Source organism: Butyrivibrio sp. AE3009, assembly GCF_000420845.1.
In the GTDB taxonomy this organism is placed as follows: Bacteria; Bacillota; Clostridia; order Lachnospirales; family Lachnospiraceae; genus Butyrivibrio.
Map to the genome: position 1 here is coordinate 115,343 of NZ_ATVS01000004.1, position 57,671 is coordinate 173,013.

The following is a 57,671-nucleotide window of genomic DNA, read 5'->3' on the forward strand; positions in this document are numbered from 1 at the left end:
AAAGCTTGCTGCCAGTATCTGGGGAATGATCATAGTTGTGATGGAATCATAGCGAATAATATTGAGTCCCGCAACAATCATAATTCCTGTATTTATAATCAAAAACCATTTAATAAGATCATGAATAAAATCTTTCATAGTCTGAATCGTCCTTTCGTATTACTTTCCAATACCAAGTTTTTTCTTAAGTTCAGGAACATAGCCCCTGGAAATAATGATGTCTTCACCGTTTTTGAGGCTGGCTATAAATCTGCCGTTAAACTCGGGACTTAAGTGATCGATGGACTTAATGTTTACGATGGCATTTTTGGATATCCGAAGAAATGATGAATTGGCAAGGCGCTCCTCAATCTCAAAGAGCTTTTTCCTGGTATCAAAGCAGTCATTTCTGGTATAAGCAAAAACGTGATTGTCCGTTGCATCGAAGTACAGGATCTCCTTGGTGGGCACCATGCGGATACTCTCATCTGCGTAGAGAGCCATGGTATCAGTGCCTGCGCCGTCCTTAAGACGACGAATGGTCCTAAGGACCTCGTCGTCCAGCTCTGCCATCTTTATTATGATTTCATCTTCTTCACCGGGTAACGGTGTCTCAATAGTTATCTTCATTATCTGTCTTTCTTTTTGCTGATTGATAAATACATGGTTGAAAGGGCGATAAATGTAAGCCCCACAAGAACTAGTATACCTACTTTTCCATACTGGGACAATTGGCTGTTTCCAAGAAAAAGATCCATTCCCATGGCCTTGTCAACTTCCTGCCTGATGATCTTAGGAGTTCCGGAAAACAGGGTGTTCTCAAGGGGTGCAAGCATTATTTTTCTAAAAAGAGAAGTGCCGTAAATAAAAGGAAAGCACTTAACTACAAACTGCATGGTGGAACTCATGGAGCCCATGGGGAAATAGATTCCGCCAAAGAATCCGGCCAGTGTACCGAGGATAATGCCGATGCCGCTCCAGGCGCTCTGGCTCTTGATGATGGTAGCAAGAAGGAACATGATGGCGGAATAAACGAAGTTGTTCAGCATGATAAGAAGCATGAGCTTAACATGGACATCAAAAGGAAGTACCGCCATACCCTTGCAAACACCGATAACTTCTGTAACTGCGAAGGTTATGATGCTCATAAGAACGCCTGCAAGCCATGCGCCCGATACATAACCAAGGACGAAAATAGGTTTTTTAACAGGCATTGTGAGCAGAGAATTCAGGCGGTTGCCGGTTCTGTCTTTTATCATGTTGGAGTAAAAAGCATGAGTTACAGTGGATGCATTTATAGTAAGGATTCCGGCGCAGACCCAGAGAAAGCTCATTTGCTCAATTATTACAGCGTCACTGTCACCGCCTCTTCCTGGAACCATCTTAATGGCATCAAGAATGCTACTGTTGTTCATATCACCCAGGAAAAACACCATCAGCATTATTATGATGAGCATTGATAAGAGTGAAAAAAACACTGCTGAATAATCTCTGAAATACAAACCTAAATTTCTTTTATTGATTGCAAGAAAACTTCTCATTACACTGCCCTCCCAAGACCATTTGTCACATTCAAAAATACGTCATCCATTTTGCCCTGAATAATCTCAAAGCCTTCCACGATTCCCCTAAGCGCCCTTGCGGTTTCAGCTGCTGCAAAGGGATTGTCTGATTCAACGCAGCCGCCGTAGGATGTGGCGATCAGGTTGTCTTTTCCAACTACTTCAAGAACCCTGTTCCTTGAGCTTTCGTCAAAGTAGAGCTTGAGACTGTCTTTTGCAAAACGCTCTTTTAATTCAAAGGGGGTTCCCTCAGCCAGCTTTTTGCCCTGGTTGATAATGATTATCTTGTCAGCGGACTGGGCTTCCTCCATGTAGTGGGTGGTGAGGAACACGGTCATATCTGTGTTGGACCTTAGCTGTTCAACAGCCTCCCACACATCAACTCTTGTTGCAGGATCAAGGCCTGTGGTGGGCTCGTCCAGGAATAGGATCTTTGGTGAATGCATCAGCGCAAAGGCTATCTCGCAGCGTCTTTTCTGGCCTCCCGACAATACTCTGTAGCGCTTGTTCATTATGTCCTGGAGCTTCAGGATGTCGGATAGATCGGAGAGTCTTGCTTTTATGGTTCTGTCGTCAAGCCCCAGCATCCTGGACCTTGTGACGATGTTCTCTTTTACTGTAAAAAGATCGTCCAGCACATTTGACTGGTATACAACGCCGATGCTTTTCCTTATCTCCATGTCCTCTTTGCCAAGTCTGTAGCCGCAAAGATAAGCTTCGCCTTCATCCGGAGTAAGGATAGTGGACATCATGTTCACCGTGGTGGACTTGCCGGCGCCGTTGACTCCGAGGAATCCAACGAAATCGCCCTGCTTTATCTCAAAACTGAGGTTGTCTACTGCACGGAATGAACCGTATCTTTTGGCTATGTTTTTAAGTTCAATGGAATTCATAATCTTTTTCGCCTCCCGTATTTGTCTCTCGGTTTCTTTATAATCGGATAATAAGGCAAGGCGGCAAAAGGCGAAACAGATTATGAAATAAGTTGTAATTTTGGAGGGGTAAGTTGCATTTTGATGTGTTTTACATCTCTTCGGGGCATTCCATTCCAAGGAGTGCGGTGGCATCTTTGATGATTTGCTGAGCAACATTCACCAGTTGAAGGCGAGCTATTTTGATGCTTTCATTTTCCTCCTTTAAGATCGGGCACTCCTGGTAGAACTTGTTAAAATCAGTGCACAGGCTTATCAGGTAACGAGCAACAACGGAGGGCTCGTAGCTTTCTGCTGCGGTGGTCACAGCTTTTTCGGATTTTTCTAAATTCATCCTTAGCTGTATCGATTTCTGAGGAATATCGGAATGCATTTAGAGATCAAACAGGCTCATCTGTGTATACTTATCCGGAAGATCACTCATATATCGGAAACATTCGTCAGGGGTTGAGAGGATTCCATTTTTCTTACAGATATCCTGAAAGAGTGCCCTAAGTTCCCTGGAATTAGGGCTTGGAAGCTCATATGCATTTCCGTATTGTCTGATGTATCTTTCTTTCATACCGGGAAAATGCTTATCAAGTGCATCGTAGTAGTATTCGCGATCGCCTTCACGAAGGGTAAGCCCCATACCGAAATCTATGATGCCCTTGACGCCTGTTCTGATACATTCATTCAGGATGGCGGAGATATTGTCTGTAGTGTCATTGATGAAGGGCAGGATAGGAGTCAGCCAGACCACTGTTGGAATGCCTCTTTCCTGCATTATCTCAAGGACTTCAATTCTACGTTTTGTATTACAAACATTAGGTTCAAGAATGCTGCAGAGTTCATCATCGTAGGTAGTAAGGGTAATCTGAACTACGCATTTAGCACTTTTGTTTATTTCTGAGAGAAGATCGATATCTCGAAGGATAAGATCTGACTTGGTCTGAATCGCTGCACCAAAGCCGTACTGTAAGATAATCTCCAGGCATTTTCTGGTCAGCAGCAGATCCTTTTCGCAGTGCATGTAAGGGTCTGACATAGCTCCGGTTCCGATCATGCACTTTTTCCTCTTGGACTTCAGGGCCTTTTCCAGAAGCTCCGGTGCGTTCTGTTTTACCTCAATGTCTTCAAAGGGATGAGTGAACTGATAGCACTTGCTTCTGCTGTCACAATATATGCAGCCGTGGGTGCAGCCACGGTATATGTTCATTCCCTGTAAGCCGTTTTTTCCTGTAAGAATTCCCTTTGCGTCAACAAAATGCATGTTTTCACCTTCCCATCTTGATAAATCAATTTTACCATACTATGTATAAATCCAATGGTCTGTTATAATTACGGGGAAAATAACGGAAAATTAGCATAGGTATTGGAACGAAGAGCATGAATTATTTATATTGTCCCGCAGGGAACTATGAGGATTTCGCCAGTGGAAGAGTGATACATGGCGCCAAAGGAATCCCGAATTTCCCTGTCAGATTAATTGCAGAAATATTTGGTCGGGCGATGGCAGCTTCACCTAAGAAAGACCATCTGGTGGTTTATGATCCCTGCTGCGGAGGCGCATATTCCCTGGCAATCATTGGCTTTTTTTACGGAAGCAGTATTGAAAAAATCTATGGAAGTGATATTTCCGAAGATATGATCGAATGCGCCCGGAAGAACCTTGAACTTCTTACTTATGAAGGGCTGGACAGAAGGCACAGCGAGCTTCAAAAGCTATATGAGGAATTCGGAAAAGACTCGCACCGTGATGCAATAGGGAGCGTAGAGACATTAAGGCAAAGGCTGGGCGGAGAGATCGCGTCAGAGGCTTTTGTCGCTGATTGTACCAAGGCGCTTCCTGACATAAAGCCGGATATAATCATAACGGATATTCCCTATGGGAACCTCGTGGACTGGGGCGGCGAAGGCGAGATAAGAGCCATGATGGAAAGCCTGTACAATATAGCAGGCGATGGTACCATTCTGGCTGTATGTATGGATAAGAGCCAGAAGATCACCAGCGATAAGTGGCAGCGCACTGCCAAACAGAATATTGGAAAAAGGCGATTTGAGATTTTGTGCAAAAAACAGCTATAACCGATTGCGATATATAATTCAGCGGGAGGCGACGGTATGATATCTCTTGTCGGGAGGTTGGAGTAATGAAATACAAAAATGCAAAAGATATCTTTCCGGAGAAACTCCTTAAGCAGATTCAGAAATATGTATCAGGAGAAACCATATACATTCCGGCCGGAACAGAGAAAAAGGATTGGGGAGAGACTTCGGGGTATCAGCAGTTTATCCGTGAAAGGAATGCTGCGATCAGGGAAGCTTTTCAAAACGGAAAAACTATTGAAGCATTGATGAATGATTACTCTCTTTCTTACGACTCTATCAAGAAAATTGTTTACAGTAAGAAGGAGGTTACTATGCTTAAATACAGTGCAACAGTTGAGTCAGCAATTGACTATGGCAAACAGGACAAAATGGATGCCTGGGTGCATCTTTACCTTAATTCGGAGGGAAAGAACATCCCTTTTTCAGATGGACTTAAGCTTTGCGACAGATATTTTTTCAGCCCTGCAAAGTTCCCAATAAGCTTCTTTGAGAGATGCTCGGGGCCTGAAGAGGACATGAAATACCGCGTAGATAAAGGCTGGTGGGAATACAAACTGTCCGAGTTAAAAAAGGCAATTCAGGCGGGAGCTAATATGCCCCCCATCATTGTTAATTACGTAGACGGTAAATTTGAATTAAATGATGGAAACCACAGATTGCAGGCGTATCGCGATCTTGGAACCAAGGAAGCCTGGGCTATTGTCTGGATCACTGAAGAACAGGAATTAAAAGATTTTACCTGCAAATACGGAGAGTATGTAAAAGATTGCACGGTTATCAGAAGATAAGTTGGAGGGAACTTAAATGAAACTATATATTATCACCGGATGCTGCGGCTCCGGAAAATCCACTATGAAGGATGCTTTGGCAACACTTCTTGATAAGGATAAGTACAGCTGTATAGACAGCGATGAAGTTGGCCTTAACTGGTGGGACTATAAGGGAACTGAGCGGGAGTCCAAATATAAGGATGATACTATGGCCAAGGCAGTAGAAATGGCAGGTGGTAAAGACCTTGTTTTTGTTTCCTGCATCAATCCTCAGGACTACATCGCAAGCCAGGAAATCCCTGAGTGTGTCGAGTCAACAGATTTTATTGTTCTTTGCCCTGCTGATGAGGAGATTGTTAAAAGGCTTAAGGCAAGACCTGAGGAGAGAGGTTTTACTTCCGACGAAGTGATCGAGCCTCATGTTGGTTTTAACAGGTGGTTCAGGAAGAACAGAGGAAAGTTTTCGATGTTCATCGACAACACGGATAAGAGTGTCGATGAGACAGCGAAGATGATAGAGGGATTTATTGTCAGGGGATGAATATGATTTGAAGTTATTCGCACAAACCCTTATTACTGCTCGGAAGCAGTTATCATCTGTTCAATCAATACTGCGAACTGTTTCAGCCACGGAAAAACAATCTCAGTGTTTACTTTATACGGTAGTTTCGATAAAACGCTTTCACTTTGAGCTTCCTTTGTCACGCGGATGAGAAAGGAAGCATCATCAATAAGAGTCTCATCACACCATGGCATTTCATCCAATTTGAAACCTGCTGTCCCGGGAGCGATATCATTGATGTCTTTTTGATCCTTCAGAAAAGATATCAAATCCTCCTGATGGTCAGTTTTTTCAAGATCGTTTGCCGCCATTATCAGAAGTTCCAGAAAACAGTCCGTTCCCTGATTGGACATGTCAATCCATTCACTCGTTGGTGATGATTTGCTTAGCTGTATTATGTTGCCCATGGTACCTCCATAAACTCTAATTTATTCTTAGTCTTTTTATTTCAAATATGGCCACATTCTGCAAATATTCGGAAACCGCTAATTTACTGCGTAAATTGCTAATTCCTCATATTTGTTCGGGTCATAAAGTCAAAATGCTTAACATGCAAGCATGTACGCATTTTTGACTTTTGACACCTATATCATTATATACAACTATTAGATGTTGAGAATCATCTTTCTCGCAGATTGCTATGTATTACAGGGGTTTTCTCTGCTACACTTACAGTACAGCTGAATACAAGCACTATTGCAATAGTGGAAAGAGAACAAAATGAATAATCTGGGATCAAAAATAAAAGAACTTCGAATTGCAGAAAATCTCACGCAGGAGAGACTTGCGGAGGAACTGAATGTCTCATTTCAGAGTATCAGCAGATGGGAAAACGGAATATCAACACCGGATATCAGCTTAATACCTGTGATTGCGCGTTATTTCAATGTTTCAACGGATTACCTGTTTGGCCTTCAGGATGAGGAAGCTGAAATCACAAAGTCAGAGTTTGAGCAGAAATACCTGAGCTTTAGAAAAGACGGAGATTTGGATAGAGCCTATGAAGTAATGCTGGAAGCCAGAAAAATGTTTCCAAGGGACCTGCACTTTTGTACTAATCTGGCGGAGATCATGGATCTTTTTGAAGGCGGCAACAGCGCTCAGGTAGCGGTTTATACGCAGCAGCGCTTTTCTGAGCAGATTTTTTCCCTGTGCCGGAGAGTTGTGGAAGAGAGTAAAGATGAAACTGACAGGTCCAAGGCACTATCCATGCTATGTAGCTATTACATGAAGGCCGGGAATGCTTCTGCAGCTATGAAAATTGCGGACAGCATGACAGATATCATGCACTCAAAGGAAGTACTGCTTGGGGAGGTACTTTCCGGAGAGGATAAAAAGAAGCAGTTGCAGGAGAATATATTAACCATGGCGGACTATATTTCCGATACTCTGGTGAAAATCGCATTTCAAAAAGAATATGGGTTTACAACTTCACTAACGCCGGAGCAAAAGCTGGAATATGTATTTGCCGCAAACACTATCCTGACGACTGTTATTTCTGATGGGAATTATCTGGAATACTCAAGGAAGCTTGGCTGGAATTACAGGAGAATCGCTGAATTATATGCGATGATGAACCGGAAAGAGAATGCAATCGAGTATCTCCTGAAAGCAGAAGAGATGGCAGGAGTGTATGACTCCATGGATAAGACAGCGCAGCACAAGTTTACAGCAGCATTCTGTGATCTGGTGGAAAGTGATATGACGAATAACGGAAAGAATTTCGCTGGCACAGAAACCGAAATGTTATCCTATCGTCTTGATGAATTATCCGGTTATTTCGGGGATGATGAGCAGTTCAAAGCTCTGAAGAAGCGCATAGGTGGGAATAAGATAGATATATGAAAAATGCCATCGGATCCGTAGAAATATTGTTTGGTGATAAGACAAGATTATTGTCTATACAGTTGAAGAATAAAAGAATGGCAACTGTTCGGAAACTCCGAATAGTTGCCAAAAAATTCAGGTATTATTTTCTTCTTGTTTTTTCAGTGCAAGATATTTCTCTTTAATCTCTTCAGGTACATCAAGGTCAAGATCAATAAAGTTCTCCATTATATAATCTTCAAGTTTCTGTAATTCTGTAATAGACTCTCTATCTGCACCAAGGACATACAGAGCTATTCCAAGTTCTTTTGCGCGTTTTTCTCTGCGCTCAGTGAATTGTTTGATATCATCAGAAATATTAAGCGGAGATACATAAGGCTTTTTAGGAGTTGGTTTATCCATTGTTGTTTCTATCATCGCAAACACCTCCTTCAAATAACACTATAGACAATTTCTTGCATCATACCCCTTTCACTCAAGTATATCATAAACAGAGTCATTTTTTATATTCATGAAGCATTAAGCTATAGTGTATAAAAATAACAGTAAGTGGATAAATAAACGATTTGTTCAAGAAAACATTAGAATTGTTTAGAACCACGTGGCTGTATTATAGAAAACTGAATCAGAAATGTCAACATGAAAAAAAGAGCCTGGGATGAGGCTTCCTTCGTCGCGGGCTGTCGCCCTATAAAAAAGGATACATAAAAGCTCTTACGTGAGTAAACTCCCGACGAGCTTTTATGTATCCTTTTTTGCATGGCTTGTAGCCTTCGCGAATGTTCCCGATGCGATTCGAACGCACGACCTTTCGCTTAGGAGGCGAACGCTCTATCCTGCTGAGCTACGGAAACATGAACTAACTTAAGTATATTAGCACACTAAGAGCGCGGAATCAAGAATGTTTGAACAACAGATTATCGGTATAGTAAAATAGAGTATATCTAAGATACATTGAGGGAGAAGCGTTCTATGGGGAAAAAAGCAGGAAGGCTGTTAAAAATATTGCTGATTGCAGCTGCCGGAGCGGCAATACTGTTGTTGTCTTCATGCGAAAATGTGCAGAGAGCGAAGACCGTTAAATATATCTCGGAAAAATATACCGTGCCCGATGAGAAACAGCTCATCGTCTACACTTCACATAAGGAAGAGGTCTATCTTCCGATCATTCGCGAATTTGAAAACAGAACAGGAATCTGGGTTGAGGTTCACGCCGGAGGAACCGGGCAGATGCTGGAGCAGGCAAGGCAGGCTTCGGAGAATGGACAGTGCGACATCATGTTTGGGGGCGGCATTGAGAGTTATGAGGCGTCCAAGGATCTTTTTTTACCCTACAGAGCGCAGGACAGGGAGAAGCTTGATCCAAACTATGCTTCTGTGGGCAATTACTATACACCTTTTACGGAGCTGCCTATCGTATTTATCTATAATTCCAAGCTGGTGGCCCAAAAGGACGCACCAAAGAGCTGGAAAGACCTTATGAGCTCAAGGTGGAAGGGCAAGATTGCCTTTGCGGATATGCTTAACTCAGGCACCAGCTATACGATAGTGTCTACTATGGAGCAGCTCTTTGAGGAGCCGGTGGATACTCTTTTGCCAAGGTTCTATGAGCAGCTGGATGGGAAGGTACTTAGCTCCTCGGGACAGATTATTCCCAAGGTGTCAGACGGTAGCTTCCTTGTTGGGATAACATTGGAGGAGACTGCCCGCAAATATATGAAGGCCGGCTACGACATCAGCATGGTCTATCCGTCGGATGGAACCAGCGCTGTTCCTGATGGCTGCGCCATGGTAAAAAATGCGCCTCACTCCTACAATGCGGGGCAGTTCATTGACTTCGTGGTGAGCCTTGATACCCAGAACTACGCTATGGATGAGTTCTTCAGAAGGCCCATTAGGCAGGATATTAGTCTGTCTGCAGGATATGGCAGGATAAAGCAGATTGATTTTGACATTGAGAGATCGGCCCTGGAAGAGCCTGAGATACTGAAGCTCTGGAGCGAGCTGACCGGCAAGGAAGGGGGCTGAGTATGGGAATTATCAGACAGTCCTTTAAACGACAGATCTTTGTGGTCCTTCTTGCGGTGACGCTGGTGCTGGTCAGTTTCGGAGGGATTCTGACGCTGCAGGGATTCCAGGCCAGGGTTAAGCAGGACTATGAAAAACGGGATAAGGAGCAGGAGCACATAATCGCTGAGAAGATTCTTACTATGATCGATCAGTCGGAGAAGGCACTGGTAAGTCTTGAGAGCGATGAAATCATCAAGGAAGCGCTGACTCCGGGAAGGAAGAATTCCCTGGAGATATATTCTTCCTTGTATGAGAAGACCAAGGATATCAGGAGCTTTTCCACAATTGATCTGTATATGGGCGAACTCTGCAAGTACAGCACAAGAAGCGGATATAAGTCAGATTCGTTGCCCCTTGATTATTCGGTGCTCAAGGAGTCTGCTTCAAGACCGGGAGTGACGGCTTACGGCCTTGACCCGGGGCATGCGTCGGAGAGCGGAGCGGCGCTACTTATCGCAAGGCAGATTGCGGAGGGGGAAACACCGGGCTTTGCCGTTATCAGGATTGAGCAGGAGGAGATAAAGAATCAGCTGGGAAGCGAGATCAATTCCAAGGACGGCTTCATGCTGACCAATAAGTACTTCAGGCCCTATTGTCTTATAGGTGCGGCGGAGAACGGTAAGACGCTGGGAATCATAAGAAATAACCTGCTGAAAGGACTTCTTTTTGACACGGGAATAACAGGAAATGTCTATATAAATGAGCTTGGGGATTATGATCTTTTGACCATTTATACTACACCGCCGGCGCTGGAGGAGAGCGCTATCAAGGCAGGATACCAGATCATTCTGATGCAGGTTCTTATCAGTATTCTGGTGTGTCTTATTGTGGCATCAAGGCTCAGCAACTATCTGTCCAAGCCCATCAAGACGCTGGCTCTTGCTATGAAGAGATTCAGAAAAGGAGATTTTGACACCAAGATAGAGCTTGCCAGGGAGGATGAGTTCGAGCAGCTGGCGACGGGCTTTAATAAGATGACAACCCAGCTGAAGGATACCATGGAGGAGCGGGTGGCTGCGGAGAGACAGGTCAACGAGACCAGGATTCAGATGATGCAGGCGCAGCTCAATCCACACTTTTTGTATAATACCCTGGATACCATCAAGTGGGTGGCCAAGGCCAATCAGGTGCCTGAGGTGGCCACAATGTCAGCGTCGCTGGCGGGAATTCTCAGGACGAGTATATCAGAGAGCCAGTTCTGTCCTTTGTCAAAGGAGCTGGAGCTGGTGCAGAACTACTGTGATATTCAGAAGATAAGGTTTGATGATAAGTTCCAGATTACCATCGATGTGCCGCTGGAGCTGCAGGGGGCCATTATCCCGAAGCTGATACTGCAGCCGATTGTTGAGAATGCCATTATTCACGGAATGGACGAATCAATCAACGGACATATCTATGTGGCAGCTATCAGAGACAGGAGAGATGGGAAGGACCTGTTGAAGATATCTGTTCAGGATGACGGAAAGGGCATCAGCGATGAGATGATGCAGGCACTTAATAACGATGATGTGGAGACGCTTAAGGGGCATCTGGGACTTAACAATGTCAATACAATCATCAGGCTGTACTATGGAAAAGAGTATGGGGTTATGGCGTTTAGGCCGACGCAGGGCGGAACGGTAATGATAGTGACGCTGCCGTATATGGAGAAGGAGCCGGAAGGATAATGATTAAGGTACTAATAGTAGACGATGAAAAGTATGTCCGCATGGGCATCAAGGGCGACACGGACTGGTCGCTGATCGGGTGCGAGGTTGTGGGAGAAGCCGCCAACGGGGAAGAAGCGCTGGAGGTGGCGGAGAAAGTACGCCCTGACCTTGTGATCTCCGATATCAGAATGCCCAAAATGGATGGAATAAAACTGGCGGAAAAGCTACTGGATAAATACCCGGAGACGAAGATTATTTTCCTTACTGCCTACAGCGAATTCGAGTATGCTAGGCAGGCGGTGAGGCTGGGGGTGTCAGATTATCTTTTGAAGCCCTTCCAGGATGGTGAGCTGGAGGGAGCGATACAGAGGCTCCTTCATCTTCATCCCAATACCAATGCGCAGACTAAGGAGCTGGAGAATGAGCTGATTGCGATCAAGCCAAAGGAAGCAGTGGAGAACAGATACGTCCAGACAGCAATCGAATATATTGAAAAGCATTATCCTGAGACGGATTTCAGCATTGGAAAGTTGGCGGAATCCATGAGTGTCTCTGAGGGACATATCAGCAGGTTGTTTAAGGCTGAGACAGATACAAGTATTGGCAACTACTTGACGAAATACAGAATTCGAAAAGCTATGGATTATTTAAAAGACATCAATATGAAAGTATACGAAGTTGCTGATAAGGTGGGATACCAGGATATTGCGTATTTCTCCAATACTTTTAAGAAGCTTGTTGGGAAGACACCCTCTGACTATCAGACTAAAGGCCTGGGATAAAAAATTGGGGTCAGACCCCAATCACAGAATTTTCACAATTTGTCAGAAATCTACAAATAATATCAGTTTTGTCTTCTGCAAATATGAACAAATTGTAACTAGAATGTAACCATAGGGTAAAGAACTGCCCGGTGGTTACATTTTTTTATTCCGGGTCAATGTAAAAGGAGGAAACAATAGTGAGAAAGAAAGTTTTAGCAACAATTCTGACACTTACAATGGTAGTTTCATCACTTGTAGGCTGCGGAGAAGCAGGAAACGGTGGTGGAGCAGAGACAGCACCAACAACTGACACCCAGGTTACAGCAGATACACAGACAGCTGACACTACAGTAGCAGAGACACCTGCAGCTGAGCCGGCAGCAGAACTTACAGGAATCGATGCCATCATCGCAGAGGCAGAGGGAATGACAATGGAAGAGCTGGCCAACAAGGCCATCGAGGAGTCCAACGGCAAGACCTTCTACGGCGTAGGTAATTCCAGCCGTGGTAAGTCCGCACTTCCTCTGTTTATCGAGTATCTGCAGACCATCGATCCTAATTACAGCATGGAGTTCGAGTGGCAGCAGCCCAAGAACAACAAGATCTTTGAGCAGCTCACATCTGACTCCCTTAAGAGTGAAGGCACTTTTGCCATGACTCTTATCCAGGACGGTAACCAGATTCAGTCCAAGATGGTTGATACAGACATCTTAAAGACCTTCATCCCTAAGGAATGGGCAGATGCCAACGGTACTACAGCCGATGCATACACAGGCTTCCTTCCCCTTCAGACACTTAATAAGGTCTTCATGTACAACAACACAGGTTCAGCAACCTATAACAACTGCTGGGATTTCGTTTACGAAGGCAATCACCCTCTTTTCATGGGCGTTGACTCTGAGATCGTAGGAAAGAACTTCCTGATGATGCTCACAGAAGACAAGTACGCTACATGGTTAAAAGAAGCTTATGATGCCCTCGACGATACCAAGAAAGCATATTTCGAGCCCGTGGTTCAGGAAATGCAGACAGATGCAAACGACCTTGGCCTTGGCGCAAACGGCGCATATGCCCTTGCATGGATCAAGCTCTGGGTTAACAACTACAACGAGCAGACCGATGACGGACCTATCTGTAACACACTTGTAGATGCTTCCGCTACAGATCAGGCAGGACTTCTTGTTTATTCCAAGCTTCGCAGCGTTGAGGAGTCAGCTTCTGTATCAGTTAACAACATCAACGTAGCAGCTTATCAGGATGGCTACACAGGAATCGGCGGCTATGGCTATTGCCACTACCTCTTCCTTACCAAGAACAGTCCTCTTCCTTGGACAGCATGCGCATTCATCGCTTATATGACCTGCACAGAAAAAGGCTTTGAAGCATGGGGCAAGGACATGGGCGGCTATTCAGCTAACCCTAACGTAGCAGCTGAGATCGAAGCAACCTTCCAGCATTCACAGGGCGGCGGAGACGAGTTCCCTGCAAAGAACGACCGTGGCTATGACTGGTGGACAACAGATGGCGAGCTTGTTCTTGAAGATCCCGTATACTGCTCAGAAGTATCCTTCACAGTAGGCAGCTGGATCGACGTGCTCGATCACTACACACCCGGCGAGTAATGTAAGTATCATCAAAAATGAGGACTCCTTGTAGTTTTAAGGAGTCCTCTAAGTAAGTAAAGAATCACCATTCCAATGTGGTGGTATATAAAGACAGGTGAGATTCATGGCACAAAGATGGAGACAGGCTTGTACATAAGGAGCGATTTTTGTGCTATGGAGCTGAGACCAATGTATCTTGAGTGCCATTGCACGAAGAGATACATGCTCTGGGCTTAGCGGAGTGTTCAGCGCAATGAGGGACGTTGTACAAACTGTCGACAGCTTTGTGCCATGAATCTCACCGTCCTGATTTCAACATCACATTTTCACAAGTAAAGGGGATAAAATGGAGGCAATCGCAAAAAAAGACAAGAGTGCGATTTTTAAGAATAAGGTTAAGACTTGGTTTTCCCAACCGCAAAATATAATACTCCTGCTTTTTGGGATTGTTCTTACCTTCAGTACCGTCGCACCAATAATAGCAATCGTAAAAGATACCTTTGCAATCCATCCGGGAACCATCGATCAGCATCTGACCAAGAGAACCACCGGATACACAATCGTCAACTACACAGATCTTTTTACCAGTAAGCTGGCAAGGACCAATCTATGGAACCCGCTGCTTAACACGGTAATTCTTTCAGTACTTACCTGCTGCATATCGATCCTCTTCGGCGGACTCTTCGCCTTCCTGGTAACAAGAACAGATATGAAGTTCAAGAAGTACTTAAGCTCGATCTTTATTTTCCCATACATCATGCCCCAGTGGACACTGGCCGTTGTATGGCAGCACATGTTCTATTCAAACAAGGTAACGGGAACCTCCGACGGTCTTCTGGCCGCCATCTTCCATGTTTACTTCCCTCACTGGTGGTGTCAGGGCGTATTCCCAAGTGCCATGGTTCTGGGCCTTCATTATGCGCCTTTTGCCTACATCCTCATCGGTGGCATCTTCAAAAATATGGACGCCAACCTGGAGGAAGCAGCCACAATCCTTGATACACCCAAGTGGAAGATCATGTTCAAGGTAACCCTTCCTATGATCAAACCCGCCATCCTATCCACCATACTTCTGGTGTTCGGAAGCGCCATGGGAAGCTACCCGGTTCCGCATTACCTGAACCTTACCACACTTTCCACCAAGTACATTTCAATGAACAGTAAGTACACCGGTGAAGCAAGTATCCTTGCCATCATCATGATGATCTTCGGCGTTCTTATCCTTGGAATGAATCAGCTCAGCCTTAGGAGCCGCAAGAACTACACCACTGTTACGGGTAAATCGGGTCAGCTCACCAAGCTCACCATCGGCAAAGCCGGCAAATACATCGTGGGAATCATCTTTATCATCATCACCTTCTTCACAAGTATTTGGCCCATCGTGCTGTTCGCCCTGGAGACCTTCCTTCCCAACCCCGGTGACTACAGCTTCCTGTACTCGGGAAATCTGGCGCACCTCACAACCAAGTGGTGGGTAACAAACGAGAATATCACAGAAAACGGCATGTACGGTCAGCCCGGTATCCTGTACAACAAGACCATCTGGCACGCCTTCTTCGGAACCCTGTTTCTGGCAGTTGTGTGCGCTCTGATCGCAGGAACCATCGGAACTCTGATTGGCTACGCCGTTGCAAAAAAGAGAAGGAACAAGTGGGCAAACTATGTGAACAACGTAGCCTTCCTGCCTTACCTTATGCCTTCCATCGCTGTTGGAGCCGCATTCTTCATCCTGTTCTCCAACGAGCACATTAATCTGTTTAACACATATACACTTCTGATCATTGCAGGTGTAGTAAAATACATACCTTTCGCTTCCAGAAGTTCACTTAACTCCATGCTTCAGATATCGGGAGAACTGGAGGAAGCAGCAATAATCATGAATACATCGTGGATAAAGAGAATGACAAGGATCATCATTCCTATTCAGAAGTCATCCATCATAAGCGGGTACCTACTTCCGTTCATGACCTGCCTTCGTGAATTGTCCCTGTTCCTGCTTCTGTGCACCCAGGGCTTTATCCTGTCAACAACACTTGACTACTTTGATGAAATGGGACTGTACGCCTTCTCAAGTGCCATCAACCTCATCCTCATCATAACAATTCTTGTATTTAACACACTGGTAAACAAGCTGACTGGCGCAAGCCTTGACAGTGGCATAGGAGGAAAATGATCATGCCGGAAATTAAATTGGAAAATATCACAAAGCGTTGGGGAAAATTTTTTGGCGTTGATAATGTAAGCCTCGATATTCCCGATAATTCTTTTATCACACTGCTTGGCCCGTCAGGCTGTGGAAAGACCACAATCCTTCGAATGATCGCAGGTCTTGAGACTCCCACAGAAGGCCGCATCACCATTGGCGACAAAGTTGTGTTTGACTCAAACGCAGGAATCAACGTTCCCGCCAACAAGCGCAGAGTCGGCTTCCTGTTTCAGAACTACGCACTTTGGCCCAACATGACAGTATATGAGAACATCTCTTTTGGCCTTAAGAACATCCACGAGGAAATGCCGATCCTGGACGTTCCCGCCAAGAGAGCAGGGGATATGATAAGAGCCCTTGCAAACGGTCATAAGGTAAAAGAGGTAATAGAAGAATGCAGAGACAAGAACGGCAAGCTCGATGAGAACAAGGCTTACGTGAAGCTCATTGATAACTACAGCCTTTCAATCTATACGGCAAAAGAGCTCTTTGCCCTTGGAATCCATACTGCATCAGACCCTCAGGCAGCAGCCAAGACCGCTCTTTCAGAGTATGAGAAAAAACTTTCAGACATCAAGGCCGGCTATGCAAAAGACGGAAAAGACCTGAATGACAAGTACGAAGTGACCAAGAACGGAATCCCGATTCTTGAAAACAGAAAGCTTACAAAAGAAGAGATCGATTCAAGGGTAAGGTCCTGCTCCCGCATCGTCAAGATCGGAATGTTCATGGACAGATACCCCGCAGAGCTCTCAGGCGGACAGCAGCAGAGAGTTGCGATCGCAAGGACACTGGCCCCCGAGCCGCAGGTTCTTTTCATGGACGAGCCTCTTTCCAACCTTGACGCCAAGCTTCGTCTTGAGATGAGATATGAGCTCCAGAGACTCCATGTGGAGACCGGTTCCACCTTCGTATATGTTACACATGATCAGATGGAAGCCATGACCCTTGCTACCAAGATCTGCCTCGTAAGTAACGGTGTGCTGCAGCAGTATGCACCTCCCCTTACGGTTTATAATCGTCCGTCGAACCTCTTTGTTGCAGACTTTGTTGGCAATCCTTCCATGAACTTCGTGGATGCCAAGGGAATGCAGGAGCCGGACGGCAGCCTTAGCCTTAAGATCCTAGGTGATATCAAGGTTAAGTTTAATCCTGAGTATGCACTTGATATGAATGCCTGGAGACATGTAAGAGATCAGAACATTGCGGACAAGGCCGCTGCGGAAAAAGAGCGACTTTCCAAGAAGGGAGCCGTTGAAAAGAGCAACAAGGATGAGGTATTTAAATACCATGTTCAGAAGGTTGAGGAGCAGGATGACAGTATCACAGATGAGCCCGTTATAACAGACGAGGACTTCGTGATCGGTATCCGCCCCGAGGCCATCGACCTTGATGAGAACGGCAAGATAGACGCTACCATATACGGTGCAATGCCCACAGGTATGGAATCTACTTTGAAACTCAGAGTTGGGGAATTTCTATTGACCGGAGTAATCTTCGGCAATGCCCTGTACCAGATCGGACAGGAAGAAAAAATAAATATCGGAGGAAAAGATATACTTCTTTTCGACAGACGTTCGGGCAGACTTATCTGCGCAGGAAGTCTGACACTGTAATGTATCAGGAGCCGCTCCTTTGTTGGGAACGGCTCCTTTTTTGTTAACTATCTTTCTTCTTATGTTCTGCCTTCATTTCATACATTCGTCTGTCAGCTATCTCTATCATTGAGGAGAGATATCCGCTTTCTGAGAAACAGGAATGTCCTATGGAGGCCTTTATCGAGATGTTGATTCCGTCTATATTTCTGGGAGTCTGAACGGCCTTTACGAGCTTTTTTTCCAGAATATCTATGTCATCCAGGTCCTTGTACTGGTGAAGGATAACGAATTCATCGCCGCCGTAGCGGAACAGAACGGAGTTGTCGGAGGCCGCCATGGTAAGACCTTTGCTGACGGAGTGAAGGATGAGGTTCCCATATTCGTGGCCATAGTTGTCGTTGATGGCTTTGAAGTTGTCGAAATCCAGCATGTAGAGAACAAAATCTGTTCCGTCTTTGTCGTACTGGGTCTTGTACTTCGAGGCAATCTCCATGTAGGCTCTGCGGTTCAAGAGGCCTGTGAGTTCGTCGGTTTGGCAAAGGGTGGATAATCTGTCGCGCTCAGCCAGCTGATCTGTCACGTCCTCAAAATACCCGATAAGTCCTACGATTTCGCCGTTATAGATAAGAGGGTGCTTGGTTGCCAGGAGCTGACGGACCTTACCTTGTACGATGCACTGACCCGGAACCTTGGAGGAAACCTCGTTCTGATTGATAACACGTAGCTCCGCAGCCCGGTAGGGCTCAGGGTCAATGTGCCAGCCCATGTCTTCATCTGTTTTGCCTATCAGTTCATCAACGGATTCGATGCCGTAGTAATCAAGAAAAGTCTTGTTGGCACCAAGAAAACGCCTCTCCTTATCCTTCCAGAAGATACCGGCGGGGCTTAGATCCAGCAGATTTTCAAATACAGCCGAAAGTGGAATGTTGTCCATATAACTTCCTTTTCATATGACATAAAATGAATTATTTATTCCCTAATGGGTCAATCTATATTATATCAAACAGCACATAATCATGTATAACAAATATATTAAATTTCGATAATATTTATCATGACGCTATGGTGATAATAACTAATAGAAATGCATTTTTTTGGATAAAATACTTATGTCTAAGTTGGGTTTTGCTATGGTAAAATGTAGGGACGTAGGAGAGGCAAATACAAGCATATTTATTCATGTTCGGAGGGCAAGCAATGGACAAATCTTTTCCTGAAATCAAAACATTCTTTGGCTTTGGATGTATGAGACTTCCCATGAATGGTTCGGAGGTAGATATCGAGCAGTTCAAGGAGATGACGGATTACTTTTTGGAGAATGGCTTTAATTATTTTGATACAGCACACGGTTATATTGACGGCAAGTCTGAGAAGGCAATTAAGGTTGCGCTGACAGACAGATATCCAAGAGATAAATATCTTTTGACAGACAAGCTTACTGAGCCTTATTTCAAGACAGAGGCTGACATCAGACCTTTTTTCCAGAGTCAGCTTGATGCCTGTGGCGTTGAGTACTTTGACTTCTATCTGATGCATGCGCAGAATGCGGGTAACTTCCAGCATTTCAAGAAGTGCAGGGCCTATGAGACAGCCTTTGAGCTTAAGAAAGAGGGCAAGATAAAGCACGTGGGACTGTCCTTCCATGACAGGGCAGAGGTTCTGGATGAGATCCTTACAACCTATCCGGAAGTTGATATCGTTCAGATCCAGTTCAACTATCTGGACTACGATGATCCTTCTGTACAGAGCCGCAAGGTCTATGATGTGTGTCGCAAGCACAACAAGCCCATCATCGTAATGGAGCCTGTTAAGGGCGGAACACTGGTCAAGCTCCCTGAGGCTGCCCAGAAGGTTTTTGATGATCTTGACGCGGGACTTTCCAATGCCAGCTACGCAATCCGCTTCGCTGCGCACCAGGAGGGCATCCGCATAGTTCTGTCCGGTATGAGCGATATGGCTCAGATGAAGGACAACGTTTCCTATATGAAGGATTTCCAGCCTCTTTCCGAGGAGGAGCTGGGCGCCATCGCCAAGGTTACCGCTATCTACAAGGGCCTTGATATGATTCCTTGTACAGCGTGCCATTACTGCGTTGAGGAGAATCATTGTCCGATGGAGATCAAGATCCCGGAGCTGTTCGCATGTATGAATACCAAGAAGATATTCAACGATTGGAATCAGAACATGTACTACGGACTGGTTACCAAGGACAGCGGCAAGGCCAGCGCCTGCATCGAGTGCGGCGGCTGCGAAGCTGTATGTCCTCAGCACCTGGAAATCAGGGCACTTCTTAAGGATGTGGCTGCAGAGTTCGAGAAATAATCTAATACTGACAAGAATGTGAGAAATGAGTCTTCGGAAGGAGGCTCATTTTTTTATGATTTTCGGAGGAGTTTGCAATCTGTCGAGGGTGGGTTATAGTGTATATAACAATGAGTTTTTTTACGAGGTAAGTATTTATGAAAAGACAGACTAAGAGAATAGTGGCCCTTGTGCTGTGCGGACTGATGGTTGCCGGAACGGTGGCGAGCTGCAGCGCATCGGGAATTGAAGGCGGTGTTGATAGCGGGAAGAGCGCAGTGGAAACAGATGGCTCGGGAGATAGTGCTGATGCGGTTGGTGCGGCGGAGGCCGAGAATGGAGAAGAACAGACTTCGGGAGATACGACGGAAGATACTGCAGATCAGGAAAGGATTGATGCTATGGAAATTGCAAGGACGATCAAACTTGATACAAGTAAGATTTCCACCTTTAACGATACCAATGGAGATGGCTACGGAGAGTTCCAGGGATTCGGTACGTCTCTGTGCTGGTGGGCCAACAGATGCGGTTACAGCGATGTGCTGACACAGGCTTCCGCAGAGGCCTTTTACAATCCGGAGACAGGGCTTGGTATGACCATCGGACGCTACAATGTGGGCGGCGGCGACAATGTGACCCAAGAGGATGTTACAGCTGCCATGAAGGAGGAGAATCCTTTTTTGCACAAAGAGCATATAAGGCGCTCTGATTCTGTGGTTCCGGGCTATTGCACAGATGTTACGAAGATTGATCTGAACAAGAATTCCAAGGATTACTATACAGAGAATTTCGCAAGGGCAGATTTTGACTGCGGTTTTGCCTGGAATTATGATTGGGATGCGGATAAGAACCAGATGAACGTACTGATTGCTGCGGCCAAGGCAGCAGGGGATGAGTTTATCGGAGAGGCTTTTTCCAACTCACCGCCGTATTTCATGACAGTTTCGGGATGTACTTCCGGCGGGGAGGATCCTTCGGTGGATAACCTGAGGGAGGACTCCTATACCGCTTTTGCCTGCTATATGGCTGATGTTATTGAGCATTGGGCAAGTGAGGGCGTGATGAAGTTTCAGAGCGTGGATCCTATGAACGAGCCTGCAACCAGCTATTGGAAGATGTGGAGTGACAAGCAGGAGGGATGCCATTTTTCCCAGGGCGAGTCCCAGTCAAGGATACTGGTTGAGCTTAATAAGGAGCTGAAGAACAAGGGTATCGATATTATTATCTGCGCCTCAGACGAGACCAGTATTGAGGCTGCGATAATGTCCTACAAGAACCTGACTAACGAGGCAAAAGAGGTGGTGACAAGAATTGACACCCACAGCTATCAGGGAACTCAGCGCGACATGCTTAAGAATGTTGCTGAGGAAGGTGGCGTTAACCTGTGGATGAGCGAGGTGGACGGAACCTATTCCATCGGCAAAAAAGAGACCGGAATGAGCGCAGCCCTTGGATTTGCGGACGCTATCAGACAGGATCTTAACGGAATGCTGCCCAGCGCCTGGATCATGTGGGATGCGGTGGATCTTCATGTGGACACAAATAACAAATTTGATACCTGTACGAGAGCTGAGGCGGACAAGATCATTGAGGAGGGAACTCCTTTCTGGGGAATCGCCATTGCTGATCATGATGCGCAGGAGCTCCTTCTTAGCAAGAAATACTATGCCTACGGACAGTTTTCAAGATATATCAGACCCGGTTACACACTGGTGGGATCTTCGGACTTTACTGTGGCAGCAGTTAACAAGGCTGACAACAGTGCAGTTATTGTTGCGATTAATACGAACTCCGACGACCTTAAGTGGGAATTTGATCTTTCTAAATTTGATGTGGGCTGCGGCTCAATCACAGCGATCCGCACCAGCAAGGACGAGAACTGGGCGGATGTTTCAGACAGCATTGGAACTGAGATCACCGGTAACACGTTTACCGCTCTGGTAAAGGGTAGTTCAATAACAACATTTATAGTGCGTTAAGTTTGTAAAAATCGGACGAGTTGCATGGGGTTTGCGTATTGATAAAAACTCAAGTTATAATTACCATTGAAAATTAAGTAGACGCGAATCCAAAGGGGAGTAGCAAAGAGCATGGCAACACTTAAGGAAATTGCGCAGGAGTGCGGTTTTTCAATTGCAACGGTGTCCAGGGTTCTCAACGAGGACGACACGTTGTCTGTTCCTGAGGCCACAAGGGAGCTGATAATTGAAACCGCGGGCAAGCTGAATTATAAGACAAGATCTGAGAGAAAACGTGTGGAGGAAGCCAGGAAAAAAGGCCTTCACAAGCTGTCCCGTGTAGGAATTGTCGAGATGCTCAGCGTTGGCGAGCAGATTGAAGATGCCTACTATATGTATCTTAAGAATAACGTGGAAAAGGCCTGTATGGAGGAAGAGATAGAGGCGGTTCCCATGCATTTTGACTCCGGGACCGGAGAGTACAAGAATATGGGGAAGCCTGTGGACGGTATTATTGCCATAGGGCAGTTTTCCGACGAGCGTATAAGTGCCATGAGGAAAAAGACGGAGCGGATCGTGTTTATGGATTCATCCCCGGATGAGCAGCGCTACTGCTCGGTTAAGACTAACTATGAGACCGGAGTGCGTCAGGGTGTGGATTATCTGGTTCGTCAGGGCCATAGAAATATTGCTTTTGTGGGACCCGTGAATTCCAAGGACTCCAGGGCAGTTATAGCTCCTGAGGAGAGGAGACGACTCTTTGGCGTACTGACAAGTCAGTACGGAGATATAGTTAAGCCCGAGACCATAGAAGTAACAGGAACCGCCCGCGATGCCACAGAGAAGATCCTTGCTTTTATCACAGGTGACAACAATTTGAGAAAAGAAGAGGATAAGGTTACCGCTCTTTTTACCTACAACGAGGCTACGGCCCTTGGTGCAATCAAGGCTGTTCAGAATGCAGGACTTATGGTACCTGAGGACATCAGCGTCCTTGGCTACAACGACACAGTCCTTGCCTCCTACATGCAGCCTCCCATCACCGGAATCCACATTTACATGGATGAGATGGCAAGGGCAGCAGTGGAGGCCCTGGGTAAACTCATCGGCGGATATGTAAATATTCCCTTTACAACACTCATCCCCACAACCCTCATGGAACGTGGCAGTGTGAAAAAAAGGAGTAAAAATGAAAATTGAAAATTTGAAGAAGAGGATCGCAATGTCGCTATTTGGAGTTATCACCTGCGCTATTAGCGTTGGAATATTCAAGATAGCGGCGCTGGGAGTGGATCCGTTCCAGTCGTTTATGGCGGGACTGGATGCGCTGGTTCCGATCAGGTTCGGAACGCTGTATATGATCACAAATGCGGTGATGCTGTTGTTTGCGCTGGTTTTTGACAGGCATTATATCGGAATCGCGACGTTCATCAATCTGTTTCTGCTAGGCTATATCACGCAGTTTACCTATGAATTTCTGCAGACGGTGATTGTGGAGCCGTCAATGATAGTGAGAGTTATATGTCTGGTTGTTGGAGTCGTGATTTTGTGTTTCGGCTCTGCATTTTATATGACAGCCGATCTTGGAGTATCAACCTATGATGCAATCGCTCTTATCATCGTAAACACCTGGAAAAAAGGCAAGTTCCAGTATGTCAGGATCATCACGGATCTGTGCTGCATAGCTCTGGGCATTGCATTATTCCTCCTGTCAGGCGGAGCAGTCCTTCAGATACCGACAATCGTAGGCGTCGGAACAGTCATCACCGCCTTCTTTATGGGGCCGCTGATCGAAGTATTCAACGTACATATCACAAGACCAATTCTGGCAAAAAAATAACTTGGGGCCATAAACCCCAAGTTTTTTTATGCAGATATTCATTTGCTTATTACTCTAAAAGTGACGGTCCTGGTTCCGGTGTAGTTTCCTTTACCGGTGATTATGGCCTTAATCGTTGTCCCTGCGGGGATGATGTCAAGAGGGCTGACCTCGCTTCCCGCGGAAACACTAACGTCTTCAAGGCCCTTGGATTTCTTTTTAGGATTCTTATAGCGATGTACAGTGGTTTTACCTGCATAAACATATGTGATCTTTTTAATGTAATCTGTTCCGGCGGTAAGCTTTTTCCTGTTTTTATCATATACTGCGATCCTGGGAGCAGTAAGTCCTGGTGTGGTCTTGGCATAAACATAGTTTGCAGAAGCTTCCAGGGAGCTTATGTCTGAAAGGACAACCTTGAAGTCCTGTGTCAAAGAGCCTTTAAAATCACCTTTGAACTTAATGGTAACAGTGGCGTTACCGGGTTTTTTATTCTTTTTATAGGAAAGCGTGTAGTCAGTTCCCTGTGTAAGTCCAATGGTTTCACCCCAGCTTGTCCAATGAGTAATAACGACATATGGCTTTGCACCGCCCTTTGTATAGGGGACATCTCCGATCGCATCGACCTTGATCCGTTTGCCGCCATCCGCATTAATATCAAAGGGCAGGATCTTAAAATGCTTTTTGATAGTGCCGCGATAGTTTCCTATACCGGTGATGACTATAGTAGCGGTTCCTGCTTTGTAATTATTCAGGTAAGACACTCTATAATCTTTGTCTTTTTCCAGTTTTCCGGCAGCATTTTTGGCGGTAAAATCAGCTTTGGAAGCGTAAATGATCATGTTATCCTGAGTAGCGGCAGTAAAGACTTCATATGTCTTTTTGCTCTCAAAACCTGTAATATAGCACTTCTTAATGGATTTTGTGCCTGTCTTCACCCACTTGGCGTAAAGCGTCACATTTTCATATATTCTTTTGCCAAAATCATATCTGGTCTTAAAACCGGAATCTTTGTACCACCCATCAAACAGGTAACCACTGCTTGATATGGAGGGCTCTTTTACATAGCTTCCGAAGGACACTGTCTGATCCTTCAGAGTCTTGTCACAGCCTGTTACGAACTTAACTGTGAAAATATCAGGATCACCCTCAGGGATGAATCTGGAAGTATAACCGGGGGTCAGGCTATCAATACTTTCATACCAGGTGCGATTATTCACAGGGAAATAAAGGTTTGCGTTTTTAAAGGCCAGTCTACCTATGCCCTTTAAACAATCTGATGAAAAGTGAATATCAACATTCTCGTGACCATATAAACAGCTTTCCAAGGGATAGAAGTCGGGAAGGCCTTTGCCCACATTGATGCGCTTTCTTACTTTTGGAAGGCCATAATCGTTGAGATCGGTAAGGGAGTCCGGGATGTCCAGGGTATCAACGGTTATACCAAAAAATGCGTCTTCCTCAATCTTTTTGACACCGGTTCCAAGGTTAACTTTAGTCAGGTTATCGCAGGATTCAAAGGCATAACTCCTGATTGCCCTTACGTTTTTACCTAATGTTACCGACTTTACGCAGGAATTACTAAAGGCTCTGAGTTCAATAGTCTCAGCGTTTAGTTCAAGGTGCTCAAGGTCCGGGGATTCTGTGCCAAAAAAACTATAGGTTCCGATACTTTTGGTATTCCTGATAGCAGCTGCAAGTTCGGGTGCCTCCGTTGCCGATAAACAATAGAAGGCATAAGAGCCAATTTTTTCAAAAGATGTATTTGGGGCAACGCAGAAAGAATCAAGGCTGTCGGCGTTGAAAAAAGTATAGTCGCCTATTGTCTTAACCGAAGACGGAATATATATTTTTTTTACAGCGGCCGTACGGATGAAGGCAAAATTACCAAGATACGTGATTCCGTTGCCAATCTCAATTTCTTTGACCTTTTTATAATCTTCATGTTCGATCCAGGGTGCAGCGTTTGAAAGGGCGTAATCGTACATGGGGCCTGTGCCGGAGATCACCAGCTTTTTCTTGCCCTCATAGGTTTCACTGTCCCTGATCTCCCAGGTGATGCCGGCTCCGCATTTGTTATCTTTTTTTCTGTTAAGGGGATAAAAAGTTATTTGTCCATTAATAAGCGGGAAACCGAGGTATGTGTATATGAATTGTCTGGCATACTCATCTGTCCAGCCTGATCCGGTGTGATAAACAAAGGTATGTACACGAACAAATCTGTGAGAATCATCTTTGTCCGTAATCTTCGGCGCATTCCCAAGGAAGGTGAGCTTTCCTATGTTGCTGTTGTAAAAAGCCAGCACGTTAAATAATTCCAGGGAAGCGGGGAAAGTGATGCTGTCTGTGCCATTCCATATATATGCAAAAGAATATGCACCGATAGATTTAACGGATTTACCAATTGTAATATCAGTAAATCCGGCGTGCTTGTAAAAGGCATAGTCGCCGATGCTTGTGATCTTATCGCCGATCACAAGCTTAATGCAGGTGCCCTTGCAGCAAGGTGCCCAGGGAGCAGGTGACTCCTCGGTGTAATTGTCCATATCGCCGGAGCCTGCTATTGTAAGAGTGTAATTTGCGTATGACCAGGTGGCATTTGCTCCACACTTGCCGCTGGTGGCAGGCGCGACGTACTCAGTGAGCTCTGCGGATTCCTGAGCCTCATCCGGATAGGCGCCGCCGTCCTCTGCTATAGTGATCTCTTCAGAATCAGGATCAGCTTCAGAAACTGCTTCCGGAGCATCCTCTTCATCCAAAATATGGATATCTTCACCGGTGGCATCCTCGCCGACAATAATTGATCCTTCTTCAGTTATCGTGGAATCTTCATCTGAAATGTCCGACAGAATTACTTCATCTGACTCTGCTGCGCTTACATCGGACAGTGTGAACGCATGGTTAAACAATATGACTGCGGACAGAATGAGCGCAGTTCTTCTGATTTTATCTCGCATTTTTTAATACTCCCAACATAACTTTTTTGAAAATGTACGATAATTACAGTACCACAAGGTGCCTGTCACTTCAACACACTAAGGTGCCTGTCACTATGTCGGACTAAAGTGCCTGGCACTTTAGTCCGACATAGTGACAGGCACCTTAGTGTGTTGAAGTGACAGGCACTTTGGGAGAGTAAAGTGTTTGTGGAAAAGTACGAAAAGGATTGAGGTAAAGCAAATATAATAGTGCAATATTTTCGTAGTAAAATTTTAGTAAAATTGTCATATGGTATTATCCTACAATTAATCCTACAATTCTAAGTGAATGGTATGGCGATAATGTATAATTATCGCTATTTCGGTCTAAGGGAGTAACAGCGGGCAGCAGATGGTGTCCGCAGGGTATGAGAGAGAATTGAAAGGGGTATTAGAATGCACAGGAACTTCAGGAGGATACTATCGACAGTTCTTGGTGTGACGACAGCGTTTTCGACTATCGTTTCATCAGGCAGTGCTTTTGCAGTAGAGGCTCAGGCAGCAGAGACTGTGAAAGTGGATAAGACGGTGAAACTCACACCGGCCAATGCGTCAGTATTTAACGACACTGACGGCGACGGCTTCGGCGAGTTTCAGGGCTTCGGAACCAGCCTTTGCTGGTGGGCAAACAGAGTAGGTTACAATGACAGCCTTACTCAGCAGGCAGCAGAAGCTTTTTATAATAAGGAGACCGGACTTGGCATGACCATCGGCCGCTACAATGTGGGCGGCGGTGACAATGTAGGACAGGCTCCGGAAGTTACAGTCAATGACAAGGCTGTTTTCTACGATACCTCATATGAGGGCCTTACCTATGAAGGCTCCAACATGAGCGTTGGTAAGAACACAGGCCTTTCCAAGGTTTCATTTACCAGATCCGATGCGGACTTCGGCTTTACCGCAGGTAAGACTGTAGGCGAGTTCAATGCCATCGGATGGATCAATGCACTTGACGCAGATCCCGGCTCAGGCGGCAATCTTCACTATGTGATAGATGAAGCTGAAGCAGGAACCTACACCGTCAAGATGCTCTTCACACTGTCAGGAACCAATTCCCGCGGTGTCAGCATGAAAGTCACACAGGAGAATTCAGCAACCTACGATCACGCTCAGGACAAAAACGGAGCTGAGCAGGAGCTGATAGTAGAATCTGCAGACCTGGACCAGACTTCTGCAGAAGATGCAAAAGCAACAGAAGAAGGTAAAACAACAGAAGAAGCAGCATCTGAAGTAACCATCACAGAAAATGATGAAGCAGCTCTGACAGAAGACGACGCAGCTCAGCCCGCTGACGAAGATGCAGTCGTAGAACTTGAGGAAGTAACAGAGGATCCGATAATCGCTGCAAGTTCCCCCGAACCCAAGATCTACACCGCATCCTCAGATGTCGTTAACGCAGGCCTCATCGCCTCCGGCAATAACAACATGCTCTTCGTCGTAACCTTTGAAAATGTTGAGCTTGCAGCCGGCAAAAACAAGATCGACATCGGCGGCGCAGCCGGAGACTGGTGCCTTGATTACATCAAAATGGCAGTTATTAAGTCCGGCGAAGAAGGCGTTTTTCCCGAGGGCAGTGATTTCCTTCACGGCGAGCACATCACAAGATCTGACTCCGTTGTGCCCGGCTATGCCACAGACGTAACGAAAATCGACCTTGATAAGCATGATGCGGACTATTACACAGCTAATTTCGCAAGAGCTGATTTTGACTGCGGCTACGCCTGGAACTACAACTGGGACGCAGACAAGAATCAGATGAACGTTCTCATAGCAGCAGCCAAGGCAGCAGGGGATGAGTTCATAGGTGAAGCCTTCTCCAATTCACCTCCGTATTTCATGACAGTCAGCGGCTGCTCATCAGGTAATGCCAATGCAAACGAGGACAACCTTCGCGCAGACTCCGTTAACGCTTTTGCCTGCTACATGGCAGACGTTATCGAGCACTGGGCACAGGAAGGCGTTATTAACTTCCAGAGCACCACACCTATGAACGAGCCCTATACCAATTATTGGGGAGCCTACAGCAACAAGCAGGAGGGCTGCCATTTCGATATCGGCGAGTCCCAGTCCAGAATCCTTATAGCCCTCAATAACGAGCTCAGGAAAAAAGGCATCGACATCATAATCTCAGCATCAGACGAGACCAGCATCGACACAGCAATCACCTCCTTCAAAGCCCTCTCAGATGAAGCCAAGGCAGTTGTAGGCAGGATCGATGCGCACACCTATTCAGGCTCCAACAGAGCAGGCCTTAAGGCCCTCTCCGAGGAAGCCGGCAAGAACCTCTGGATGAGCGAAGTAGACGGAACCTTCGAAGCCGGCACGAATGCAGGCGCCATGAAGGCGGGTCTTGGTTTTGCCCAGAGAATCATCACCGACGTAAACGGCATGGAGCCCAGCGCCTGGATCATGTGGGATGCAGTAGACATCCACATCGATGACAACAATAAGTGGGATACAGCCAAGAGGTCAGACATCGAAAAGATGCTTGCAAACGGCGACGGCTTCTGGGGCATCGCCATTGCAGACCACAACACGGACGAACTTCTTGTTGGCAAAAAATATTACGCCTTCGGACAGTTCTCCAGATACATCAGACCCGGCTACGCCATCATCGGCTCTTCCGATCAGACAGTAGCCGCTTTTGACCCCAAAGAGGGTAAAGTAGTTATAGTAGCAGTCAACACCGCAGGCGAGGACAAGACCTGGAAGTTCAACCTTCAGGACTTCTCAGCTATCGGAAGCAAAGTAACAGCCATCAGAACCAGCGGATCCCTTGAAGGCGGCGAGGACTGGGCAGACGTAACAGCCATCGACAACATCGTCACAGACACCGCAGCCAAGACCGTTACCGCAACAATGAAGGCCAACTCCATCACAACCTACATCATCGAGGATGTGGTTTACGATTCCAGTGCCGAGACAGTGGTTTCGGCTTCTCAGAACACTATTTATGCGGCAAAGGGCACTACTCCCGTGCTTCCGCAGACAATCAGCGTAGAGACCAGCAAGAACAACACCATCGATGCCAAGGTTACCTGGCAGACCGAAGGCCTTGATCTTACTACAGCAAAAGAAGTAACCGGAACCCTCGACGGCTACGGCTACGAAGTTACCTGCGCCATCGAGTTCGTTGAACCCAATATGGCATGGTACATCGATTGTAATGACAACGAAGTAGGCCACACATCTTATCCTAAGATGGACTCCTATGCAGATCTTTACAACGAAGTTCCCGATCAGAAGTACGACGGAACCTGGGGCCGTCTTGAGGACTACGGCGCATATAACAACTCCGATGATGATCCCTGGGCTTACGGCTGGTATGCATATTCCAACCAGAGCATCGATTACAAGCTGCCTCTGGAAGCCGGCGACTACACCCTGACCTTTGGCTTCAAGGAGTGGTGGAACCAGTCAAGACCTATGGCAATCTACGCAGTTACAGATGAAGGGGAGACCCTCATTGGCAAGACCAACGCCAAGAACGGCAAGAACAACTGGAACACACCCGTATACAGCTTCAGCCTTGAAAATGCAGCTGATGTAACCTTCTCAGTAAGAAAAGACGGAGGTCCCGACCCTGTTCTTTCATTCATAAGAGTTCAGAAGAAGCTTAACCTTGATCTGCTCAAGGCAGCACTTGTAAAAGCACAAAGCATCGACACAACAGGCTACGCACAGACCAAGAAGGACAGACTTCACAGCCTCCTTGAGAAGGCGCAGAGTGTAATGCTCCATGCAAGAACAACTCAGAGCGATGTAGATGAGATGGTAACCGAGCTCTCAGAGTTCGTGGATGCCGATGGCAATCTTTTTACAGAAAAAGAGATCGCGGCTAACGACTATCTCCTGTACCTGGTAGACTGCGGAAGCTCCGATCCCACAACTGTTCCCGATGACTACAAGCTGGGACTCTACCAGTCAGTTACAGAGCAGGAACTGTCCGTAGATGGCGGCACAGGCCTTAAGTGGGGCTATGATGCAAACAGCGACTACGGTGTAAGAGTAGCGGGCGGCTCAGCTAACGGCACTCTTACCGGCAATTACATCTACATGTCAGACCAGGGCTGGACCTACAAGAAGGGCGTCAGCGGACTCTATTACAGCTTCGAGCTTCCTGACAGAGCAAGCAACGAATACCTGGTAACCATCGGAGTCAAGAGCCCTTGGAGCGCAAGAGATATCAGCTACAGCCTTGAGGGATCAGAAGTTGAGTCAGGCCTTAACCTCGGACAGAGCACCCTCATAGAGAGAACCTATAACGTAGAAGTAACAGACGGCGAGCTTAATCTGTACGCATATGCAACCAACAGAACAAGCTCCTATGTTGACCCGCTTCTTAGCTACATTATTGTAAAAGCGGTTCCCGAGTACACCACAGATATCCTTGCCAAGGCCCTTGAGGAATACGCGGAGAAGATGGAAGGTAAGACCTACTCAGAAAAGACCCTTGCAGCCTACAACGAAGCAGCAACCGCAGCGCAGGAGCTCATAGACAATGCATCAACAGATTCAGCAGCGATCAAAGAGGCATATAACAATTTGAAGGCAGCATTCGAGGCTCTTGCAGAGATCATCACCTACACCTCAATTACAGGCGTGGAGGGCGCTCCTATCTATGACAACAACGGAGTGCAGGTTCAGGCCCACGGCGGTCAGATACAGCAGTTCACAATAGACGGAGTAACCAAGTACTACTGGTACGGCGAGGATAAGACCTATGATTATCAGCCTGTTGTAGGTGTTCACCTCTACACCTCCACAGACCTCTACAACTGGACAGACGAAGGAGTTCCTTTCAGAGCAATACCTATTGCTGATGAGGACTATGGTAAGTTCAAGGAGGAAGGCTACAAGGCAGACCTGTCCGTTTTTGACACCGACGAGTATTTCAGCACGCTCTATGCAGACTACAAGGGACAGGCAGCAGACGATGCCCGGTACGACAACAAGCTTGAGGAGATCTACTGGAATATCGCAGCAGACAGAACCGTTATGGAGAGGCCTAAGGTCCTCTATAACGACAAGACCGGCAAATACGTAATGTGGTGGCACTGCGACGGAGTTACCAAGTCCAATCCCACAGGCTCCAATTACGGCAAAGCCAAGGCAGGAGTTGCTATATCCGATACTCCTTACGGACCTTTCAAATTCCTTGGTGCCTACAAGCTTAACTACGACGAAAACGCAGACCACAGCTGGGATGAGACCGAAGATGCCTGGGGCTCCGTTCGTGATATGAACGTATTCAAGGATGATGACGGAACTGCTTATGTCATCTATTCTTCAGACGGAAACACCAACATGTATGTGGCCAAGCTCAATGATGAGTACACATACCTTGCACAAGATCAGAAACACGCAGTACTAGGCAAAGACTTTACACTCAATTTTGCAGGTGCATCAAGAGAAGCGCCCGCAATGTTCAAGTACAACGGAACCTACTACATGGTAACTTCCGGCTGTACAGGATGGGATCCCAACCCTGCAAGCTATGCTTACGCAGACAGCCCGATGGGACCCTGGACAACAGTTAACAATCCTTGTACAGACGATGGCAAAAACACCTCCTACAGAACCCAGCCTACCTGCGTATTCCCCGTGGATGCGGCAGCAGGTAAGTTCATCTACATGGGCGACAGATGGAATTCCGGAGACCTCTCCGAATCCCGCTACGTATGGCTCCCTGTAGAGTTTCTTGCAGGAAATAAGATAGCTCTTAGAAGCTACAGCAACTGGACACTGGAGGAGCTCGAGAACAAGGGCGTATTTAGCGTATCCACAGAGCTTCCCACCTATGCTTATTCACCAGAAGATCTTGAGGAGAAGCTCCCTGAGACCCTGGAACTTGTCCTTTCAGATGGACAGCACGCAGTAAAGGGCGTAACCTGGAGCCTTACAAATGTTCCGGCAGTTGGAGAATATGAAGTAACAGGAACCATCGCAGACTATAACAGAACCATCACCCACACAGTAAGCATGATCCCTGACAAAATGATCTACTTCTACGACTGCGGATCCGCTGAAGTTCTGGGAGATGAGCAGGCAAGCTACCTCGTAACCGCAAGAAGCGTTCTGAAGAAGCAGATAAGAAATGCCGCAGCCGACGAAGACTATGCGGTATCAGGCGTGGCAGGCTTTATCGGAGTCAAGAACACCGTGCTTTCTTCAGGCTACGATGTTGGAATCAAGAATGCCGGCAGCGACATCTACGGACACGGCTACTGGGCAGGCGGAAATAAGACCATTGACTACGCATTTACTCTGGAAGCTGGTGAGTACACAGTTTCCACAGGCTATCAGGAGTGGTGGAACACTTCAAGACCTACGCAGATCACAGTGACAGACGAAGAGGGAGCAGTACTCGGCACAAGGAACTTCACCCTTTCCTCCTCAGACAGCGCAAGACTTGAGAGCGTATCTTTCACACTTGAAAAAGACAGCGTTGTAACCGTAAGTGTTAAGAAGACCGGAAATCCCGACCCTGTAATGAGCTTCATCGCAGTGGTTAAGGACTCTATGGACAAGGAAAAAGAGAACCTTGGCTACACAGACGGCCGCTGGTACACCAAGTGGGGCGGATCCTACTATGAGACCAAGGACGGTGTTAATCTCACCGGAGTGCAGAAGATTGACGGCAGTTACTATCTCTTCAACAAAAAAGGCACACTTCAGAGGAGCCTGTTCTATGAAGAGGCAGGAAACACCTATTACTTCGGCTCTGACGGTAAGCTTATAACAGGTTGGTTCACCAAGTGGATGTCAGTATACTATGCCAATGAGGACGGCTTGATTCAGAAAGGTTTCGTAACCTTCGATGAGGGAATCTGCTACTTTAACGAAAAAGGTCACCAGGTTAAGAACGGCTGGGTAACAGTAGACGGCAAGAAGTACTTCATCAAGGGTAACGGCTATAGAGCACAGTCAGAGACCATCACAAAGTGGGGTAAGAAGTATTCCTTCGATGAGAACGGAGTGCTGATACCTTAATATATTCCTACTTACAAGCGGAGCACCTGCCATATGCAGGTGCTTCGTTTAATTAATTAGCCCGCTTTCCTGTCTGAAAACACGATAAATAGTCTGACACTATGGAAAGCTTTCTAATAAAATGATAAAATATTTATTGCCTACCGTTATCGTCATTTCAATTTCGAACAGGGTATAAAATATGCCAAGGAAGCAGAGTCTAAGCGCAACCTACGTACCTAAAAATCTCCAGAAAGTATTGAAACAGATCCCCGAGAGCGCATTGACAACCGTCGTTGCGCCTATGGGCTATGGGAAAACCACGATCATCAATCATTTTCTTGCAGAAAAATCCAAAAAACAGGACACAGTCATCATCAGAATCAGCATATATTCCGATAACCTTGCCGTATTCTGGAAAAGTGTTCAGGATGCCTTCAGATATGAAGGATATACATTCCTTGACAAATATCCCTGCCCGACAGATCTTATCAGCGGCAATATGGTGGTTGATGCCGCCTGTCGCCATCTGACCGGCGAAAAGGAAATCTATATTTTTGCGGATGATTTTCATCTTCTGACTTCGGTAAGACTTCCGGGGTTCATGTCCAGGGTCGCAGGCCGCATCCCTTCCAACGTACATGTGATATTTGCAAGCCGCCGGGCTGTCATAAGTGACACTGAGGCTGTGCAATTGGGGCGCAAAGTCTGCATAATTACAGCCGATGACCTAAGACTTGAGAGAGAGGATATTGCGGCCTATGTGCATCGCTGCGGCTTCGATATGCGGCAGGAGCAGATAGATGAGCTGTATTATGCCACAGAGGGGTGGTTCTCCGCCGTTTATCTGGCACTTCGAACCTATATGTCCTCAGAGACTATCCCAAGCCGTGGCTCAGATATATACGCAGTGTTTATTAAGGCCATGATAGACTCTGTTCCCAAGGATATCAGGCTCTTCCTTATAGTTATGGGCCTTGCGGATGAGTTTAATGCCGAAATGGCAAGATTCATCACAGGATACATGAACAGTGCGGAGATCCTAAAGAGACTGTCCAAACAAAATGCCTTTGTGAAAAAACTTCCCGACAGCGAGAACTTCAGATTTCATCATATGATGAAGGAGTGCGCAGAAAAGCTTTTTGAAGAGCTTGATAAACAGGCAAGGGATTATTACAGAAACAGGTACGGCGAATGGTATGAACAGCACGATCAGTTCATACATGCCATTACTTCATATACCTACAGCGGCAACTACGATGCTATTTTGCAGGTGGTTCAGGCAGATGCGGGAATCCTTCTGTCCTGCTGGGGACCGGCGCAGATCCTGCAGCTTCTTGATAATTGTCCTGTGGAGACGCTGACCAGGTATCCTTTTACGATACTGGTCCTTATGCGATGCATGTTTAACTTCAGGCAGATACCCAAGATGCTGGAACTAAGGGATCTGCTGTCCAATATCATAGAGAACGATCCCTCGTTGTCTTCACAGGAGCGAGGCAACCTCCAGGGAGAGAGCGATCTTATCATGAGTTTTCTCATGTTCAATGACGTTAGTGCCATGTCAAGGCTCCACAGAAGCGCCAGTGAGCAGATGACAAGACCTGCCATCAGTATTACCAACAAGGGCGGCTGGACCTTTGGCTCCCCATCGGTTCTTATGATGTTCTACAGACAGCCCGGGGAATTGGCCAAAGAGCTGGCTGAAATGGACGAGTGTATGCCCCACTACTACAGTGTTACCAACTACCACGGCTACGGCGCTGAGAAAATAATGAGAGCTGAAGCCCAGTACATGCAGGGGAACTTCGTGGACGCCGCCATAACCCTGGGAAAAGCCTATATTCAGCCCGCCAAATGCGACCAGGACAATATGAAGCTCTGCTGCGACTTCCTGGATATGAGACTGTCCCTTTTTGCCGACCATGAACTTACCCAGAAGCCTGAGGAGAGGAAAAAGAGTATTCAGAAGAACCACAATGCAGGACTTATCAATATCTGGAATGCCTCCTGCGCATATTATTATGCGATTATGGGAGATCCGGAGAAGATACCGAGAGTCTTCAGAGAACACCTCCTTGAGAGAGTCAATATTCTTGAGCCAGGAAGACCCATGACGGAAATGATAGAGAATCAGGTGTACATTGTTCAGGAGGAGTACACCAGGATCCTGGGACAGATAGACCGGCAGATAGCTGTGTGCGACAAGATGAACTACTGCCTGGTTAAGATATATCTCCTTATTCAGAAAGCTGTATGCCTGAATGCGGTTCATAAGATCCCGGCAGCGGAAAAGGTCCTGCTACAGGCATTGGAACTGGCTGAGCCTGACAATCTCCTGATGCCCTTCGCCGAGAACTACGCAGGGCTTGAGTCGTTATTTGATGAGCAGTCCTGCCAAGGCAGACACGGAGCCTTCATAGGCAGGATAAAAGAGCTAGCGGGCAATTGCGCCAAAGAGCTCAATAAAAATGCGGGAGTCCTGGAGGTTACGGTATTCTCCAAACTCACTGCAAGAGAAGGGGAGGTGGCAGCCCTTATGGCCAAGCGCCTTACCAATCACGAGATCGCGGAAAAGCTGTTTTTATCAGAGGGAAGTGTAAAACAGTACAGCAATCAGATCTATTACAAACTTCATATCGAGGGAGACACCAGAACCAAGAGAAAACGTCTGTTAGAGCTCCTTGGAGGGGGTACCGACTAAATACTAACTAATGGTTAAGTGTTAAATTTATTACGGCCACTGTAAAATTTTTTTGCAGTGGCTTTTAGTATGTCTGAAACTGTTTTTCTATGAGAAAGGTGGGAAACTATGAGTAAAAAGTTATTGGCAAGATTATTGGCACTAACTATGTGCGCAGGGCTTGTACTTCAGCCCATGACGGCATACGCAGAGGAACCTTTGGCGGATGCAGTCATAGATGAAGCCACAGAAGAAGTACCGGAATTGGAAGAAATACCTGAATTAGAGGAAGCGCCCGAATTAGAAATGTTACCGGAGGCTGAATTACTGGATGATGGAGAGGAACCCCCTATTGCAAAGGTAAGGTGGATCAGAGAAGACTCCATCAGTATCAGGATGGCAGACTACTATAAAGTTGGCGATATCTGTCCGAACCTGAGTATTGAGACTAGTAGTCCTATTCTTGATTACTATTTCGCGGGCTGGCAGGAGGATGGAAAGGCCGGATGGGCAGATTATCCTGACGAGCATTTCTTTGCCGGAAGATATAGAGCTATTGTAGCGGTATCTGTCAAAGAGGAGTGCAAGTCTTTATGGAGATTAGATAATGATTTCCAGCTGACTGTTAATGATGAGCAGTGGATTGTGTACACAGCTCATTATGACGAGAATTTTGAGCTCAAGGCTTTGGAATTTGCCTCGCCTGCTGTTACGGTAGTAGAAACGCCGACCCCAGGTAAGCAGATTAATATCGAAAAAGTCGTAGCTACAAGCAATATTGAGGAGCTTACCATTGAAAAAGCACCTATCGGGGAGCCGACTTTTAACATAACAGAAGGAGATGTGGTTGTTTTTTCCGGCACATGGATGCATAAGGTCGATGAGGGCGAATGGGAGGTAGCACAAGGAAGATTTACTCCCGGTATATACCAGTATGATGTGGAAGTAGACGTTGCCGATGAATACAAGGTTACCCATGTGCTTGATAATAATTTGAAGCTGGAAGTTAACGGCATACAATGGAAACGCATTTTTAGCATTGGCGGTTCTTCAGGCTATGAATTTGTATCACCGGAATATATGGTAGAGGGGACACTTATTGAAGAGCTTCCGGAGATTACAGGGGTGTATATATCTGATAACCAGCTGTATTGGGATAAGCTCGGAGACTGGGGCTTCTATCGTATTGAAATTGGTGATACAAGAGAAGTTGTTAAGTACTTTATGCCCTTAGATCTTGTGGAGTTCTGCGAGTTCTACGATGTGCCCTATGGTTCATATACGGTTAAGATTACAGCGGTAGACTTCATGGATATTGGGGGCTTTGAGCATTCCAAGACAGCAGAAGTACCATGGGTATTTGGAAAGCCGGCTCCTGCCCAGAAGACTAAAATTACAAGTATAACAGCCACCAGTAATATGGCTGATATCATCAAATTTGGTGCACCTTTGACAACTCCTACTTTCACAATTGAGGGAGACCAAGGCGTTGTAGTTACAGGCGGCAGATGGCTCAAGTATGCAAATGGCGGGCAAAAAGTAGAAGCCACTGAGGACACCTTTAGTGGCGGCGGCTGGTACTATGAGGTGACTCTGGATATTGACGATGAACATAAGGACCTCTATGAGTTTGACCAATATATGAAGCTGGTCGTAGACGGATTACGATGGAATGCAACAGATGATGGAGTTTTCGTTTCCAGGGGAGATACTGTAATCGATGAGGAAAACAGAGTTGTTATTGAGAAAATCAATGCAACCGGCAATATCTCCGAGATTTTTGTAAAAGGTGCTACTTACAGGGCTCCAACAATTACCGATAATGACGGATTAGTATATTTTTCTACAATGGATGCGCTGAAGAAGGATGGAGACACCTGGACTAACCTGTATGCCTTTGGCGATGCCCTAGGCGAAGGAGAATATTGTTTCAGATTCGTAGTGAGCTTGCAGAATGATTACGTATATTCTCATCGAATCACAGAAGAAACAAAAGTTATTATCGACGGATTGGAATGCACAATGGTCTCCCCCGGAACCACGGTGGGGGAAGGATTGATCCAGGCAATATACAAAACAGGAGTAATCGAGATAAAGGCTGACAAGCCTGACGATCCCGAGGAGATTCAGGGCACTTGGACCACCAAGTGGGGCGCAACCTATTTTGTGAAAGAAAATGGCGAGAAGGCTACAGGTGTTCAGAAGATAAACGGAGGTTACTATCTCTTTAGCAAAAATGGCACACTTCAGAAGAGTACTTTCTATGAAGAGGACGGCAAGAAGTATTACTTCGGAGCTGACGGAACCAGAGTAACGGGATGGACCACTAAGTGGACATGCACCTACTATTTTGATGAGGACGGAGTGATGCAGACAGGTTTTGTTGATATTGACGGGGCAACCTACTACTTCAATGAGAAGGGACATGAGCAAAGGAACTCATGGATCACTGTAGGTGCAGATAAATACTATGTTAAAGCTGATGGAACTTTGGCAAAGTCAGAGACCATCAAGAAGTGGGGCAAGAAGTATAGCTTCGATGCAGACGGAGTATTGATTCCATGATTGGAGCACTTAACAGGTGATTTACACCGGAAAGGCGAATGCTATGAGTAATAAATTACTGATGAGAGTAATGGCTATAGCAGTTAGTGCAGGTATGATATTGCAGCCTGTAGCTTCTTTTGCTGCAGAAGACTTTTTTGATGATGAAGAAGTGGTCCTTCTTGAGGAGGAAGATGCAGGACTGTTCGAAGAATTTACTGCTGCAGAGCTTTCTTTCGATGAAGAAGCGGAGCTTGAAGATGCTTATGATGATCTGCCGCCTATTGAGAATGGGCATCTTGATGGAAACATCGTAAGCTGGGATGCTTTTGACGGTGCTGCCTGCTATATTGTATGGCTTGGAGGCAACACCACTATGACTGATGAGACTTCGGCAGATCTTCAGGAATTGGGAAAGGGCTTTGGCCTTGAAGATGGAGTTAATTATCTGGTTCACATTGTTGCGATGAATGCTGATGGAGAGATTATATCATCACCTTATGCGTTTGATTATGTATACTATGAACCGGAACCTCAGCCTGAATTTTTCACAACTGTTGAAGTTACGTCTGATATGGATGAGGTCCTTGTATTAGGCGAAAGTAGGCAGAACCTTACATTTGACGGACCTAAGCAGCTGCAGATCGTTGGTTATATGTGGGAGTCTCTTAACTGGGGGACATTCAATACGTTTTCCAAGGAATCTTTTATTCCGGGGTTGTATAAGTATGACGTTGCGATCAATGTCTATACAGCGTACGAGGACACATACAAAATGGATGAAGACTTCAAGCTCATCGTAGACGGAGCAGAATGGGAGCGCACACAGATACATCATAAGAAAAATGGCGATGTTCTGGGCATGGTCTTCAGATCTCCTGAAAGATGGATAGGTGAGCTTCCTTCACTTACCAATGTGAAGAAAGACGGCGATATTCTGACCTGGGATGCGCCTGAAGAAGCAAGGGGCTATGCAATAACGGTTGGAGGCAAAAGAGGGCTTGTCAGGACTAATATGCTGAATTTTGCCGATGCTGTAAAGGGATTTGGACTTGAGCCGGGCGAATATGAGGTCGAGGTCGCTGCATGTGACTATTACGGAGATTTGATCACCGAATTCTATAAAACCAAAATGCCCGGTAATGCTGAAGAACCGGAAGAGCCCGAGGAGCCTGAAGAACCTGAGGATCCTGAGAATATCGAAGGTGGCACCTGGGTAACAATGTGGGGCTCAACCTACTATTATACAAAGGGCGGCGAGAAGGTCACCGGTATGCACAAGGTTGAGGGGGAATACCGACTCTTTAGTAAGAATGGTACACTTCAGAAGAGTACTTTCTACGAGGAAGATGGCAAGAAGTATTACTTCGGAGCAGACAGCATCAGAGTGACAGGATGGCTTACTAAGTGGACCTGCACCTACTATTTTGACGAGAATGGAGTAATGCAGACAGGATTCGTAGTCATTGATGATGATACCTATTACTTCAATGCGAAGGGACATCAGGTTAAGAATGACTGGGTAACAGTGGACGGAAACAAATACTATGTAAAAGGTGACGGAACATTGGCAAGATCCGAGACTATCACGAAGTGGGGCAAGAAGCATAGCTTCGATGCTGACGGAGTGCTGATTCCATAAAATAATCGTTCTTGAGTGATTCAATAGGGACGGTTCAAATGAGTCAATGGGGACGGTTCTTTGTGACTCACGAAGCGAGTCACAAAGAACCGCCCCCTTTGACTCATAGCTCAGCTTTTCCCATATACTTGCTCAATATATTCATCTATATCTCTGAAATCAATCTTAAGCTTGCCATCATAAATACCTACCGGCACTTGCTTGTCAAAACCATATATTGCGATGTCGTCATCATTCCCCTTAGCATCAAAGATATAGACCAGTACATTCTTTTTCCAGGGGTCTACGAGCCAGTATTCACGGACTCCTGCGTCCTTATATTTCCTGGTCTTAATGTAGCAATCCTTTCCGGAGGTGGAGGGTGACAAGACCTCAATGATAAAGTCGGGATTACCAAACAGGTTCTTCTCAGTTAGTTTGTCAGGATCACACAATATAAATATATCAGGCTGTACAATGGTTTTGTTATCGCAATCAAGCTGTACGTCGGTGGGAGCCATAAAGGGGATGCATTTGCGCTTATTGTCTCTGATATAATTGCTGATAGCTCTGAACAGTTCGCCGACAAAGAGTTGATGCCTGGTCATTGGCGCAGTCATGTAATAGAAATAGCCATCTATAAGTTCAACTCTTACATCATTGGGAAGAGCATAGTAATCCTCTATGGTATACTCTCCCTGAACTTTGCCGCCAAAGTGCTCAAGGTCGATAGCACGTCCATTGCCATTATAAACAGCGGGCTCTTCCATGACACCACCGGGTGAAAGGAGCTCTGCATCAATGTACTTAAGATAGCTGGCGGGTTTGGGCATAAGAATCCTGGATAGCTTCTCAATTGTCTCATAGCGAGGGGCCTTGGTTTCACCATTAAATATTTTTTGCACTGTGCCAAGAGGAACTCCTGACAGCTCCGAAAGCATTTTGAAGCTGAAACCAAGCTCTTTTTTTCTCTGTTTCATCTCATCGATTGTCATATTATGTCTCCGATTTCAAACCTTTTTTTGATGAAAAACGCTACTTTATAAGTATAATGTACTACAAATTCAACCGTATTTCAACCGTTTAAAAGGCCGGTTCCCGTCAACAAATTGTGAACTCGTAAGATTACCGTTAGAAGTTGTAGAATCGTCCCCTATAGTGCTAATATAGAGAAAGATGGCGAAAATACGGAAAATTCGCGATATTTGGGAGGTGTTGTATGGAAAACAGACCTGTTGGAAGAAAAAAGAATGTGACAGAGGGAGGCTCCGGCGTAAATAAGCGCGGAGACGGGCTCGGAACAGGACCGGTAGGCAGCAGCACCGGCTATTCAAGCAGTAACGGTCCCTCGGGCGGCGGCAGTAGCGGTCCCCAGAGATCAGGCGGACGCAGCCCTCTGTTTATGATAATAGTTATTGCTATCCTACTTCTTGGAGGTGGAGGCGGAATCGGCTCACTTCTTGGAGGAGGCGGCAGCAGCTATTCTGATACAGAGACAGCGCAGCAGTATACCGGCACTCAGACTCAGCAGACAACTACCACAACTACATCAGGTTCATCTGCAGGATCACAGCTTGGTTCAGCAGGAGGATCACTTCTGGGAAGCCTTCTCGGGGGATACAGCCCCTACGGAAGTGAGGGTCTTAGCTCTGCAAGCTGGAGCAGCGAGAGCAATACAGGTAAGCTTGATACTACCGTTGCCGAGGGTGCAAGAGCCAAGCGCACCGTTATCAAGGGAAACGGCGAAGATACAGTAACCATCATGGTATATATGTGCGGCGCAGACCTTGAGTCCAGAAGCGGAATGGCAACCAAGGATATTCAGGAGATGCTTCGCGCGGACCTTGGAGATAAGATCAACCTTATCATCTACACCGGCGGTGCCAAGAGCTGGCAGAACAATGTGGTATCCAGCTCCACCAATCAGATATATCAGGTTAAGAACGGGCAGCTCGTTCTTTTGAAGGACAATCTGGGAAGCGTTCCAATGACCAAGCCCGATACTCTTTCAGACTTTATCAAATGGACAGCCCAGAACTTCCCCGCAGACAGAACAGACCTTATTTTCTGGGATCACGGCGGCGGATCAGCAGGAGGTTACGGCTACGATGAGAAGTTCGCAACAGCCGGCGCAATGTCTCTTGCAGGCATCAACACAGCTCTTAAGGATGGCGGAGTTACCTTTGATTTTGTAGGCTTTGACACCTGCCTTATGGCAACAGTTGAGAATGCCCTTCTTGTTTCCAATTACGCGGATTATCTCGTGGCATCGGAAGAGACAGAACCCGGTGTTGGCTGGTATTACACAGACTGGCTCACAGCCCTTGGCCGCAACACCTCCATGGAGACATTGGAGATCGGCAAGAACATCATCGACTCTTTTACCAACGCATGCGCACAGAGCTGCGCCGGACAGAAGACTACTCTTTCATTGATAGATCTGGCTGAGCTGTCACAGACAGTACCTTCGGAGCTGGCGGATTTCTCCAAGGATACTTCGGAAAAGATTCAGAACAACCAGTATGCGGCTGTTTCAACAGCCCGCAGCTCAACAAGAGAATTTGCGGCATCTTCAAGAATCGACCAGGTGGACCTTGTGGACTTTGCCATCAGAATGGATACAACAGAGTCCAAGGAACTGGCAGATGCTCTTAAGAGCGCCATCAAATACAACAGAACAAGCTCCAATATGACCAACGCATATGGTCTTTCAATCTACTTCCCCAGCAAGAAGCTTGGCAAGGTAGACAGCATGGTTGACACCTATGAGGCCATCGGAATGGATGATGACTACGCTAAATGTATTCAGCAGTTCGCATCCATGAACGTTGCGGGCCAGGTGGCATCAGGAGGCAGCCAGACCGCATCTCCTATGGGATCTCTTTTCGGAGACTACACAGGAAGCGAGGGTTCTGCAGGTGGCTCCTCCGCAGAGCTTATCGGACAGCTCCTTAACACCTTCCTTTCCAGCGACTTTAGCAGTATTTCAGGCCTTAACGCTTCCAATACTTCTTTCCTTGGTAAAGGCCTTGATGTGGACACAGCTGCTAAATATATAGCTGACAATCAGTTTGACGCCTCAGCTCTTATGTGGGCTAAGAACGAGGACGGGCAATATGCCATAACTCTTACCGAAGAGCAGTGGAAGCAGGTAAGTAACCTTACACTCAACATGTTCTATGATGACGGCGAAGGCTACGTGGACCTGGGACTTGATAATACCTTTGAGTATGATGAGGCCGGTAACCTTCTTGCTCCTACAGACAGAACCTGGCTTGCCATCGACGGTCAGGTGGTTGCTTATTATGTTATCGATGTTCAGGCTGAGGATGACAGCTATGCCATCACCGGCAGAGTTCCCTGCTTCATCAACGGAAACAGAGCTAATCTCATCCTTGTTTTTGACTCAGAGAACGAGGACGGATATGTGGCAGGCGCCAATTATGATTACAAAGACGGCGAGACAGAGACTGTTGCCAAGAATGTGACAGAGCTTGAGATCGGCGATAAGATCGACTTTATCTGCGACTACTATGATTACAACAGAAATTACAAGGACTCCTATTACCTGGGAGATCCCATGACTCTGGACAAAGAGATGAAGCTTCTTACGATCAGCAATGTATCTGTGGGAGACGGCCCTGTCCTTACGGCTTACTGCTTCACAGATACCTATGACCAGAGCTATTGGACACCGTTCTTGAAGAACTGATAGGAGCTGATTATGAGACGAACAGGACTTACCACCCTCATTTACCTTGAGAGGGACGACAAATACCTGATGATGCACAGGATAAGCAAAAAGAATGACATAAACAAGGACAAGTGGATCGGCGTAGGCGGTCATTTTGAGGATGACGAGAGCCCCGAGGAATGTGCAAAGCGAGAGATCTTCGAGGAGACCGGCTTTGACATTCCCCTGGAAGACCTGGAGTACAGGTCGGTCATCACCTTTATCTCCGACAAGGGAGACTATGAGCTGATGTCTCTTTTTACCGCCAAATGCCCCGAGGGAGAGCCCAAGGAATGCGACGAGGGGAGATTGGAATGGGTCAAAAAAAGTGATGTCTACGACCTTAACATCTGGGAAGGAGATAAGATATTCTTCCTTCTTCTTGAGGAGAGCAAGAACTTCTTTTCCCTGAAGATGGCCTATGATGTCGATGATAACCTGAGGGAAGCGGTCCTTAACGGAAAAGAGCTGGATTATAAGGCAGTTCTGTCCAAGCTGTAAATGAACATATATAAGAGCAATTAAGGAATTACAATGGAAGAAAAAACTAGAGATTTTCTTGGTGGCCGGGTCAAAGACCTGGCCACAAGAGCGTATATGAATAATTTTGTGACCCATACGGACTTTTTGTCCGTATCGGAGCTGGCCACCTTTTATCAGATCCTTGCCAGCGAAGGCATATCTTCAAATGTGCATGAATACTGCGGCGCAAGATATGTGGTCTACGGCGGTTTCGAAGATGCCGAGAGGGCAATGGTGTGTTTCCTGCCGGAGTATCTGGATGAAGAGGGGTTCCTGATGGCAGAAAATGCGGAGGGGACGGTGCTTAAGTGCATCCATGTTCTTCCGGTCAATGCCAAGTTCTCAGATGACCTGACCCACAGAGACTATCTGGGAGCACTGATGAATCTAGGAATTGAGAGGGATCAGATAGGAGATATTCTGACAGGGGAGAAGGAAGCCTATTTCTTTGTCACAGAGGAGATGTCTGAGATGATCTGCAAGGAGCTGATCAGGATCAGGCACACCTCAGTTAAATGTGAGATCGTTAACCCTGCGGAATGTACTATCCGCCCTGCCTTTGAGGAAAAGAGCGGAAGCGTTGCCTCCGAGAGAATTGATGCCATTTTGGCTTTCGTCTACAATCTCTCGAGGTCCGAAGCCCAGAGACTTATCGAGTCCGAGTCGGTGTTCATCGACGGCCGCACAGCCTACAGCGGCGGGTATGACCTCAAGGAAGGCGCCCGGGTGTCGGTCCGAGGGCATGGGAAGTTTATTTACCTTGGCCAGTCGGGAACGACAAGGAAGGGCAGGTGCTTTGTGAAAGTTAAGTTGTTCGTGTGAGACATGGGACGGCAGAAGACAAGGGGACGGTTCAAATGAGTTCCCTTGTCTTCTGCCGTCCCCTTGTCTTCTCCTGTCCCCACCCATTGCCTCAAATCACAAAATGCTAGTATAATATAAATACTAAATCGTTTAAGAATTTGTTTAGAACTGATAATACCAACTTTCGACCAACGAGGTAAACAGCATGTACGAGCATCTTTTATCAGAACTTGAAGTCTTTAAGAACGAACTTATCAAAGAAGGAGCCACAGCCGAGCTGTCCATGGACAGAGACGGGCTGCCGGCTCTTCTTGTGTTTTTTGAAGGAATAGGAAGAGTTGTCCTTAGCCTTATGGAAGGGGATGACAAGGACTTTCTATGCCTTACTGCAGAGACCACCAAAGGGGACAAGGCAGCGCCTGAGGATATTCAGGCTGTGAGCTTACTGACGCCTCTTCCGGATAAGCAGGGGCGGGCAGGTACAATAAAGCGCTATGCTAAGCTTCTTTTATCCGGTAAGACCCTGGAGGTCTATCCCCTTCCGGAGATGGTACAGGACCTTGATGAAGATGAGAATGCACCGGAAGCAGCAGTAAGGCTCCTTCCCAAGACAAATATGCTGGCAGATATTCTGACCAGGGCCGGCGCGGAGGATCTGGCTGTGGATATCGCGAATATTCCCTATATTCTAGTGGTTGATGGGGATATGACCTTTGTCGCAGCCTATGAGAATCTTTACGGAGATGAGTATCTTCTTCACTTCAGGGCAGATATTCCCTATGAAAAGGCTGACAAAAAGAAGGCCCTGGAACTTTCGGAAGAATTTAACCGGGATCATTCCTATACCAGGAGTTTTATCGGAATGGATGACCTTGGAATAATCGACGATGGGGACAGCCCTGTGATAACCTTCCACGCCTGCACCATTGACAGCGGAGATAACATTGACGGCAGGGTATTTGGTGATATGGCAGCAGCTTTCGAAAGAGAAGTCATGGAATTTTTGGAAGAATTCTTTGGCGCAGAGTAAAGAGGTGTAAACATGCAGGGAACCCTGGTAAATGATAGCAACTTAAGCTTTTTTATGCCCATTTTGGATATCAGACCAACAGAGGATGATCTTGTCATCGGCGTTATCGAAAAGGGCAGCGGAACGGCCTGCGGAGTGTTAAGGGCCGAGGCTGAGCCGGATAACAGGCTCATACTGACTTATATTTATGTAGCGAGTGACTTCAGAAACAAAGGAGCCGGCAGCAAGCTTATGCGTTTTTTTCTGGAAACCGCCTATGACCTGGGAGCAAAGAGCATAGGGTGCTGTTTCATCGGCAATCCTGAAAACGCTTATCTGCGAAAAATACTGGATAAAGCCGGATTTGTGGATGAATCAGACGAACTTAACGTACAGATAGCAAATATAGAGAAATTTGATCTTTCATCACTGGGACCGGAGATAAAAAGTGTCAGATCGATTCCCCTCAGAAGCCTTCCGGAGAGCGAGAGATTTTTTTTGCCGGTGAAAGAAAAGGAGTATTACAACGAGAATGTAAGTATCATAGCCGTTGATAATGCATCGGGAAGGGGAATGATCCTGTTGCACCCGGTTGACGGGAAGCTTTCGCTGGAGACCTTAGAGGCCAGCGGAGCCCAAAAGATCCGGATATTGTATGCGCTTATCAGAAAAGCGGTTATTAATGCAAAAGAGTCAGGAACCTATGATGAGTGGATTATTGCCGATTTTTCTTCTTCCAATGCAAAGGCAATTATGGCAAAGCTTACCGCCTATTCTTCAGTAAAATTCACCGAGTGTTATTATTTCAATCTGCATTTTTGAATTGCTGCTATGGCAGTAAAGCGAGGACAAATATATGATGGGACATGGCGAGATCAACAAGGAAAAGCACAAGGACCCCCAGGTGATAAATGCATCGCCCGTTGAACAGGTAGACCATTATCAGGAATCGAGGGTAAAGGACATAAGGATTAAAAACCTTCAGCCCGGTGAAAACGCATGGCTAAAAAAGGCACTGCAGGCCACAGGGCATACTAAAAGTGCGTCACGAAAGCTTGTACATATGCCAACCCTGGCTGCTTACACCACCGAATACGGCAAGCGCTTCAACGAGAAGCTGAATATCCAGAAAAGACTCGAAAAGATGGAGAACCACAAGTCTGCCCTTTTCCAAAAGAAAAAGAATGCAATCATGATAAAAGAGGCTGTAAACAGAAATTCCAGACAATGTCTCGATAAAATGGAAAAGATGATGACCGGAAGGAATGTCCCTTGCGAGGATGGAGAAGTATACAGAGATCTTGCCATGTTTATGGGCGCAAACGAGCAGGAGTTTTCCGCACAGGACAAGAAGAGTCTTCTTGACAGCGCTCTGGGAACCTCTGTAAATGGTGAGGGCGCTCCTGAAGGTCAGGATATGAAGGTGGCCCTTGGACTTATGACAAAAGCTCTTTTTGCCATAGATATCCCTTCAATAAGGCTTGACAGTGATGTGCTCATGGCCGGAAATGCCGAAAAACTGGAGGCCATAACAGGACAGGTTTATGCCTATGAGAACATGCTTGAAAGATATGGAAAAAACTATTTTGAAGAGATTAATGAAAACACCGCCAAAGTCATACAGGAACACCTGGAAAAGCTAAGGCTCATCTCCGCCTATTATGTGAGCCGCAAGGAAGTTGTCACTGACATGGAATATTCCACTCACTACGACGAGGAGCTTACTCTGGAAGTGGATGAAACAACTCCGGATTCCACAAAGCAGCTGGCAGAAAAGATCATGAACAGCACAGTTTTGGCAGCCAAACTGATGGAGGTGTCGGGAGTAAAGCAGAAGGACAGAAACGGCGTGGCAAAAGCGATCACTAAGGTTAAGTCCAATGCTTCCAAACAGCTTTTTAACAAATCCAAGACCGTTCTTACCAAAGAAGAACAGAGAAAGCTTCTTGATAAATCAGTAAAGAAGATGAGCTATTTCGGAGTAAACGGCTTTGGAGTATACAGCCTGAACGCCAAAAACTGCGGAGCTTCCTTCGGCAGTCTTTTCAAGAACTTTAATGATCTGGAGGAGCACGGGAACTTCTTTGGAACCAACAGTATAGAGATGAAGCTTGTCAAAAGACATATAGACGAGTTTAGAAAGATCACCTCCGGCTCAGCTTTTAAGCTTGGCTATCATGAATTCAAATATCAGATGGCGGAGTCACTGGGGAGCCTTGTTGAAGCCTGTAGAAGGTACAGAAAGTCCCACGATGACAAACATGAGTATGGCGATAGATATGAGTCTGTTGGAAATATCCTGGCATCAGCAGAAAACTGCTATGAATTTGTGGGATCACTGGATCAGAAGAAGTATGAAAAGCTTGTAAATGACAATAAGAAGCAGGCTCTTAGCATGGTTTTGCGTAATTCCGATATGATTTTGGAGAAGGATGACGGTGAGATCGCAAAGACAGATCAGATGCTTCTTCGAAAGCAGAGCAAAGGTCTGGAAGAGGAGTTCTATAACATTATTTCCGAATCCTCCGGCTTCTATAGCAGTAAAAAATGCCGTGATAATCTTAAGAAACAGTTAAATACAAAGGTTGGCAACAATGAACAGAACTTTAATGCCGATAAGGCGTATCTGATCAAGGTATATAACCGAATGCAGGAATGGTGCAAGTTTTACCTTAAGGATAACGATCCTTCTTTTGAAAGCGGAGTCAGGAAAGTAGATCTCTGCTGCAGGATAAATGATAACGCAGCCCGTATGATAACCTATCTGGGCAGCATAAGCTTCGCGGATCGTCTCAAGATGAGTGGTGGAAGCGGCACCTGGGCAGATATGCTTTTTGGCAATGATATCAGCAAAATGAGGGAAGTGAAAACGGGGGAAGGTAAAAGGATTGAGTCCGAAGACGGAGAAAAAGACGTTACCTTCCTGGAGAGTAAGGAGGATCTTAGAGAGAACAGTTATAAGAACATAATAGAGCTGGCCTGCGGCGATGTCTCTATGCTTCGGGATTACAGGCAGGCACAGCTCAGAAAGATAAACGGCGAGGTCAAAACCGGTCTTGCCTATAAAAGCAGGATCGATGAGAGGGTGGAAGGTCATGGTAATGGGCCCCTTGAGTACAAGAGTGCCAAAGAGATCCTGGATGCTGCCAATGAAAACAATATGAATATCGTATATTCTGACGTTGCCCTCAGACAGCTGACAACCATCCGCATCATGGATACTCTTTTTGGGAAGAAAAAAAGAAGACTTGATACCATAAAATACAACGCCAGAACCCAGGCACTCACCGGTGAGCCGGTAATATTCATAAAATCCGTATGCAACATCAGTAACGACGGCTATTTTGGCAAACAGGAAAAGCAGCTGCAAGGCGGTGAGGACGAGGGAATAGAATCTTCAGTTCTGGATGAAAAGGGTGATCTTAATATCGAGGTCTATGACAGAACGGTGGCTGATAAGATAATGGCTCTTACGCCGGAAGTTTTTTTTGAGAGCTTTACGGAGAACGAGATACAACTTACTCAGCAGGATAAAGATGCCTTTACCCAGAGGCTTACTGCGCTTCAGAATGCTTTCCGAAAGGACATGACGGATGAGAATGGCTGGAGGAAGAGGAGAGACAAAAAGGATGAAGACAAGCGGCTGGATGACATAAAGAATGAGGAGAATAATCTTAAGAAGTATAAACGCTGGGGCAAGGAAGATACCCATTATCTGGTAGTGGGCTCAAAAGCAAAACTGGCAGATCTTCAGGTGAAGAAGGTCAGGGACGGCGAAGGAACCTACACCAGAGCCCTGAAGAGGCAGATCATTGCCGGTAAGAGTCTGGGACTGGTAGAGCCGGAGTTTCTCAGTTCAATAAAGACCCTGGAAGAGCAGGACCAGAACCAGGAACAGGTCAGGGAGCAGGAACAGATCAAGGAGGAGAAAAAAGACCTGATCGTAAGCCCCGCACAGCAGCAAAGGGTTCAGAAGGCCAAGGACAAGATCAGGGCAATAAAGGAAAGCCGCAGTAACTTCAAATGCGCCTCTGATAGAGTCAAGATGAAAATAAAGGGCGATATCAGTAGTATCACGGCAAAGACGCTTAAGAGGATTAATGAAGGCAAGTTTGAGGTGTCCCAGGACTTCAAGGATGCCATCAAGGCTTTTGATGATTACGCCGGAATGGATGTAAGAGTAAATAAAAGCCTTACCATTGCAAGCACCGAAGCGGGATTTGATAACGCGAAGTTTCTTGAAGAGGGAGAGCTTATGCTTAAGGGTCTTAAGCTGGCAGAGAAGGAACTGGCCAAAATCCCCGAGAAAACCAAAGATGCGCATCTTAAAAAGCAGAGAAGTATCCTTGAACCTCTTATTAAAAAATGTCTTACCTTAAAAGATGGAAATCTGCAAGTCCCTGATGGCATAGTGCCTTATGTTGTTTCAGATGAGGCCTTCAAGAAATGTAAAACTGACACTGTGGAGCTTAAGATCACTGAAAAGAAGGATCTTGAGTGGAAAGATATGAGCAAGTACCCGCTCTTTGCCCATGAACCTTCTGTCAACGATATGGCTCAGGGTCAGGTAGGTGACTGCTATGCTCTTTCCACTATCGCGGCCATTGTAGATATGAGGCCCAGTGTCATCAAAAACATGATGAAGGATAATGGAGATACCGTAACCGTCAAATTCTGTACTGATAATGGTGATAAGTATGTGACGGTTAAAAAGACCGTTCCCGTGTACAAACGTGCGGGAGAAGATATTGAAAAGGATTATTATGTAAGGGGCGCATTGTGGATCCAGATGCTGGAAAAGGCCATTGTTGCATCAGGGATCATTAAGGACCTTTATAAGCAGGAAGGCAAGGAAATCAAGGATAGTATCAAAGATAAGAGCGATCTTATAGCTATGTTGGAAAAGGATGGTCAGGTAAGCTATGAACTGATATCGGGAGGTGACCCGGCATCCTTTGCAAGATTCATCACAGGAAAAAGAGGCACTAAGAGAATTTTTAACGAAGAAGTAAATGATGAATATGAAGGTCAGCTGAAAAAGGGAAAAATGGAGTACACCAAAGCTCAGGAGGCATTCATCAGTGAAGCTGATGAGCTCAACAAGGGCTTTAAAAATTATGTACTCACAGCGTCAACAAAAGACGGTTTCGATACCATTGAGGGAAGCGGCCTTAAGTCGGAAGATAACGAGAAGGGTGTATATATAAGACACGCTTATGCGGTCGTAGGAACCAGAATGATCAATGGCGAAAAGACAATTGTGCTGAGAAATCCATGGGGAATCGGAACCAATGAGGCTGTCTACGATGAAAAGACCGGAGCAGTTACTCAGCAGATAACCTTTGACGGTAAGAATGAAGGTTATGTGTTCATGCCTGTTGATACGTTCTTTAGAATGTTCAACAGCTATGCGAAGGATGAGCTGTAGAAGAATAAAGATATTCCGCAATCATTCAAAAAAAGCCGCTGTCCGGCAGATGAGACCGGATAGCGGCTTATATATTCAAAAGGTTAGAAAAATTACAAATATATTTATCAGATGAGCTTCTCAACGCAAGCAGCTACGTTCTCCATCTTCTCCGTGGGCTCGAAGCGGGCTACTACATTGCCTTCTCTGTCGATCACGAACTTGGTGAAGTTCCACTTGATCTCGGAATTATTCTTATAGTCCTTGTCGATCTTCTTAAGCATCACATTCATTGCCAGGGCAGCAGGTCCTTTACCAAAGCCCTCAAAGCCCTTCTGGCTCTTAAGATATTTGTAAAGAGGAATTGCAGTCTCACCGTTCACATCAGACTTCTTCATCTGAGGGAACATTGTGTTGTAGTGGAGCTGGCAGAACTCATGGATCTCCTCGTCGGTTCCGGGAGTCTGTCCCGCAAACTGATTGCAGGGAATATCAAGAACCTCGAAGCCCTGCTCATGGAACTTCTCAAATATTGCCTCGATATCCTTGTAGTGAGGTGTGAAGCCGCAGTTAGTAGCTGTATTTACAACAAGAACAACCTTGCCCTTGTAGTTCTCCATAGAAACTTCATTGCCCTGTGCATCTGTTACAGAATAATCATAAAATCCCATCTTGGTTTCCTCCTGATATAATGGTTGTATTAAATGGATATAGGTTTGCATGTCTAAATGTCATTGTTATTTCGTTTCTTAACAATGCAATTATATTGCGCGCAATTAAATATGTCAATACACAAATTAAAAAATCTTTGTAATTTTGATATGAAACAGTTAAAATCAAGAGTACGAGCGCATTTAAGGCGCCTGAATAAATGCATATCAATAATGCAATCGGGGGAAAATAGTTATGTATTATAAAGAATTTGCACTTAATGAAGAAGGCTCTCTTGAGGGAGCAAGACTCACTGTTTTTATCCAGGAGCCTTCAACGGAACTATATATAAGTAAGAGACCATTGGTACTATTGTGCCCGGGTGGCGGCTATGAATGGACTTCTGACAGAGAGGCTGAGCCACTGGCTTTTGCATTTATGGCCAAGGGTTTTAACACAGCAATCCTTAGATACTCCTGCAAGCCTGCCAAATATCCCACAGCTCTGTTGGAACTTGGAAGGGCAATGCTCATCGTAAGAGAGCATGCCGCAGAATGGGAGGTTGACCCGGAGGCGATAATTGTTCAGGGCGCATCCGCAGGCGGACACCTGGCAGCAAGCTATTCCTGCTTCTGGAGAGAGGACTTCTTATCCGAGAAGCTCCTTGGAGAAGCAACAGATGCTGCCAAAGAAAAGCTTCGTCCCAACGGACTCTTGTTATGCTATCCTGTTATAACCTCCGGAGAATATGCTCACAGAGGCTCCTTTGATGCTCTTGTGGGAAAAGAAGATAAGAAGCTTCTTGAGAAGGTATCCCTTGAGAAACAGGTAAGCGACGCAGTTCCCCGCACTTTCATCTGGCATACCTTCACAGACGGTTCAGTGCCGGTTGAAAATTCCCTATTGTTTGCATCCGCATTGAAAGCGCATAATATTAATACAGAGCTTCATATTTTCTGTGAGGGAGGTCACGGACTGTCCCTTGCAAATGAGATAACGGAAAGCCCCAGCCGCAAGGAGATCGTTCCCTCCTGCCAGCCCTGGATAGACCTGGCTGCAACCTGGCTTGGAAGTTATTTTAAGAAGTAATACCAACCCGATGGAAAGAATTGATTTATGGGCGATTTTATAGTATTTGACCTTGAGTGGAATCAGGGTGAAGCGCCGGTGACAAGGGGGGATAAGACCCTTACCTTTGAGATTGTTGAGATCGGCGCAGTCAAACTAAATGAAAAAAGAGAAAAGATCGGCGAGTTCAGTCGGCTGATCAAGCCTCAGATCCATCAGCATATGCACAGAATCACGGGTAAGCTCATCCACCTTACAATGGAGGACCTTGAAAGCGGCGAGGATTTCCAGACCGTTGCAAGACAGTTCCTTGAGTGGTGCGGCGAGGACCCCAAGTTCTGCAGCTGGGGACCTTTGGATCTTACGGAGTTTCAGAGAAATCTGGACTTCTATGACATGCCTCTTTTGTCCGACAGGCCGCTTCCTTTCTACGATGCGCAGAAACTCTACAGCCTTGCCTATGACGATGGAAGATCCCGTAAGAGCCTTGCCACTGCAGTTGATGAGCTGGGACTTATCCAGGATATACCTTTTCACAGGGCTCTGGCGGATGCCGAGTACACGGCCAAGATATTTAAGAGATTCAGTGACAGGGTGCTTCAGAGAATATCCTTCGACACCTATGTGACTCCCAAGACCAAGAAGCAGGAGATCCGCATTGTTTTTGACAATTATGCCAAGTACATCTCCAGGGAGTTTGATACCAAGGAGGATGTACTTGAGAACATGGAGATTATGAGCACCAAGTGCTATATCTGCCATTGTAATATCAAAAGAAGGGTAAAATGGTTCTCTCCCAACGGCAAGCACTATTACAGCGCCGCCTACTGCGACAAGCATGGCTTCATGAAGGCCAAGGTTCGCATCAAGAAGGCAGAGAACGGAAGACTCTTTGTAATCAAGACCTGCAAATTCGTCTCCCCCGAGGAGGTGGAGGCCATGAAGGCCAAGCAGCGCAAGGTCAGGAAGAGACAGAACCCGGAGAAAGACCAGTGATGGCGGTAATCAGAACTTTTTGCCCTTGAAGGTAAGACCGTTGGTCTCTTTCTTTCTTCGGTTGAAACGTATACGATCGTTTCTTCTGGCGTGGGTGTGGTTATAGATAATCTGCGAAATGATGAGCTGGATTATTGTAGCCAGAAGGATCAGCGCAAAGGCAGCGATTATCACCAGTTTAATATTGATGTATATTGTACGTGTAGCAACGGCCGCTTCAGTGGAAGCGGCTTTTGTTTTGCCAAAATAGCAGATAAGAGCTTCTCCCACAGGAGCATTGTTGAAGCTGTAGCTTACTTTGGCAAGGGCATAGGGGGCCTCTGCCTTCTGGGCGTCAGTCAGGTCATAGGATATTTCATAGGTGGTATCCTTGATGTCTGAGGTCTTGGGGAGGATGATCTTATCATTTTTCCTGATATTAAGTATTGTTCCGGAGCTTCCGAATACGTCGTGCTCTGATTCAAAGAAAAGGGAATCATCCGGCATGTAGCGGTCATCATTGTCTGCGATATTCACAGGTCTGAAGTTATTAAAACCGTAGTCAAACAGCGTAACAGTGTCGCTAAACTGGGCAGGAGATTCGTCCTTAAGAACGACGCAGATGAGTCTCATGCCGTTTTTCTCAGCGCAGGTAACAAGGGTCTCACGGGCCTGGCCTGTGTAGCCGGTCTTGCCGCCAAGGATGCCCTCGTAGGACATTTCGCCGGTGATCAGCTTGTGCTTGTTGTTGAGATAGAAGTCATCGGGCTGAGTACTTGTAGGTGTGAAGTGATATCTTGGTGTATTTCCCACCTTACATAAGAACTCATTGGCAAAAAAAGCTCTTGCTATCATTGCAAGGTCGTAGGCGGAAGTATAGTGATTGTCGTCCTGAAGACCGTTGGTGTTGTTAAAATGAGTGTTGGTGCAGCCAAGCTCAGCTGCTCTGTCGTTCATAAGGTCAACAAAGGCATCGATGCTGCCGCTGACATGCTCGCCCACTGCATTGGCCACTTCGTTGGCACTTCCTACCATTATTCCGTAGAGGGCCTGCTCAAGGGTGATGGACTCGCCCACATCCATTCCGATGGAAGAGCCGTCGTGGGGAACACTGAATACTGCGTCATTTGAGAAGGTTATCTTATCATCAAGGCTTGCATTCTCCACCGCAAGAAGGCAGGTCATGATCTTGGTGGTGCTGGCGGGGTAGAGCTCCTCGTGGATGTTTTTGGCATAGAGGATGGTTCCTGTATTTGCCTCCAGAAGGATCGCTGCCTGCGCGGGAATCTCAGGTCCCTCGGGCCAGCCGGGGGTGTCGTTACTCTGTATCGGAAGGAGTTTCCTCTCTGCTGCCTCTGCGGCGTAGTCCGGCGTGTCAGCCTTAGCTGTTACCGGAACTGAGCAGATGCCGATGGCGATTGCAATCAGCGCTGCGGAAACTCTATATATGAAGTTTTTCTTATTAATAGAGTTTTTTTCAAGTGTCATAGTAAGAAAATAATACAATATTGATTCATCACAGTAAAGAGCAAGCCCCGGCTCTTTGCAAATGGCGCATAAATGTAGTAAAATCAATGATATAAGAGCCTTCGGGCCTGTATTTTTGATTTGATTTTTAAGGAGTAACATGCGTTTAAGAAATATTGCAGGATCAAGAGAAGTAATTGCGGACAGCAAGTTCACCGTCAAGGATCCTGAGAAGAAAAAAGGACTTTGGAAAAAAGAGGTTTTCGGCAACGACAAGCCCATACATATCGAGATCGGAATGGGCAAGGGACGCTTTCTCATGGACATGGCAGCCCTTCACCCTGATATTAACTACATCGGAATAGAGAAATACTCAAGCGTTTTACTTAGAGCAATACAGAAGCAGGAGGAGCTGCAGCTCCCCAACGTGATCTTCATCAGAATGGATGCGGAGGTTATCACAGAGGTATTCGCACCTTCTGAAGTAGATAAAATTTACCTCAACTTCTCGGATCCATGGCCCAAGGAGAGACACGCCAAGAGGCGTCTTCCCTCAAGGGAGTTTCTTGGAAGATACGACCGGATCTTAAGAGCAGATGGAGTCGTAGAGTTCAAGACTGACAACGAGGATCTGTTCCGGTTTGCACTGGATGAGGTGGAACCGGCGGGATGGACACTGGATGCAGTGACCTATGACCTTCATCACGATGAGGCCATGAACGAGGGCAATGTGATGACCGAGTATGAAGAGAAGTTCTCATCATTAGGCAATCCAATTTACAAGTACATTGTGAGCAGAAAGGGGACAAAGTAATGGACTACACATTAAACAGTCAGAATTTCGAAGAAGAAGTTTTAAAGAGTAACTTGCCTGTTCTTGTTGATTTTTCAGCAGATTGGTGCGGACCCTGCAAGATGATGGCCCCCATGATCGATGAGTTTGCTGATGAGTACGAAGGAGAGCTTAAGGTTGGCAAGATCAATGTTGATCAGTCACCTGACATTGCTCAGAAATACAACGTAATGTCAATTCCGATGTTTGCTTTCTTTAAGGACGGACAGGTTATAGAGACAGCAGTCGGAGCACTTAACAAGGCTAAATTACAAGGAATAATTGATAAGGTGCTGGCTTAATAGCCAGCACTTCTTGCAACAGGGAGTTTTACTGACGTGGCAGATAAGATTACTAACTTTGAGGATTACATTAAACGCAGTGACAGCGTAAATACTGAGAAAGAGCCAAGGGACAGTGCAGGAACCCCAGCAGGAACCGGCACTGTAAAAAATGGAGACACCGGTTTTATCGAATCAATAGAGATCGTGGATCCCTACAACTTTTTTACCGAAGAGGAAAGGGAAGAGTATTTCAGGGAGAGACAGAAGGCAGAGCAGCAGGCAGAGCAAGAGGTGAGCATCCCGGAGGCAGAAGAAGCCAAGGCACCGGGCAGTGGGAAAACTGCCGCGGACAAGCCCGTCGACATGCCAAGAGATAAGGGAACTATAGCCGAAAGAGAGCCTGTGGACGAGCATACCGGGCTTATCAGG

42 protein-coding genes and 1 tRNA gene (2 of these 43 running past the window's edge) are annotated in these 57,671 nt (G+C 46.1%); 29 read left to right on the forward strand and 14 right to left on the reverse strand.

Annotation, left to right across the window (positions count from 1 at the left end; translation table 11 throughout):
- The 6 genes from G588_RS0103670 to G588_RS0103695 all read right to left on the reverse strand — a co-directional run.
- On the reverse strand, positions 1-138 hold the beginning of the coding sequence (locus tag G588_RS0103670) for a DUF3021 family protein (protein ID WP_022777407.1). 285 nt of this gene lie to the left of the window's left edge; 138 of the gene's 423 nt are visible here — the first part of the coding sequence; the start codon lies at positions 136-138; its stop codon lies off the left edge, out of view.
- 21 nt (positions 139-159) lie between these two features.
- Positions 160-609 (reverse strand): LytTR family DNA-binding domain-containing protein, encoded by a 450-nt coding sequence (locus G588_RS0103675; protein ID WP_022777408.1) that lies wholly within the window; start codon positions 607-609, stop codon positions 160-162.
- On the reverse strand, positions 609-1,520 hold the full coding sequence (locus G588_RS0103680) for an ABC transporter permease (protein ID WP_022777409.1): 912 nt from the start codon (positions 1,518-1,520) through the stop codon (positions 609-611). Before G588_RS0103680 ends, G588_RS0103675 begins: the two co-directional genes overlap by 1 nt.
- Positions 1,520-2,434 carry an ABC transporter ATP-binding protein gene (locus G588_RS0103685; RefSeq protein WP_022777410.1) on the reverse strand — a complete coding sequence of 305 codons (915 nt, stop codon included), beginning with the start codon at positions 2,432-2,434 and terminating at the stop codon, positions 1,520-1,522. The genes G588_RS0103680 and G588_RS0103685 overlap by 1 nt, the downstream gene beginning before the upstream one ends.
- Positions 2,435-2,564: 130 nt before the next feature.
- Positions 2,565-2,846, reverse strand: a complete 282-nt coding sequence (locus G588_RS0103690; RefSeq protein WP_022777411.1) for a DALR anticodon-binding domain-containing protein — start codon at positions 2,844-2,846, stop codon at positions 2,565-2,567.
- The gene (locus tag G588_RS0103695) at positions 2,847-3,725 is read right to left on the reverse strand and encodes an SPL family radical SAM protein (RefSeq protein ID WP_022777412.1); all 879 of its coding nucleotides are present in this window, start codon (positions 3,723-3,725) and stop codon (positions 2,847-2,849) included.
- A 116-nt stretch (positions 3,726-3,841) separates the two neighbouring features.
- Here G588_RS0103695 and G588_RS0103700 point away from each other — a divergent pair, with 116 nt between their 5' ends.
- The 3 genes from G588_RS0103700 to G588_RS0103715 all read left to right on the forward strand — a co-directional run bounded on the left by G588_RS0103700 (position 3,842) and on the right by G588_RS0103715 (position 5,875).
- Entirely contained in the window at positions 3,842-4,540 is a 699-nt protein-coding gene (locus tag G588_RS0103700; protein ID WP_022777413.1) for a hypothetical protein, read from the forward strand.
- A 65-nt stretch (positions 4,541-4,605) separates the two neighbouring features.
- Entirely contained in the window at positions 4,606-5,352 is a 747-nt protein-coding gene (locus G588_RS22680) for a ParB/RepB/Spo0J family partition protein (protein WP_196804935.1), read from the forward strand.
- A gap of 16 nt (positions 5,353-5,368) precedes the next feature.
- On the forward strand, positions 5,369-5,875 hold the full coding sequence (locus tag G588_RS0103715; RefSeq protein WP_022777414.1) for an AAA family ATPase: 507 nt from the start codon (positions 5,369-5,371) through the stop codon (positions 5,873-5,875).
- Positions 5,876-5,907: 32 nt separating this feature from the next.
- Here the strand turns inward: G588_RS0103715 and G588_RS0103720 are convergent, their stop codons facing one another.
- Complete coding sequence (locus tag G588_RS0103720; RefSeq protein WP_022777415.1) at positions 5,908-6,303, reverse strand: hypothetical protein; 396 nt, start codon at positions 6,301-6,303, stop codon at positions 5,908-5,910.
- Positions 6,304-6,616: 313 nt separating this feature from the next.
- Here G588_RS0103720 and G588_RS21215 point away from each other — a divergent pair, with 313 nt between their 5' ends.
- A complete protein-coding gene (locus G588_RS21215) occupies positions 6,617-7,741 on the forward strand; it encodes a helix-turn-helix domain-containing protein (protein WP_022777416.1) in 1,125 nt (374 codons plus the stop codon).
- Between the two features lie 117 nt (positions 7,742-7,858).
- Here the strand turns inward: G588_RS21215 and G588_RS0103730 are convergent, their stop codons facing one another.
- Together G588_RS0103730 and G588_RS0103735 are read right to left on the reverse strand one after the other, a co-directional pair.
- The gene (locus G588_RS0103730; RefSeq protein WP_022777417.1) at positions 7,859-8,140 is read right to left on the reverse strand and encodes a hypothetical protein; all 282 of its coding nucleotides are present in this window, start codon (positions 8,138-8,140) and stop codon (positions 7,859-7,861) included.
- Positions 8,141-8,503: 363 nt separating this feature from the next.
- Positions 8,504-8,577: transfer RNA gene (locus G588_RS0103735), tRNA-Arg, on the reverse strand.
- A 118-nt stretch (positions 8,578-8,695) separates the two neighbouring features.
- Between G588_RS0103735 and G588_RS0103740 the strand changes: the two genes are divergently transcribed.
- From G588_RS0103740 to G588_RS0103765, 6 genes are all read left to right on the forward strand, one after another.
- Positions 8,696-9,751: an ABC transporter substrate-binding protein gene (locus G588_RS0103740; protein ID WP_022777418.1), complete on the forward strand. Its 1,056-nt coding sequence runs from the start codon at positions 8,696-8,698 to the stop codon at positions 9,749-9,751.
- Positions 9,752-9,753: 2 nt separating this feature from the next.
- Positions 9,754-11,460: a sensor histidine kinase gene (locus G588_RS0103745; RefSeq protein WP_022777419.1), complete on the forward strand. Its 1,707-nt coding sequence runs from the start codon at positions 9,754-9,756 to the stop codon at positions 11,458-11,460.
- A complete protein-coding gene (locus G588_RS0103750) occupies positions 11,460-12,224 on the forward strand; it encodes a response regulator transcription factor (protein WP_022777420.1) in 765 nt (254 codons plus the stop codon). Before G588_RS0103745 ends, G588_RS0103750 begins: the two co-directional genes overlap by 1 nt.
- A gap of 179 nt (positions 12,225-12,403) precedes the next feature.
- Entirely contained in the window at positions 12,404-13,828 is a 1,425-nt protein-coding gene (locus tag G588_RS0103755; RefSeq protein WP_022777421.1) for a hypothetical protein, read from the forward strand.
- 328 nt (positions 13,829-14,156) lie between these two features.
- A complete protein-coding gene (locus G588_RS0103760) occupies positions 14,157-15,983 on the forward strand; it encodes an ABC transporter permease (RefSeq protein ID WP_022777422.1) in 1,827 nt (608 codons plus the stop codon).
- A 2-nt stretch (positions 15,984-15,985) separates the two neighbouring features.
- A complete protein-coding gene (locus G588_RS0103765; RefSeq protein WP_026668566.1) occupies positions 15,986-17,632 on the forward strand; it encodes an ABC transporter ATP-binding protein in 1,647 nt (548 codons plus the stop codon).
- A 43-nt stretch (positions 17,633-17,675) separates the two neighbouring features.
- Here the strand turns inward: G588_RS0103765 and G588_RS0103770 are convergent, their stop codons facing one another.
- Positions 17,676-18,548, reverse strand: coding sequence for a sensor domain-containing diguanylate cyclase (locus G588_RS0103770; RefSeq protein ID WP_022777424.1), 873 nt, complete (start codon positions 18,546-18,548; stop codon positions 17,676-17,678).
- 263 nt (positions 18,549-18,811) lie between these two features.
- Between G588_RS0103770 and G588_RS0103775 the strand changes: the two genes are divergently transcribed.
- The 4 genes from G588_RS0103775 to G588_RS0103795 all read left to right on the forward strand — a co-directional run bounded on the left by G588_RS0103775 (position 18,812) and on the right by G588_RS0103795 (position 23,713).
- On the forward strand, positions 18,812-19,936 hold the full coding sequence (locus tag G588_RS0103775) for an aldo/keto reductase (protein WP_022777425.1): 1,125 nt from the start codon (positions 18,812-18,814) through the stop codon (positions 19,934-19,936).
- Between the two features lie 137 nt (positions 19,937-20,073).
- The gene (locus G588_RS19055; protein WP_022777427.1) at positions 20,074-21,894 is read left to right on the forward strand and encodes a glycoside hydrolase; all 1,821 of its coding nucleotides are present in this window, start codon (positions 20,074-20,076) and stop codon (positions 21,892-21,894) included.
- Between the two features lie 111 nt (positions 21,895-22,005).
- The gene (locus tag G588_RS0103790) at positions 22,006-23,073 is read left to right on the forward strand and encodes a LacI family DNA-binding transcriptional regulator (RefSeq protein WP_022777428.1); all 1,068 of its coding nucleotides are present in this window, start codon (positions 22,006-22,008) and stop codon (positions 23,071-23,073) included.
- On the forward strand, positions 23,063-23,713 hold the full coding sequence (locus G588_RS0103795; protein ID WP_022777429.1) for a YczE/YyaS/YitT family protein: 651 nt from the start codon (positions 23,063-23,065) through the stop codon (positions 23,711-23,713). The genes G588_RS0103790 and G588_RS0103795 overlap by 11 nt, the downstream gene beginning before the upstream one ends.
- A gap of 38 nt (positions 23,714-23,751) precedes the next feature.
- On the opposite strand, the gene G588_RS21220 is transcribed toward G588_RS0103795, so the two are convergent.
- On the reverse strand, positions 23,752-26,649 hold the full coding sequence (locus tag G588_RS21220) for a leucine-rich repeat protein (RefSeq protein WP_022777430.1): 2,898 nt from the start codon (positions 26,647-26,649) through the stop codon (positions 23,752-23,754).
- A gap of 417 nt (positions 26,650-27,066) precedes the next feature.
- Between G588_RS21220 and G588_RS0103805 the strand changes: the two genes are divergently transcribed.
- From G588_RS0103805 to G588_RS0103820, 4 genes are all read left to right on the forward strand, one after another.
- Complete coding sequence (locus G588_RS0103805; protein WP_022777431.1) at positions 27,067-33,663, forward strand: Ig-like domain-containing protein; 6,597 nt, start codon at positions 27,067-27,069, stop codon at positions 33,661-33,663.
- A gap of 181 nt (positions 33,664-33,844) precedes the next feature.
- The gene (locus G588_RS0103810) at positions 33,845-36,346 is read left to right on the forward strand and encodes a helix-turn-helix transcriptional regulator (protein ID WP_022777432.1); all 2,502 of its coding nucleotides are present in this window, start codon (positions 33,845-33,847) and stop codon (positions 36,344-36,346) included.
- Between the two features lie 108 nt (positions 36,347-36,454).
- A complete protein-coding gene (locus G588_RS0103815) occupies positions 36,455-38,890 on the forward strand; it encodes an N-acetylmuramoyl-L-alanine amidase family protein (RefSeq protein WP_155830733.1) in 2,436 nt (811 codons plus the stop codon).
- A gap of 43 nt (positions 38,891-38,933) precedes the next feature.
- Positions 38,934-40,511: an N-acetylmuramoyl-L-alanine amidase family protein gene (locus tag G588_RS0103820; RefSeq protein ID WP_026668568.1), complete on the forward strand. Its 1,578-nt coding sequence runs from the start codon at positions 38,934-38,936 to the stop codon at positions 40,509-40,511.
- A 110-nt stretch (positions 40,512-40,621) separates the two neighbouring features.
- Here the strand turns inward: G588_RS0103820 and G588_RS0103825 are convergent, their stop codons facing one another.
- Positions 40,622-41,485: a Uma2 family endonuclease gene (locus tag G588_RS0103825; RefSeq protein ID WP_022777435.1), complete on the reverse strand. Its 864-nt coding sequence runs from the start codon at positions 41,483-41,485 to the stop codon at positions 40,622-40,624.
- A gap of 224 nt (positions 41,486-41,709) precedes the next feature.
- Between G588_RS0103825 and G588_RS0103830 the strand changes: the two genes are divergently transcribed.
- From G588_RS0103830 to G588_RS0103855, 6 genes are all read left to right on the forward strand, one after another.
- A complete protein-coding gene (locus G588_RS0103830) occupies positions 41,710-44,202 on the forward strand; it encodes a clostripain-related cysteine peptidase (protein ID WP_022777436.1) in 2,493 nt (830 codons plus the stop codon).
- Positions 44,203-44,214: 12 nt separating this feature from the next.
- On the forward strand, positions 44,215-44,724 hold the full coding sequence (locus G588_RS0103835; RefSeq protein WP_022777437.1) for an NUDIX hydrolase: 510 nt from the start codon (positions 44,215-44,217) through the stop codon (positions 44,722-44,724).
- A gap of 33 nt (positions 44,725-44,757) precedes the next feature.
- Complete coding sequence (locus G588_RS0103840; RefSeq protein WP_022777438.1) at positions 44,758-45,567, forward strand: YlmH/Sll1252 family protein; 810 nt, start codon at positions 44,758-44,760, stop codon at positions 45,565-45,567.
- 187 nt (positions 45,568-45,754) lie between these two features.
- Positions 45,755-46,579 carry a hypothetical protein gene (locus G588_RS0103845; protein WP_022777439.1) on the forward strand — a complete coding sequence of 275 codons (825 nt, stop codon included), beginning with the start codon at positions 45,755-45,757 and terminating at the stop codon, positions 46,577-46,579.
- Between the two features lie 12 nt (positions 46,580-46,591).
- On the forward strand, positions 46,592-47,380 hold the full coding sequence (locus G588_RS0103850; protein ID WP_022777440.1) for a GNAT family N-acetyltransferase: 789 nt from the start codon (positions 46,592-46,594) through the stop codon (positions 47,378-47,380).
- A gap of 34 nt (positions 47,381-47,414) precedes the next feature.
- Positions 47,415-51,986 carry a C2 family cysteine protease gene (locus G588_RS0103855; protein WP_022777441.1) on the forward strand — a complete coding sequence of 1,524 codons (4,572 nt, stop codon included), beginning with the start codon at positions 47,415-47,417 and terminating at the stop codon, positions 51,984-51,986.
- A gap of 107 nt (positions 51,987-52,093) precedes the next feature.
- Here G588_RS0103855 and G588_RS0103860 read toward each other — a convergent pair whose 3' ends face one another.
- The gene (locus tag G588_RS0103860; protein ID WP_022777442.1) at positions 52,094-52,636 is read right to left on the reverse strand and encodes a glutathione peroxidase; all 543 of its coding nucleotides are present in this window, start codon (positions 52,634-52,636) and stop codon (positions 52,094-52,096) included.
- A gap of 235 nt (positions 52,637-52,871) precedes the next feature.
- Here G588_RS0103860 and G588_RS0103865 point away from each other — a divergent pair, with 235 nt between their 5' ends.
- Positions 52,872-53,705 (forward strand): alpha/beta hydrolase, encoded by an 834-nt coding sequence (locus G588_RS0103865; RefSeq protein WP_022777443.1) that lies wholly within the window; start codon positions 52,872-52,874, stop codon positions 53,703-53,705.
- A gap of 27 nt (positions 53,706-53,732) precedes the next feature.
- A complete protein-coding gene (locus G588_RS0103870) occupies positions 53,733-54,680 on the forward strand; it encodes a 3'-5' exonuclease (RefSeq protein ID WP_022777444.1) in 948 nt (315 codons plus the stop codon).
- A gap of 9 nt (positions 54,681-54,689) precedes the next feature.
- On the opposite strand, the gene G588_RS21225 is transcribed toward G588_RS0103870, so the two are convergent.
- Positions 54,690-56,147 (reverse strand): D-alanyl-D-alanine carboxypeptidase family protein, encoded by a 1,458-nt coding sequence (locus G588_RS21225; RefSeq protein ID WP_051139903.1) that lies wholly within the window; start codon positions 56,145-56,147, stop codon positions 54,690-54,692.
- 139 nt (positions 56,148-56,286) lie between these two features.
- Between G588_RS21225 and trmB the strand changes: the two genes are divergently transcribed.
- The 3 genes in view from trmB to G588_RS0103890 are tightly spaced (at most 36 nt apart) and all read left to right on the forward strand, a layout consistent with a single transcriptional unit that may run on beyond the window.
- Positions 56,287-56,940 carry a tRNA (guanosine(46)-N7)-methyltransferase TrmB gene (trmB, locus tag G588_RS0103880; protein WP_022777446.1) on the forward strand — a complete coding sequence of 218 codons (654 nt, stop codon included), beginning with the start codon at positions 56,287-56,289 and terminating at the stop codon, positions 56,938-56,940.
- Positions 56,940-57,260 carry a thioredoxin gene (trxA, locus tag G588_RS0103885; protein WP_022777447.1) on the forward strand — a complete coding sequence of 107 codons (321 nt, stop codon included), beginning with the start codon at positions 56,940-56,942 and terminating at the stop codon, positions 57,258-57,260. The genes trmB and trxA overlap by 1 nt, the downstream gene beginning before the upstream one ends.
- 36 nt (positions 57,261-57,296) lie before the next feature.
- A protein-coding gene (locus G588_RS0103890) for an SH3 domain-containing protein (RefSeq protein WP_022777448.1) crosses the window boundary here: on the forward strand, positions 57,297-57,671 show its beginning. 687 nt of this gene lie beyond the right edge of the window; 375 of the gene's 1,062 nt are visible here — the first part of the coding sequence; the start codon lies at positions 57,297-57,299; its stop codon lies beyond the right edge, outside the window.

What these genes read in the sequence shown, in the direction of transcription:
- G588_RS0103675 (WP_022777408.1), bottom strand. Translation starts at nt 609, where the DNA reads ATGAAGATAACTATTGAGACACCGTTACCCGGTGAAGAAGATGAAATC.
- G588_RS0103680 (WP_022777409.1), bottom strand. Translation starts at nt 1,520, where the DNA reads ATGAGAAGTTTTCTTGCAATCAATAAAAGAAATTTAGGTTTGTATTTC.
- G588_RS0103685 (WP_022777410.1), bottom strand. Translation starts at nt 2,434, where the DNA reads ATGAATTCCATTGAACTTAAAAACATAGCCAAAAGATACGGTTCATTC.
- G588_RS0103690 (WP_022777411.1), bottom strand. Translation starts at nt 2,846, where the DNA reads ATGCATTCCGATATTCCTCAGAAATCGATACAGCTAAGGATGAATTTA.
- G588_RS0103695 (WP_022777412.1), bottom strand. Translation starts at nt 3,725, where the DNA reads ATGCATTTTGTTGACGCAAAGGGAATTCTTACAGGAAAAAACGGCTTA.
- G588_RS0103700 (WP_022777413.1), top strand. Translation starts at nt 3,842, where the DNA reads ATGAATTATTTATATTGTCCCGCAGGGAACTATGAGGATTTCGCCAGT.
- G588_RS22680 (WP_196804935.1), top strand. Translation starts at nt 4,606, where the DNA reads ATGAAATACAAAAATGCAAAAGATATCTTTCCGGAGAAACTCCTTAAG.
- G588_RS0103715 (WP_022777414.1), top strand. Translation starts at nt 5,369, where the DNA reads ATGAAACTATATATTATCACCGGATGCTGCGGCTCCGGAAAATCCACT.
- G588_RS0103720 (WP_022777415.1), bottom strand. Translation starts at nt 6,303, where the DNA reads ATGGGCAACATAATACAGCTAAGCAAATCATCACCAACGAGTGAATGG.
- G588_RS21215 (WP_022777416.1), top strand. Translation starts at nt 6,617, where the DNA reads ATGAATAATCTGGGATCAAAAATAAAAGAACTTCGAATTGCAGAAAAT.
- G588_RS0103730 (WP_022777417.1), bottom strand. Translation starts at nt 8,140, where the DNA reads ATGATAGAAACAACAATGGATAAACCAACTCCTAAAAAGCCTTATGTA.
- G588_RS0103740 (WP_022777418.1), top strand. Translation starts at nt 8,696, where the DNA reads ATGGGGAAAAAAGCAGGAAGGCTGTTAAAAATATTGCTGATTGCAGCT.
- G588_RS0103745 (WP_022777419.1), top strand. Translation starts at nt 9,754, where the DNA reads ATGGGAATTATCAGACAGTCCTTTAAACGACAGATCTTTGTGGTCCTT.
- G588_RS0103750 (WP_022777420.1), top strand. Translation starts at nt 11,460, where the DNA reads ATGATTAAGGTACTAATAGTAGACGATGAAAAGTATGTCCGCATGGGC.
- G588_RS0103760 (WP_022777422.1), top strand. Translation starts at nt 14,157, where the DNA reads ATGGAGGCAATCGCAAAAAAAGACAAGAGTGCGATTTTTAAGAATAAG.
- G588_RS0103765 (WP_026668566.1), top strand. Translation starts at nt 15,986, where the DNA reads ATGCCGGAAATTAAATTGGAAAATATCACAAAGCGTTGGGGAAAATTT.
- G588_RS0103770 (WP_022777424.1), bottom strand. Translation starts at nt 18,548, where the DNA reads ATGGACAACATTCCACTTTCGGCTGTATTTGAAAATCTGCTGGATCTA.
- G588_RS0103775 (WP_022777425.1), top strand. Translation starts at nt 18,812, where the DNA reads ATGGACAAATCTTTTCCTGAAATCAAAACATTCTTTGGCTTTGGATGT.
- G588_RS19055 (WP_022777427.1), top strand. Translation starts at nt 20,074, where the DNA reads ATGAAAAGACAGACTAAGAGAATAGTGGCCCTTGTGCTGTGCGGACTG.
- G588_RS0103790 (WP_022777428.1), top strand. Translation starts at nt 22,006, where the DNA reads ATGGCAACACTTAAGGAAATTGCGCAGGAGTGCGGTTTTTCAATTGCA.
- G588_RS0103795 (WP_022777429.1), top strand. Translation starts at nt 23,063, where the DNA reads ATGAAAATTGAAAATTTGAAGAAGAGGATCGCAATGTCGCTATTTGGA.
- G588_RS21220 (WP_022777430.1), bottom strand. Translation starts at nt 26,649, where the DNA reads ATGCGAGATAAAATCAGAAGAACTGCGCTCATTCTGTCCGCAGTCATA.
- G588_RS0103805 (WP_022777431.1), top strand. Translation starts at nt 27,067, where the DNA reads ATGCACAGGAACTTCAGGAGGATACTATCGACAGTTCTTGGTGTGACG.
- G588_RS0103810 (WP_022777432.1), top strand. Translation starts at nt 33,845, where the DNA reads ATGCCAAGGAAGCAGAGTCTAAGCGCAACCTACGTACCTAAAAATCTC.
- G588_RS0103815 (WP_155830733.1), top strand. Translation starts at nt 36,455, where the DNA reads ATGAGTAAAAAGTTATTGGCAAGATTATTGGCACTAACTATGTGCGCA.
- G588_RS0103820 (WP_026668568.1), top strand. Translation starts at nt 38,934, where the DNA reads ATGAGTAATAAATTACTGATGAGAGTAATGGCTATAGCAGTTAGTGCA.
- G588_RS0103825 (WP_022777435.1), bottom strand. Translation starts at nt 41,485, where the DNA reads ATGACAATCGATGAGATGAAACAGAGAAAAAAAGAGCTTGGTTTCAGC.
- G588_RS0103830 (WP_022777436.1), top strand. Translation starts at nt 41,710, where the DNA reads ATGGAAAACAGACCTGTTGGAAGAAAAAAGAATGTGACAGAGGGAGGC.
- G588_RS0103835 (WP_022777437.1), top strand. Translation starts at nt 44,215, where the DNA reads ATGAGACGAACAGGACTTACCACCCTCATTTACCTTGAGAGGGACGAC.
- G588_RS0103840 (WP_022777438.1), top strand. Translation starts at nt 44,758, where the DNA reads ATGGAAGAAAAAACTAGAGATTTTCTTGGTGGCCGGGTCAAAGACCTG.
- G588_RS0103845 (WP_022777439.1), top strand. Translation starts at nt 45,755, where the DNA reads ATGTACGAGCATCTTTTATCAGAACTTGAAGTCTTTAAGAACGAACTT.
- G588_RS0103850 (WP_022777440.1), top strand. Translation starts at nt 46,592, where the DNA reads ATGCAGGGAACCCTGGTAAATGATAGCAACTTAAGCTTTTTTATGCCC.
- G588_RS0103855 (WP_022777441.1), top strand. Translation starts at nt 47,415, where the DNA reads ATGATGGGACATGGCGAGATCAACAAGGAAAAGCACAAGGACCCCCAG.
- G588_RS0103860 (WP_022777442.1), bottom strand. Translation starts at nt 52,636, where the DNA reads ATGGGATTTTATGATTATTCTGTAACAGATGCACAGGGCAATGAAGTT.
- G588_RS0103865 (WP_022777443.1), top strand. Translation starts at nt 52,872, where the DNA reads ATGTATTATAAAGAATTTGCACTTAATGAAGAAGGCTCTCTTGAGGGA.
- G588_RS0103870 (WP_022777444.1), top strand. Translation starts at nt 53,733, where the DNA reads ATGGGCGATTTTATAGTATTTGACCTTGAGTGGAATCAGGGTGAAGCG.
- G588_RS21225 (WP_051139903.1), bottom strand. Translation starts at nt 56,147, where the DNA reads ATGACACTTGAAAAAAACTCTATTAATAAGAAAAACTTCATATATAGA.
- trmB (WP_022777446.1), top strand. Translation starts at nt 56,287, where the DNA reads ATGCGTTTAAGAAATATTGCAGGATCAAGAGAAGTAATTGCGGACAGC.
- trxA (WP_022777447.1), top strand. Translation starts at nt 56,940, where the DNA reads ATGGACTACACATTAAACAGTCAGAATTTCGAAGAAGAAGTTTTAAAG.